Origin of the sequence: Colwellia sp. Bg11-28, from assembly GCF_002836245.1 — a bacterium.
GTDB lineage: Bacteria > Pseudomonadota > Gammaproteobacteria > Enterobacterales > Alteromonadaceae > Colwellia > Colwellia psychrerythraea_A.
Window position 1 is genome coordinate 115,344 of sequence record NZ_PJBA01000018.1, and the last position, 57,671, is coordinate 173,014.

General features: G+C 37.6%; 54 protein-coding genes (2 of these 54 cut by a window edge). 18 read left to right on the top strand and 36 right to left on the bottom strand.

Annotated elements, in window-relative coordinates:
* Positions 1-966, bottom strand: the 5' portion of a protein-coding gene (locus tag CXF79_RS17850) for an ammonium transporter (protein ID WP_232769242.1). Its footprint begins 336 nt before the window's first position; 966 of the gene's 1,302 nt are visible here — the first part of the coding sequence; the start codon lies at positions 964-966; its stop codon lies off the left edge, out of view.
* Positions 967-1,255: 289 nt separating this feature from the next.
* On the opposite strand from CXF79_RS17850, the gene hemF reads away from it, so the two are divergent.
* Entirely contained in the window at positions 1,256-2,194 is a 939-nt protein-coding gene (gene hemF / locus CXF79_RS17855) for an oxygen-dependent coproporphyrinogen oxidase (RefSeq protein WP_198560098.1), read from the top strand.
* 74 nt (positions 2,195-2,268) lie between these two features.
* Here hemF and arfA read toward each other — a convergent pair whose 3' ends face one another.
* The 3 genes from arfA to CXF79_RS17870 all read right to left on the bottom strand — a co-directional run bounded on the left by arfA (position 2,269) and on the right by CXF79_RS17870 (position 3,223).
* Positions 2,269-2,487, bottom strand: a complete 219-nt coding sequence (gene arfA / locus CXF79_RS17860) for an alternative ribosome rescue factor ArfA (RefSeq protein WP_011044741.1) — start codon at positions 2,485-2,487, stop codon at positions 2,269-2,271.
* A gap of 207 nt (positions 2,488-2,694) precedes the next feature.
* Complete coding sequence (locus tag CXF79_RS17865; RefSeq protein ID WP_101156931.1) at positions 2,695-3,018, bottom strand: tyrosine-type recombinase/integrase; 324 nt, start codon at positions 3,016-3,018, stop codon at positions 2,695-2,697.
* A 55-nt stretch (positions 3,019-3,073) separates the two neighbouring features.
* Positions 3,074-3,223 (bottom strand): hypothetical protein, encoded by a 150-nt coding sequence (locus CXF79_RS17870; protein WP_198560099.1) that lies wholly within the window; start codon positions 3,221-3,223, stop codon positions 3,074-3,076.
* A gap of 424 nt (positions 3,224-3,647) precedes the next feature.
* On the opposite strand from CXF79_RS17870, the gene CXF79_RS17875 reads away from it, so the two are divergent.
* On the top strand, positions 3,648-4,547 hold the full coding sequence (locus CXF79_RS17875) for a TolB family protein (protein ID WP_101156932.1): 900 nt from the start codon (positions 3,648-3,650) through the stop codon (positions 4,545-4,547).
* Between the two features lie 85 nt (positions 4,548-4,632).
* Positions 4,633-5,490 carry a TolB family protein gene (locus tag CXF79_RS17880; RefSeq protein ID WP_101156933.1) on the top strand — a complete coding sequence of 286 codons (858 nt, stop codon included), beginning with the start codon at positions 4,633-4,635 and terminating at the stop codon, positions 5,488-5,490.
* Between the two features lie 292 nt (positions 5,491-5,782).
* Here the strand turns inward: CXF79_RS17880 and CXF79_RS17885 are convergent, their stop codons facing one another.
* Positions 5,783-6,706, bottom strand: a complete 924-nt coding sequence (locus CXF79_RS17885; RefSeq protein ID WP_101156934.1) for a DMT family transporter — start codon at positions 6,704-6,706, stop codon at positions 5,783-5,785.
* A 101-nt stretch (positions 6,707-6,807) separates the two neighbouring features.
* On the opposite strand from CXF79_RS17885, the gene CXF79_RS17890 reads away from it, so the two are divergent.
* From CXF79_RS17890 to CXF79_RS17930, 9 genes are all read left to right on the top strand, one after another.
* A complete protein-coding gene (locus tag CXF79_RS17890) occupies positions 6,808-7,398 on the top strand; it encodes a TetR/AcrR family transcriptional regulator (RefSeq protein WP_011044748.1) in 591 nt (196 codons plus the stop codon).
* Between the two features lie 81 nt (positions 7,399-7,479).
* The gene (locus CXF79_RS17895) at positions 7,480-8,217 is read left to right on the top strand and encodes a dienelactone hydrolase family protein (protein WP_101156938.1); all 738 of its coding nucleotides are present in this window, start codon (positions 7,480-7,482) and stop codon (positions 8,215-8,217) included.
* Between the two features lie 741 nt (positions 8,218-8,958).
* A complete protein-coding gene (locus CXF79_RS17900) occupies positions 8,959-9,390 on the top strand; it encodes a 3-phosphoshikimate 1-carboxyvinyltransferase (RefSeq protein WP_101156940.1) in 432 nt (143 codons plus the stop codon).
* A 212-nt stretch (positions 9,391-9,602) separates the two neighbouring features.
* On the top strand, positions 9,603-10,829 hold the full coding sequence (locus tag CXF79_RS17905) for an outer membrane beta-barrel protein (RefSeq protein ID WP_157825898.1): 1,227 nt from the start codon (positions 9,603-9,605) through the stop codon (positions 10,827-10,829).
* 59 nt (positions 10,830-10,888) lie between these two features.
* Positions 10,889-11,428: a polysaccharide biosynthesis/export family protein gene (locus tag CXF79_RS17910; protein ID WP_101156944.1), complete on the top strand. Its 540-nt coding sequence runs from the start codon at positions 10,889-10,891 to the stop codon at positions 11,426-11,428.
* Positions 11,429-11,440: 12 nt separating this feature from the next.
* Positions 11,441-13,666, top strand: coding sequence for a GumC family protein (locus CXF79_RS17915; RefSeq protein WP_101156946.1), 2,226 nt, complete (start codon positions 11,441-11,443; stop codon positions 13,664-13,666).
* 5 nt (positions 13,667-13,671) lie between these two features.
* The gene (locus CXF79_RS17920) at positions 13,672-14,385 is read left to right on the top strand and encodes a tyrosine-protein phosphatase (protein WP_198560100.1); all 714 of its coding nucleotides are present in this window, start codon (positions 13,672-13,674) and stop codon (positions 14,383-14,385) included.
* The gene (locus tag CXF79_RS17925) at positions 14,378-15,355 is read left to right on the top strand and encodes an acyltransferase family protein (RefSeq protein WP_101156949.1); all 978 of its coding nucleotides are present in this window, start codon (positions 14,378-14,380) and stop codon (positions 15,353-15,355) included. The genes CXF79_RS17920 and CXF79_RS17925 overlap by 8 nt, the downstream gene beginning before the upstream one ends.
* Before the next feature lie 57 nt (positions 15,356-15,412).
* Positions 15,413-16,483, top strand: a complete 1,071-nt coding sequence (locus tag CXF79_RS17930; protein ID WP_101156951.1) for an acyltransferase family protein — start codon at positions 15,413-15,415, stop codon at positions 16,481-16,483.
* Between the two features lie 51 nt (positions 16,484-16,534).
* On the opposite strand, the gene CXF79_RS17935 is transcribed toward CXF79_RS17930, so the two are convergent.
* Positions 16,535-18,133, bottom strand: coding sequence for a hypothetical protein (locus CXF79_RS17935; protein ID WP_101156954.1), 1,599 nt, complete (start codon positions 18,131-18,133; stop codon positions 16,535-16,537).
* Between the two features lie 132 nt (positions 18,134-18,265).
* Here CXF79_RS17935 and CXF79_RS17940 point away from each other — a divergent pair, with 132 nt between their 5' ends.
* Genes CXF79_RS17940 through CXF79_RS17955 form a run of 4 tightly spaced genes read left to right on the top strand, consistent with a single transcriptional unit; the run spans position 18,266 to position 21,356 of the window.
* On the top strand, positions 18,266-19,240 hold the full coding sequence (locus CXF79_RS17940; protein ID WP_101156956.1) for a glycosyltransferase: 975 nt from the start codon (positions 18,266-18,268) through the stop codon (positions 19,238-19,240).
* A gap of 1 nt (position 19,241) precedes the next feature.
* Entirely contained in the window at positions 19,242-20,240 is a 999-nt protein-coding gene (locus CXF79_RS17945) for a glycosyltransferase family 2 protein (protein ID WP_101156958.1), read from the top strand.
* The gene (locus tag CXF79_RS17950; protein WP_101156960.1) at positions 20,237-20,740 is read left to right on the top strand and encodes a serine O-acetyltransferase; all 504 of its coding nucleotides are present in this window, start codon (positions 20,237-20,239) and stop codon (positions 20,738-20,740) included. Before CXF79_RS17945 ends, CXF79_RS17950 begins: the two co-directional genes overlap by 4 nt.
* Before the next feature lie 22 nt (positions 20,741-20,762).
* On the top strand, positions 20,763-21,356 hold the full coding sequence (locus CXF79_RS17955) for an acyltransferase (RefSeq protein WP_101156963.1): 594 nt from the start codon (positions 20,763-20,765) through the stop codon (positions 21,354-21,356).
* 54 nt (positions 21,357-21,410) lie between these two features.
* Here the strand turns inward: CXF79_RS17955 and CXF79_RS17960 are convergent, their stop codons facing one another.
* The 16 genes from CXF79_RS17960 to CXF79_RS18030 all read right to left on the bottom strand — a co-directional run bounded on the left by CXF79_RS17960 (position 21,411) and on the right by CXF79_RS18030 (position 37,828).
* Positions 21,411-22,751: an oligosaccharide flippase family protein gene (locus CXF79_RS17960; RefSeq protein ID WP_157825899.1), complete on the bottom strand. Its 1,341-nt coding sequence runs from the start codon at positions 22,749-22,751 to the stop codon at positions 21,411-21,413.
* 13 nt (positions 22,752-22,764) lie between these two features.
* Positions 22,765-24,087, bottom strand: coding sequence for an O-antigen ligase family protein (locus tag CXF79_RS17965; protein WP_101156967.1), 1,323 nt, complete (start codon positions 24,085-24,087; stop codon positions 22,765-22,767).
* Positions 24,088-24,137: 50 nt separating this feature from the next.
* Positions 24,138-24,866 (bottom strand): WecB/TagA/CpsF family glycosyltransferase, encoded by a 729-nt coding sequence (locus CXF79_RS17970; RefSeq protein ID WP_101156969.1) that lies wholly within the window; start codon positions 24,864-24,866, stop codon positions 24,138-24,140.
* Positions 24,866-26,104, bottom strand: a complete 1,239-nt coding sequence (locus CXF79_RS17975) for a glycosyltransferase family 4 protein (protein ID WP_101156972.1) — start codon at positions 26,102-26,104, stop codon at positions 24,866-24,868. The genes CXF79_RS17970 and CXF79_RS17975 overlap by 1 nt, the downstream gene beginning before the upstream one ends.
* A gap of 4 nt (positions 26,105-26,108) precedes the next feature.
* The gene (locus tag CXF79_RS17980) at positions 26,109-27,062 is read right to left on the bottom strand and encodes a glycosyltransferase (protein ID WP_101158229.1); all 954 of its coding nucleotides are present in this window, start codon (positions 27,060-27,062) and stop codon (positions 26,109-26,111) included.
* Positions 27,055-28,116: a dTDP-glucose 4,6-dehydratase gene (gene rfbB, locus CXF79_RS17985; RefSeq protein ID WP_101156974.1), complete on the bottom strand. Its 1,062-nt coding sequence runs from the start codon at positions 28,114-28,116 to the stop codon at positions 27,055-27,057. The genes CXF79_RS17980 and rfbB overlap by 8 nt, the downstream gene beginning before the upstream one ends.
* Before the next feature lie 2 nt (positions 28,117-28,118).
* Positions 28,119-29,000, bottom strand: a complete 882-nt coding sequence (gene rfbD / locus CXF79_RS17990; RefSeq protein ID WP_101156976.1) for a dTDP-4-dehydrorhamnose reductase — start codon at positions 28,998-29,000, stop codon at positions 28,119-28,121.
* Positions 28,997-29,563, bottom strand: coding sequence for a dTDP-4-dehydrorhamnose 3,5-epimerase (gene rfbC / locus CXF79_RS17995; protein ID WP_101156978.1), 567 nt, complete (start codon positions 29,561-29,563; stop codon positions 28,997-28,999). The genes rfbD and rfbC overlap by 4 nt, the downstream gene beginning before the upstream one ends.
* 4 nt (positions 29,564-29,567) lie before the next feature.
* Entirely contained in the window at positions 29,568-30,449 is an 882-nt protein-coding gene (rfbA, locus tag CXF79_RS18000; protein ID WP_101156980.1) for a glucose-1-phosphate thymidylyltransferase RfbA, read from the bottom strand.
* Between the two features lie 170 nt (positions 30,450-30,619).
* A complete protein-coding gene (tviB, locus tag CXF79_RS18005) occupies positions 30,620-31,906 on the bottom strand; it encodes a Vi polysaccharide biosynthesis UDP-N-acetylglucosamine C-6 dehydrogenase TviB (RefSeq protein WP_101156982.1) in 1,287 nt (428 codons plus the stop codon).
* Positions 31,907-32,004: 98 nt separating this feature from the next.
* On the bottom strand, positions 32,005-32,901 hold the full coding sequence (gene galU, locus CXF79_RS18010; RefSeq protein ID WP_101156984.1) for a UTP--glucose-1-phosphate uridylyltransferase GalU: 897 nt from the start codon (positions 32,899-32,901) through the stop codon (positions 32,005-32,007).
* Between the two features lie 413 nt (positions 32,902-33,314).
* Positions 33,315-34,460 (bottom strand): nucleotidyltransferase family protein, encoded by a 1,146-nt coding sequence (locus CXF79_RS18015; protein WP_101156986.1) that lies wholly within the window; start codon positions 34,458-34,460, stop codon positions 33,315-33,317.
* On the bottom strand, positions 34,441-35,844 hold the full coding sequence (locus CXF79_RS18020) for an undecaprenyl-phosphate glucose phosphotransferase (RefSeq protein ID WP_101158231.1): 1,404 nt from the start codon (positions 35,842-35,844) through the stop codon (positions 34,441-34,443). Before CXF79_RS18020 ends, CXF79_RS18015 begins: the two co-directional genes overlap by 20 nt.
* Before the next feature lie 124 nt (positions 35,845-35,968).
* The gene (locus CXF79_RS18025; RefSeq protein ID WP_101156988.1) at positions 35,969-36,970 is read right to left on the bottom strand and encodes a hypothetical protein; all 1,002 of its coding nucleotides are present in this window, start codon (positions 36,968-36,970) and stop codon (positions 35,969-35,971) included.
* Between the two features lie 61 nt (positions 36,971-37,031).
* Positions 37,032-37,199, bottom strand: a complete 168-nt coding sequence (locus CXF79_RS23425) for a lasso RiPP family leader peptide-containing protein (RefSeq protein WP_157825900.1) — start codon at positions 37,197-37,199, stop codon at positions 37,032-37,034.
* Between the two features lie 5 nt (positions 37,200-37,204).
* Positions 37,205-37,828: a PEP-CTERM sorting domain-containing protein gene (locus CXF79_RS18030; protein WP_101156990.1), complete on the bottom strand. Its 624-nt coding sequence runs from the start codon at positions 37,826-37,828 to the stop codon at positions 37,205-37,207.
* Positions 37,829-38,165: 337 nt separating this feature from the next.
* Here CXF79_RS18030 and CXF79_RS18035 point away from each other — a divergent pair, with 337 nt between their 5' ends.
* Positions 38,166-40,061 (top strand): asparagine synthase-related protein, encoded by a 1,896-nt coding sequence (locus CXF79_RS18035; protein WP_198560101.1) that lies wholly within the window; start codon positions 38,166-38,168, stop codon positions 40,059-40,061.
* Between the two features lie 377 nt (positions 40,062-40,438).
* Here CXF79_RS18035 and CXF79_RS18040 read toward each other — a convergent pair whose 3' ends face one another.
* From CXF79_RS18040 to CXF79_RS18055, 4 genes are all read right to left on the bottom strand, one after another.
* The gene (locus CXF79_RS18040; RefSeq protein ID WP_101156995.1) at positions 40,439-40,888 is read right to left on the bottom strand and encodes an REP-associated tyrosine transposase; all 450 of its coding nucleotides are present in this window, start codon (positions 40,886-40,888) and stop codon (positions 40,439-40,441) included.
* Positions 40,889-41,151: 263 nt separating this feature from the next.
* Positions 41,152-41,622, bottom strand: a complete 471-nt coding sequence (locus tag CXF79_RS18045) for a lasso peptide biosynthesis B2 protein (RefSeq protein ID WP_101156997.1) — start codon at positions 41,620-41,622, stop codon at positions 41,152-41,154.
* A complete protein-coding gene (locus tag CXF79_RS18050) occupies positions 41,615-41,911 on the bottom strand; it encodes a PqqD family protein (RefSeq protein ID WP_101156999.1) in 297 nt (98 codons plus the stop codon). Before CXF79_RS18050 ends, CXF79_RS18045 begins: the two co-directional genes overlap by 8 nt.
* A gap of 46 nt (positions 41,912-41,957) precedes the next feature.
* Complete coding sequence (locus CXF79_RS18055; protein ID WP_101157001.1) at positions 41,958-43,649, bottom strand: ABC transporter ATP-binding protein; 1,692 nt, start codon at positions 43,647-43,649, stop codon at positions 41,958-41,960.
* A 366-nt stretch (positions 43,650-44,015) separates the two neighbouring features.
* Here CXF79_RS18055 and CXF79_RS18060 point away from each other — a divergent pair, with 366 nt between their 5' ends.
* The gene (locus CXF79_RS18060; protein WP_011044750.1) at positions 44,016-45,242 is read left to right on the top strand and encodes a carbohydrate porin; all 1,227 of its coding nucleotides are present in this window, start codon (positions 44,016-44,018) and stop codon (positions 45,240-45,242) included.
* Between the two features lie 162 nt (positions 45,243-45,404).
* On the opposite strand, the gene CXF79_RS18065 is transcribed toward CXF79_RS18060, so the two are convergent.
* The 10 genes from CXF79_RS18065 to CXF79_RS18110 all read right to left on the bottom strand — a co-directional run.
* Positions 45,405-45,851: a MarR family winged helix-turn-helix transcriptional regulator gene (locus tag CXF79_RS18065; protein WP_011044751.1), complete on the bottom strand. Its 447-nt coding sequence runs from the start codon at positions 45,849-45,851 to the stop codon at positions 45,405-45,407.
* An 83-nt stretch (positions 45,852-45,934) separates the two neighbouring features.
* The gene (locus CXF79_RS18070; protein ID WP_011044752.1) at positions 45,935-46,654 is read right to left on the bottom strand and encodes a TorF family putative porin; all 720 of its coding nucleotides are present in this window, start codon (positions 46,652-46,654) and stop codon (positions 45,935-45,937) included.
* A 48-nt stretch (positions 46,655-46,702) separates the two neighbouring features.
* Complete coding sequence (locus CXF79_RS18075) at positions 46,703-47,920, bottom strand: BCCT family transporter (RefSeq protein WP_011044753.1); 1,218 nt, start codon at positions 47,918-47,920, stop codon at positions 46,703-46,705.
* Between the two features lie 118 nt (positions 47,921-48,038).
* Entirely contained in the window at positions 48,039-49,724 is a 1,686-nt protein-coding gene (gene betA, locus CXF79_RS18080; RefSeq protein ID WP_011044754.1) for a choline dehydrogenase, read from the bottom strand.
* A gap of 50 nt (positions 49,725-49,774) precedes the next feature.
* Positions 49,775-51,238: a betaine-aldehyde dehydrogenase gene (gene betB, locus CXF79_RS18085; protein WP_101157003.1), complete on the bottom strand. Its 1,464-nt coding sequence runs from the start codon at positions 51,236-51,238 to the stop codon at positions 49,775-49,777.
* Positions 51,225-51,830, bottom strand: coding sequence for a transcriptional regulator BetI (betI, locus tag CXF79_RS18090; RefSeq protein ID WP_101157005.1), 606 nt, complete (start codon positions 51,828-51,830; stop codon positions 51,225-51,227). The genes betB and betI overlap by 14 nt, the downstream gene beginning before the upstream one ends.
* A 697-nt stretch (positions 51,831-52,527) precedes the next feature.
* The gene (locus CXF79_RS18095) at positions 52,528-53,724 is read right to left on the bottom strand and encodes an MFS transporter (RefSeq protein ID WP_101157007.1); all 1,197 of its coding nucleotides are present in this window, start codon (positions 53,722-53,724) and stop codon (positions 52,528-52,530) included.
* Positions 53,725-53,887: 163 nt separating this feature from the next.
* Positions 53,888-54,679, bottom strand: coding sequence for an electron transfer flavoprotein subunit beta (gene etfB, locus CXF79_RS18100; RefSeq protein WP_101157009.1), 792 nt, complete (start codon positions 54,677-54,679; stop codon positions 53,888-53,890).
* The gene (gene etfA, locus CXF79_RS18105; protein WP_232769243.1) at positions 54,672-55,928 is read right to left on the bottom strand and encodes an electron transfer flavoprotein subunit alpha; all 1,257 of its coding nucleotides are present in this window, start codon (positions 55,926-55,928) and stop codon (positions 54,672-54,674) included. The genes etfB and etfA overlap by 8 nt, the downstream gene beginning before the upstream one ends.
* Positions 55,925-57,671, bottom strand: the 3' portion of a protein-coding gene (locus CXF79_RS18110; protein ID WP_101157011.1) for a (Fe-S)-binding protein. Its footprint extends 239 nt past the window's final position; the window shows 1,747 of its 1,986 coding nt (coding positions 240-1,986); its start codon lies beyond the right edge, outside the window — the gene reads right to left on this strand; it ends in the stop codon at positions 55,925-55,927. Before CXF79_RS18110 ends, etfA begins: the two co-directional genes overlap by 4 nt.

Below are 57,671 nucleotides of genomic sequence, written 5' to 3' on the forward strand. Positions count from 1 at the left end.
AACCGTTGAATAAAAACAAACAAAACCTGCACTAATACCAATAATTAACGCGCCACCAGGGCCGACAAAACCAGAGGCAGGTGTAATGGTACCTAAACCTGCGACCATACCGGTAACAGCACCTAAAACACTGGCTTTACCAAATTTTTTCCACTCAATGGCTGCCCAAGTTAATGTACCTGCTGCGGCAGAAATATGTGTAACAAGCATAGCCATAGAAGCATCACCGTTAGCGGCTAGTGCACTACCACCATTAAAGCCAAACCAACCAACCCATAACATACCAGCACCAGTAACAGTCATGGTTAAGTTATGTGGCAACATAGGTGTTTTAGGAAAACCTCGACGTGGACCGATAACAAGAGCGGCAACTAATGCCGCAGTACCCGCCGTAATATGTACAACAATACCACCGGCAAAATCATAAATGCCCATTTGTGCTAACCAACCGCCGCCCCATACCCAATGAGTAATAGGTGCATAAACAGCAAGTAACCAAATACCACTAAAGAGTAATACCGCAGAGAACTTCATACGCTCTGCAAAACCACCAATAATAAGCACTGGCGTAATAATGGCAAAAGTCATTTGAAACAGCATAAATAAACTTTCAGGGATATCTCCTGACAAAGCATCTTTAGGAATACCATGCATCATCACTTTACTAAAATCACCGATAAAAGCATTACCCTCACCAAAGGCTAAGCTATAGCCTACTAATAGCCATAAGATTGATGAGATTGAGCCGATAGCAAAACATTGCATTAATATTGATAACACATTCTTTTTACGAACCAAGCCACCGTAAAAAAGAGCAACGCCCGGTAAGGTCATCAATAATACCAATGCGGTAGATGTTAAAATCCAACTGGTGTTTGCGCCATTTAGTTGCCCTTCTTCCGCCCAAGCAGTGCCTGAGATAAAAAAGCTAAGTAAGGTTAAACACAAGATTAATGCTTTGCTCATAGTTGTTTCCATAGTAAATAATTCAATAACTGACATGAACAAAGCACAAAACAAGCCAAAAAATAAAACATTAACTTTCAACACCTTAAAAACAGCATGCCTTAATATAGTGCCATAGCGCACCATAAAAGCACAAAATACGCACCGAACGCTCTAAAAGAGTGCAAGTACGCACAAAATAAGTGAAGTTTATATTTTCCCCTTAGGAGTATCATTTTAATTCCCACGGAGATCCTGCTCTTTGATACAATAACCGCCATATAATTAATGGTTAATCGACGGTAATAAAATGGACTCACAACTAAGCTCGACTGCGAACATTGAAATCACGCCAATCATCGCGTTTTTCAAAAGCCTCCAAGATAAAATTTGTCAGGCATTAGAAGAAGCTGACGGTACTGGAAAATTTATTGAAGATAACTGGAAGCGCAAAGAAGGCGGCGGCGGTAGAACTCGCGTAATGACTGATGGTACGGTTGTTGAGCAAGGAGGCGTAAATTTTTCTGTGGTATCAGGTGATAAATTACCACCATCAGCCACGGCTCATCGCCCAGAGCTTGCCGGCAGAACGTGGCAAGCTTGTGGTGTTTCACTGGTTATCCACCCAAAGAATCCTAACATTCCGACTTCACACGCTAATGTGCGCTTTTTTATTGCTGAGAAAGAAGGTGAAAAACCCGTATGGTGGTTTGGTGGTGGTTTTGATTTAACACCTTTTTATCCAAACGATGAAGATATTCAGCATTGGCATCAAACAGCGCACGACTTATGTCAGCCATTTGGTGACAATGTTTATAACGATCATAAAAAATGGTGTGATGAGTATTTCTATTTAAAGCACCGTGATGAAACCCGCGGTGTTGGTGGTTTATTCTTTGATGATTTAAATCAGTGGGATTTCGATACCTGTTTTGATTACGTCAAAGCCGTTGGCCAAGGTTTTATCGATGCTTATGTACCTATTATGCAGCGCCGCAAAGATGAAGTTTTTGGTGAACAAGAGCGTCAATTTCAATTGTATCGCCGTGGTCGTTATGTCGAGTTCAATTTGGTATTCGATAGAGGCACGTTATTTGGCTTACAATCTGGTGGTAGAACTGAATCAATTTTGATGTCTATGCCACCACTTGCACGTTGGGAATATAACTTCCAAGCTGATGAAGGTAGTGCAGAAGCTAAATTAGCGGATTACTCAAGTCCAAAAGATTGGCTTAACGTATTGAAATAAAGTGTGATTGGTATTTAAGGCTTAGGTAACGTTTTGAATGAGAGTCTTATTTAATGATGGCTAGTACTAACTAGTTAAGCCGCCATTAAATAAGACTCTCGTCTTACATTTTTAGCTTTACGCTGATATGAACCTTTACCTTTTTTCGCTTTAACCACCTGCATCTTATAAACCTTTGATGTTACTAATGCGGCTAAAAAATTCCCTTTAATTTGTCCTCTTCCCAACTCTGTTTCACTTTTATTTACTTTAACAGTGCCAGCTTTCGCTAATGGCTTTTTCTGCTTACTCATGATTTATCCTTTTAAAGTGTATAACTTATATACGTTCAAATTATTACGTTAAAGTCATTACGACAATGTAATGCCTGTTTATTATACATGTGGATCGTTACAAGTAACAATAAATAGTCTGCTTCGCCACCATTGCAGTCATTATACTTTAAATTTAAGCGACAACTTTCCTGATAAAACAGCGCTAAACGTCCAAGTTATTTATAATTATTTTCTATCCATAGGACTCGTTGTACCAGAGGAGTGCTGTCCAATTACATAGGTATATATTTGGGTGGTTCTCAAATAATTATGTCCTAATAACTCTTGCACTGTGCTAATGTCGGCACCGTTTAACAATAGTTGTGTAGCAAAGCTATGACGAAAGGTGTGTGCTGTTACATGTTTCCTAATACTTGTTTGGTTAAGCGCCTTTCGCAGCGATTTGGTCAAAGCTGTCCAATGAAGGTGATGGCGACAATAGTAGCCGTCAGTTGGATGTAGGCATCTAACCGTTGAAGGAAAGACAAACTGCCATTTAAAGTCAATAATGGCATAAGGGTACTTTCGAGCTAACCCTAAAGGGAGGCTTGTTTAATTAAATAGCTTAGAATTTTCGCTCCTGCCCATCTTCCAGTTTAGGGATGAAAAGTGCTAAAACGACAACGACTGAGATAACGCCACCGGCTATATAACCCAAGCGCTCTAGGCTAACGCCTTCAATGCCATACGCATGATGGAACAGAAATGCTGCCAAGCAAGCTACCACGATGGCTATAAATATTTTCATAATGTTTCCTTAAGATTTTACTGCTATTTATCGCCACATATTACTAAATTTAGGCTTATTAGCCACCTTTGTTTTCATGAACGAAAGAGCTGATATTTAATTTGATAAAAATAGAATTTATTGAAACACAAAAGTCTCTCCAAAAAACATACCTTAAAAGTATCAACAAAAGCATCCCATAATCTGGTCAACTTCACACCATGGCATGAAATTTCGCTTTGAGGGATTTGATGAATTTCTGCTCAAATAAGTTACTCAACGTAAATTCTGCCACTTTGACCTTGTTTGTACTGCGACTGCGTGGACATTATTTAACAAAGCGTAGTATTAATAGCTGTTATTAGAGCGCAGAAGTTAAGCATTCTGCTAAATATAAAATAAGGACAATAATATGAAATATATTTGTATTTCAATTACTCTACTGTTTTCTATTCTAGCTTTCAGTAGCAAAAGTTATAGTCACGATGAGTTTCCCATCCTCCAAGGTCCCTATTTTGGGCAAAAGCCACCCGGCTTAATTCCTGAACTTTTCGCTCCTGGTATTGTTTCAATCAATGGAAGATATGACTTCGGTATTTCGTTTTCCCCTGACTTAGATGAAGTATATTTTTCAGTACAACCAAAGGAAGGAACGGCTGATATCTATTTTTCAAAAATCGAAGATAAAAAATGGAAAGCCATTCAAAAAGCAAAATTTACCAAAGGACAAAAAGCTGGAGAAATGGAACCATTCGTCAGAGCTGACGGTAAAAGAATTTATTTTACCGGGTATAGCTCTGACTTTTCGGGTGAAGAAATATGGTATGTAGATCGTTTGGACAAGGGGTGGAGCAACGCAATAAAACTTGATTCACCTATAAATGACGATGATGTGATGAATTTGACTCAAGCCAAAAACGGCGATGTTTTTTATGACAACCGTTCAAAACGAAAAATGTATTATTCATCCAGCAAAAATGGTGGGTTTCCCAAAGTGCAGGAGGTTGAAGTTGAAATTGGATCTCACGCTTTTATTTCCTCATCTCAAGATTATTTATTGGTACAAGCTCAAAATAAAGAAGATCAAAAAAGCAATAGCGATATTTACGTTTATTTTAAGGAAAAAGATGGAGCATGGACCAAGCCAATTAATCTTGGAAATACAGTAAATTCTGACTTTCATGAAAGAGTTCCAGGCGTCACGCCAGATGGTAAATATTTATTTTTCAGCCGATATAACGAAGAAGGCGGAATAGCAAACTTGTATTGGGTGAGCACAGAAGTTATTGAAAATGTACGACCGAAATTGTGATGCATTAATAATTGAATCTGAGTGTATGCGTTGAAGAAGGCGCTTAAATTAAGCATTCTGCTAAATAAAAAATAGGGACAACAGCATGAAACATATTTGTATATCAATGACTCTACTGCTTTCTGCTCTAACGATGAGTAACAAAAGCTTTAGTCAATATGAATTTCCAGTACTGAAAGGCCCCTATATGGGACAAGAACCACCAGGTTTGGTGGCAGAGCCATTTGCACCTGGCATTATTTCTAAACAAGGCTGGGAGCTTGAAGGCGTGTTTGCGCCCGGCATGAAAGAATTTTACTTCACGACAAACCGAAAAAGCGCCACCGTTATCGGTTTTCGTCAGCAAAATAATGTTTGGAAGAAATATATAGAATTCCCTAGGACAGGTGAAATTGTATTCTCGCCTGACGGAAAACGTATGCATATGGCAAAAGGCTATAAGGACCGCATTGGCGACGGCTGGTCAGAACGCAAAAGTCTTGGACCTATGTTTGACCGAAAAGACTGGGGTATTATGCGCCTGTCGGCCTCAGCCAAAGGCACCTATGTTTTTGACGATTATAAAAGCAATGACGTAATTCGTATATCAACATTCAAGGACGGAAAACGCCAAGCGCCAACAATGATGGACCCAGTGGTCAACACAGGTAAATGGACAGCTCACCCCTTTATTGCGCCAGATGAAAGCTACCTGATTTGGGATAGCGAACGAGAAGGCGGCTATGGAGGCTCTGATCTTTATATTAGGTTCCGGACAAAGGATGATTCATGGGGCCCTGCAATTAATTTGGGCGACAAGGTTAATTCTGATAAAAATGAATTCTATGCGAGCGTCACCCCTGATGGTAAGTACATACTCTTCAACAGAGGCATGGATGATAAGGGTAATATAGATATTTACTGGGTGGATGCACAGATTATTGAGACCCTTAGGCCAAAATAGTTAGGCCTAGAATAAACTACTCACTCGGAGCAAGAGTCACTACGATCCCACTGACACAGAGTGGGATGGAATCTACTGTTTTTAGTGATAAGCGTAAGTAGTGATGCTGTCACTTCTAGCTTCAGCTTAACCACCAAAGAAGTAATTGACGTTTTTAAAAGATTCAGATGAAAAGAGCATTATTTCTAAGGCGCTAATAAGATGCTCCGCCTCCCCTATAACGAATTAAAGGCAAAAGGTAAGGCGACACAATTTGTACTCTGTTAACTGCAGTAAGTAGCCAAAATGACTACTATTTATTCATAGAAACCACCATGTTATTTTGAGATTTACGGTTGGTCAGGAAAATACCCAAAGCAATAATGCTTGCCCCGAACAATGTAGTGCTCTCAATGGTTTCACCAAATAAAAGATAAGCACTAACTGCCGCAGAAACAGGGACTAAATAAAATACACTTGCGACTCTGCTTACCTCTCCCCGCTGGATCATTATATAAAGCAAGCTTAATGCCCCTAGTGATACCCCAACGACCATATAAACTAGCGATATAATAAATTCACCTGTCCAAACGACCTTAAAGCTTTCAAAAAACGGTAGCAATGCTAAACATATTAAGCCCGAAACCAGAGACTGAATCGCACCTCCAAAAAATATCTCCATATCTGCGCAATAACGCTTCTGATAAAGACTTCCAAAGGTAACACCAAACAAAGCAAGCACGGAGATAGCTATAGCACCCCAACTGAAAGACGTTGTTTCAATTGAATCAATGACAACAACGATGACTCCTAAAAATCCAAAGAGCAATCCAAACCATTGGGCTAAGTTAAGTTGTTCATTAACCAGTTTTCGTGCAAATAGAGCTACCAGAATAGGCTGTAGTGCAACAATTAATGCCGAAACTGCTGGGGAAAGCCCCATATCAATTGATACAAATACACCAACAGAAAATAGACAGACAGTTAAACTTCCAGCTACCGAAATATGTATTGCTTCACGCCAGTTTGGGAGTTGGTTACCAATCAATTTCGCAATAATTAGTAATATCAAACCTGCAGCCATGAAGCGTAAACTTAGAAAACTCAAAGGAGTAGAGTGTGGTAATCCGAGTTTTGCACCAACAAACCCACTGCCGTAAAGCAATACAAAAAAGAAGGGTAATGCAAATATATTAACGAAGCTTACTGAGACCTTGAACCCTAAGCTTTTACTCATTTTTTTATCCTCAACACACAACGTTATGTACTAGGTAGTACAATCAAGTTATGTACCTTATGGTACAATGATTAAAAATGCAAATAATTAGGAATGGACCGATGTCAGAATCTCCCAAAAAAAAGCGGTTACCACGTGGTCAAGGACGAGAACGTATTTTATCTTCGGCTGCAGATCTATTTTTGAAAAATGGCTTTGAAGCAACCAGTCCTCAAGCAATTTATGCGGCAAGTGGTGTCGGGCAAGGAAGTTTTTACCATCATTTTGCCAGTAAAGATGATTTGGCAAATGCAGTTTTGGAAAGAATAGTAGAAGAAAAAACCGCTGAATTAAATCACATTACGAGCACTATACCTAATCCAAAGAAGCGTTTAGAGGCATACCTAAAATTACCTCGCAAAGGAACCGAAGGCTGTAAATTTGGGCGTTTCATGTATGAGACTTCAGGGCAAAAACAGCAATTAAATAAACCTATTCAAGGATTCTTTGATGAACTGCAGCGCTTTCTCAGTCATAACTTTCAGACAGCGCAAAACCAAGGATTAATTTCATCAGATTTCTCTGCCCAAGAGTTAAGTTCTATTCTGATGGAACAAGTACAAGGTGGATATATAATGTCGAGGATCTATCAAAGTGATGATCTCCAAGTTAATACACTGAAACGTCTGGCGAAACAATTAGGATTAACGTAGTTTACTGTATTGAACTTACTGCCAACAACAAAGCTCTTACACCGTTATCCTTTTTCTAAAGTACAGGACATATAAAGACTAATGATCATTCAACAGCACAGCACTGATATTGAAACTCCAACGGGAACCATGCGTACTTATGTTTATCGTCCTCAAGCATCAGGTAAGTTTCCGACTATTGTTTTCTATTCTGAAATATTCCAACAAACTGCGCCTATAGCAAGAACAGCAGCGCTAATGGCTGGCCATGGTTTTGTGGTATTAGTGCCTGAGGTTTTTCATGAACTCAACCCAATAGGCACGGTATTAGGCTACGATGATGCAGGTAAAGACAAAGGTAACCAAGATAAATGGGCTAAACCTTTAGAGCATCACGATAGCGATACACAAGCCTTAGTCAATTTTATTCAACAACAAGATTACTGCAGTGGAAAAATTGGCACTATGGGTGTTTGCATTGGCGGTCACCTCGCTTATCGCGCCGCGTTAAATAAGAGTGTATTAGCCGCCGCTTGCTTATATGCTACTGACATTCATTCAGGTGATTTACCCAGCGCAGAAGGCAATGATTCACTGACACGTACCAAAGACATTAACGCGGAGCTGATGATGATTTGGGGTAAACAAGACCCACATATTCCTGATGAAGGTCGCATGATGATTCATAAAAACCTATTAGCTTCAGGTAACGTTTTCTCATGGCATGAGTTTAATGCTTCACATGCCTTTATGCGTGATGAAGGTGAACGTTATGATCCTCAACTTGCATTAAGAGTTTACGGCATGTCTGTTGAATTATTTAACCGGACATTAGCTTAATGTAAGTAAATTGTCGGGCCTCGTTACACTCGTGCCGACCTACAAAAGCTAGCTGGTTTATTACGTAGGTCGATGCTTGCCTCGACAAAAAGCCAAGCTAGTTTATTCGTAGGTCGATGCTTGCCTCGACAAAAAGCTAAGCTAGTTTATTCGTAGGTCGATGCTTGCCTCGACAAAAGCTAAGTTAAATTGTCGGGCCTCGTTACACTCGTGCCGACCTACAAAAGCCTAAGCTGGTTTATTACCTAGGTCGATGCTTGCCTCGACAAAAACTAAATTAAATTGTCGGGCCTCGTTACACTCGTGCCGACCTACAAAAGCTAAGCTGGTTTATTACGTAGGTCGATGCTTGCCTCGACAAAAGTTAAATTAAATTGTCGGACCTCGTTACACTCGTGCCGACCTACAAAAGCTAGCTGGTTTATTACGTAGGTCGATGCTTGCCTCGACAAAAAGCTAAGCTAGTTTATTCGTAGGTCGATGCTTGCCTCGACAAAAACTAAATTAAATTTTCGGGCCTCGTTACACTCGTGCCGACCTACAAAAGCCAAGCTGGTTTATTACGTAGGTCGATGCTTGCCTCGACAAAAACTAAGTTAAATTGTCCGGCCTCGTTACACTCGTGCCGACCTGCATCAGCAGGTAAAAATAACGTGATGAAAAATGGTCAAAATATAAAGATTAACAGTAGCGAACAGGCACAAAAAAATATACCCTATCGACCATAAAGCTCAAGGCTAAATGGAATTGATGCAATTGAATGCAACCGATAAAAAAATTTCTGATCAACCTGCGATTAAAAAGCTACTCTCAAGAATGCCTGAAGAGGTTGCCAGCAGCTTTACCGATGAACAGTTAACGCATTTATTAACGGCTGTAGGATCGCGTAGTTGGGGGAAACATAAGGTAGATTTTAGGGGCACATTTAAGCTGCCGTTTTATCAATGGCGATTTTATTATGTGTTGCTTGCAGGTAGAAACTATAGAGAATTAAGTCGGCAAGAAAGACGTATGTCAATTCTCATCACAACGGTAGTATCTAGCCTCTTTTTAATGTTTTCTGCCGGACTTGGATTATTAATACTTTATCTGGTAAAGTCCGCGCTTGGTATAGACCTATTCCCTGGATTTTCACTGGGTATATGGGGCTGGTTCAAAGAGACCTTCTTATAAAAAACGATACGCTGAAGGATAAAAAGCGTCTAGATTTTTTACACTATAAAAAAATAATCATCACACTTTAGCTAAGCCACTAATTATACTAAATATTTATTCATGGCCTGAATATTGCTAAAGTGACATTTGAAAGAATAGTAATCAGCACTAAATCTCATCTATTAGTGCGCTATTTCTTGAACTATGTAAATAAGGAAGTTGTAATAGTTGTGGTAAAAATACAAAAAATACTCGCTTTAGTTGACCAATCAATTAACAAGTTAGTTAACACAGTAGCTAAAAACAGAACGACTCTAGCCTTTGTTATAACTACTTGCACCCTTATAAGTCCAAATGTTAATGCTGAAGAACGTCAGGGTTTATTACTTAATGCGGCTGTAGAAGCACAGTACGACGATAACGTACTGCGAAAAATCGATCCCGTAACCGACTCATCAATACAAATTTCCCCTGAGTTGCAATACCTGACTCATATGGGAAAACACATTTTCGCGGTAGATTATCAAGGTGAATATTCGGCCTTTAAAGACAACACCAAACTTAATTATAATAATCACGGCATCGCTTTATTTGCGCTTTTAGACCACTCTCTAAAAATAAATTCAGAATTCAAAATATCCTATAAAGATGAAGTTGAAGAGCCAGGTACCAATAACTCTACATCTTTGTTAATCACTGAGTTTAACCAAACACAAAAAAAACTAGCCATCGCAACGCTATATTACGGTACGCAACAAAGTATTGGTCAGCTGGTATTAGGAATAGATCATAGCGAGTACCGATATACCAACAACTTACAGGGCTACCGAGATGTTGATAAAAACAAACTTACCGGTACATTTTTTTATCGTGTAGCCCCTAAAACACGCTTACTATTTCAAGCCAGTATTGGTGATTACAACTACATAACAAAAAGTCAGCTTGCCGATCAATCAAGTAAAGAGACATTCTATCTAGCTGGTGTTGAATGGGATATAACCGCTAAAACCAGTGGCTCTTTTAAACTCGGTTATCAAGGTAAAAAATTTGAACAAAAGGTGTATGACGATATTACCGGTTTGTCTTATATACTCGACATGACTTGGAAGCCTAATACTTATTCAACCATAAGAATTGCCGCAAGCAGAATGACTCAAGAATCATCACAATTATTCACTAGTGCCTTTGTAACAAACACCTATAGCATAGACGCCGAACATGAGATAACCCCCAGAACTAAATTGAAAGCAGCCTACACGCACGGCAATGATGACATTGTTGCTATACGAAACAGAACAGACAAACGCCATAACCTAGTTTTAGGCGTGGAACATAGCCTGTTAACTTGGCTTAGTATTGGTCTCGACTATCAGTTTATTGAGAGAAGTTCTGATTTTGAAATTTATGAATACCAAGCAAACATCATTGGTTTGTCTTTAACCACTACATTTAATTAATACTCGATTTATTAACAGCCCCCCCTAAAATGGAAATGAAAGGAATATAAAGGACACGTATGAAGTTATTCAAACTTTTTGTAACAATAGCACTAGCAATAGTATTAATTTTATCTGCTCAAGTATCAGCAGATGAAATTGATGATTATCGCATTTCATCTGATGATCAAATATCAGTCATCGTATTTAACGAAGCCGACTTAAGCGTAAATAAAGTTCGTGTGGGTGGTAATGGTACTATTTCAATGCCTTTATTAGGTCAAGTAGCTATTGAAGGTCATACAGTTACTGAAGTCGAACAAAAAATAACAATGCTGCTACTAGATGGTTATTTAAAAAAACCTAACATTACGGTTAGTATCACCGAATACCGCCCTTTTTACATTAACGGAGAAATAGATAAACCGGGTAGTTACCCTTATAAAAAAGGTTTAACGGTTGAAAAAGCAGTGGCCTTAGCGGGTGGTTTTACCGAACGCGCATCAAAAGGTGGAATAACGTTAGTGAGCGATAATGATAAGCAACTAGTGATGGCTGTTGCGCTTAATTATAGAATTAAACCGGGTGATGTTATCACTGTCAGCGAAAGTTTTTTTTAAGGAAAATTGAATATGAACGCAGTAGTATCCAAAAGTTCATTGGCGGCTCAACAAGTTAATAATAGTCCTTCGGAAGACGATTTTGATATTGGTATTTATATTCGTATTGTAAGGCGAAGTAAATGGATAATCACATTCGTAGCGATATTATGCCTAATTGGCGGCATTTTTGTTGCTAAGAATGCGACACCTATTTATAACGCAACAGCTAAAATCCTAGCCGATCCGTACCAGCCAAACGCTGACAGAGAAGAACAGTATATAGCCTCGGCCATGGTGTTTTTATTCTTCGAAACTCAATATGAAATAATTCGCTCTCGTGCAATTGCAGAAACTGTAGTAGATAAATTAAATTTAGTAGAAAAATTAAAAAAAGAACAAAATGATAATCCCCAAAACATTAGCTTTATTAAGCAAATAAAAGACACGATAAAAGATTTAATTGGGTATAAAAAGATAGAGAATAATCCACTAACAGATGCGGAATTAAGGATTTTACTTGCAGAGAAAATTTCGTCTGGTCTGATTGTATCCGGAGGACGAAAAAATCAAATTATCACCATTAATTATGAATCTAAAAATCCACAAGAAGCAGCAGACATTATAAATGCAATTTCAGATGCCTACATTGATTTTGGTTTAACCACACGCCTAACTGACGTAAAAAACAGACAAAAATGGCTTACGTCTCAGTACGAACAATTAAAAACGAAGTTAGAAAATTCAGAAGAGCGGGTTAAAAATTACCGTGAAAAACAAGGTTTAATCCACAGTTTTCAGCAAAGAGCCATCGCCAATACACAGCTGCAATCATTAAATACCAACTTGGTAGCCGCACGAACAACATTGAGTATCAAGAGTGAGGAGTACCAATTAGTACAAGATATTAAGCAAGGTAATAAAGACTTTTCTGCACTTGCCCAAGTCATGCAGGACTCCTCTATAACAAATCTTGTACTTAATGAAGCAACTGTAGCGAATAGAGTAAAAGAATTGGATGAGCGTTATGGTAATCTTCACCCTAAAATGATTGCCGCAATATCTGAACTAAAAAGCGCACAAAGTAATTTAAGCAGAGGTATTGCAAAAATTGTTGAACGTACGGAGAATGAGTTTCGCCTTGCAAAATTGCAAGTAGATAATATTAATAAGCTCATTGATCAAACAAAGTCTGATGTACAAGCCCTACAAGGCGATAGTTTTTCTTTAGTTAGTTTAGAGCGTGAAGTCGAAAATAATAGACGTATTTATGAGTCGTTTCAGTCACGTTTATTAGAAGCTAACGTACGCGGCGAAATTAACGCATCTAATGTGCATATTATTGACAATGCTACAGTACCTAAAGTACCAGTAAGACCAAATGTTAATAAAATAATTGCATTGTCTGGCATTTTAGGGGTTTTCTTAGGAATTATTGTTGCTTTTCTTCGAGAAATTACAAATACCACCTTCAGAACGCCTGATTTAGTTGAAGAGAAACTAAAACTACCAGTACTAGGTATTACCCCGTTAGTTAAGTTAAATAAAAAGTCTGCTGTACCTGAAAAACAATATCTGGATGATTCTCGGTCACCCTTTTCTGAGAGCATCAATACAATAAGAACTGGACTTATATTCTCTAATATTGACAACCCTCCCAAAAGTGTATTGATTACATCAGCGACAAGTTCAGAAGGTAAATCGACTCTAGCGGTGAATTTGGCGGTAGCCTACAGCAATATAGGTAAAACACTATTATTAGAAGTTGATTTGCGTAAACCCAGTATTGGTAGAAATCTACAATTAGAAAATAAACTTGGGTTAACTGATATTTTGTCTGGCGTTGCCAAAACATTTACCGATGTAATACAAGAAAAAAATGAAGGAAAACTGAGTATTATTACCTGTGGTACGATTCCACAGAATCCAATGGAGCTTCTATCGTCCTTAAAATTTGAAAAGCTTCTAGCAACCTTTAAAGATGAATATCAATATATCGTACTGGATGGACCGCCAACTCTACCTGTAAGTGACGCCAGTATATTGGGTAACAAAGTTGATGCTGTAGTGGTAGCAGCAAGAGCAGAACAAACTAAAATAAAAGTATCGAAAGAAGCTGTATCTCGTTTACAAAAACTTAATGCAAACGTTATTGGTGCAGTACTCACCGCGGCGGAACCACAAAAAATGAGTTACTTCGGTGACCATTATTATGCTGGCGAATACTACGGCGTTAGTCCTGAACAAGACAAAGCGTAATCCGCATGTTAATTGACATACACAGCCATATATTACCATGTGTTGATGATGGCGCACGCACCAACACCGAAGCTCTTGAGATGCTACGTATGGCTGTGGATGGAGGTGTAACTACGCAAATATTAACACCTCACATCCATATGGGACGTTTTGAAAATAATAAAAATGATCTTGAACAAAGATTTATACAGTTTAGAGATTCTGTAGATAAAGCTAATATTCGAGTAAAGTTGCAATTAGGGGCTGAAGTACGTATAGGGCCAGAAGTTATGATGCTTGTAAATAACAACCTAATACCATGGATGGGTGAATACCAAGGTAAAAAAACATTTTTACTTGAATTCCCAAGACTAGATATACCATTTGGCAGTGATAATTTAGTCAAATGGTTACTAGCAAAAAATTGTTTACCTATTATTGTACATCCTGAAAGAAATAGTACCTTCTTAAATCAGCGCCATAAACTTCAACCATTTATTGACTTAGGCTGTCCTCTGCAACTTACAGCCTGCAGTTTAACTGGTAAGTTTGGTAAAGAGGTGCAAAAAATGTCAGAAGAATTACTCGAAGCTAATCAAGTAGCAGCTATAGCATCAGACTGTCATAACTTAAAGGGTAGAATGCCAGATTTAGGGCCAACATGGCATAACTGTAATCTGTTTGATAAAGAAAAAATGCTAAAAAAAACACGTGATTTAGTGACGGAACATAATGAATAGATTACAAGTATTAGATGGATGGAGAGGCATTAGCATATTATTGGTATTAGCAGGCCATTTATTCCCATTAGGTTATCAACAATTTCAATTTAATGGCCCTGTCGCGGCAGCGGGCATGGCAATATTTTTTATATTGTCTGGTTTCCTAATTACCAATGTGCTTTTAAAAGATCAAAATATTCCAAAATTCTTAATTCGACGATTCATGCGAATTGTGCCGTTAGCATGGTTGGTTTTAGTCATAACATTTATGTTCTCTGAAGCCAGTACACACGAAATTATTTCAACAATTTTTTTCTATACCAATTGGGAACCCATGGGGTTAATTGCACCTACCAGTCACTTTTGGAGTTTGTGTGTTGAAGTACAATTTTATATCATCATTGCCTTGTTAGTTGTTTTCCTTAAGCAAAAAGCCTTTTATTTACTACCTATTCTTTGTATTAGTATCACTTTTTATCGTTATTACAATGATGTTCAAATAGCAATAAATACCTATTACCGAGTTGACGAAATACTAGCTGGCTGTACTTTAGCGTTATTCTATAAATATGGAACAGATAAAATTAAGTGCAAAATAGACAAATTACCAACACTGTTTCTTTTATTAATGTTGATTGCATCAGCGCATCCTGTTACCGAATTCTTAAACTATTTAAGACCCTATATTGCTGCTTTATTAATAGCATCAACCATTTTTAATCAACGTGATACTTGGCTAACTAAAGTATTAAAAGGAAAGCTATTATTCTATATAGCTACGACTTCTTATGCGGTTTACATTATTCATGGCGGTCTCAGATATACTTGGTTAGCCGAAGGTGATGTTATTGAAAAGTATTTAAAAAGACCGCTATTTTTATTAGTTACTTTTGGGTTAGCACATATTTCAACGAAATATTACGAAAGTTATTGGATTAACATAGGTAAAAAGTTAAGTAACAAAACCACAAGAAAAAGTATTTCATAAAAAAATAACAACTGAATTCAATATTATAACTGTAATAAAAATATATAAGGATCAAAAATGAATAAAGAGATCGGTTACATTCCCTCTCTGAATGGTGTGAGGGCTTTGGCCGTATTATTAGTGTTTTTTTCTCATACTGGTTTTAGCCATATTGTACCTGGCGGTTTAGGTGTTACTATTTTCTTTTTTTTGAGTGGTTATTTAATAACTACATTGTTAGTAGATGAACAAAAAAAAACAGGTTCTATTTCTCTTAAAAATTTCTATATTAGACGTATTTATAGGCTTTTCCCACCTTTATATATCGTAATAATAGCAACAATACTAATAACAATAGTCAAAGGAGATATATCATATATTAATATAGGAGGTTTCCTTTCTCAGATATTACATTACAGTAATTACTACATTATTTTTGTAGGAAAAGAAGGCATGATCCCCGGGTTAGGGATATTGTGGTCGCTTGCAGTTGAAGAACATTTTTATCTTTTTTTTCCGCTTTTCCTACTATTTTTCATAAAAAAGATAAGTACTAAAAATTTGGTTTTTTTAATCGTGTTAATTATACTAGCAGTCAATGCATGGCGATTAATTTTAGTACTTAACTTTGATATCCTATCTCTAAGAGATCAACTTTACCATTACACATACTACGCAACTGATACGAGGTTTGACTCATTACTTTATGGATGTGTTATGGCGTTAATATTAAACCCTATACATATGACAAAAAAAGTGAATAACAATTCACTCTTGATCAAAGTGGGTATGTTGTTAGGCACTACATTAATCCTCTTCACTTTATTATATAGAGACATAATATTCAGAGAAACGATACGCTATAGCATCCAGGGCATTGCAATGTTTCCAATATTTTATTACCTAATCACTCAAAATAAATCCCTCCTCTATAAACTATTCAATTCACAATTCATGTCTTTTATTGGAAAGATATCATATAGTTTTTATTTAAGTCATTATGTTTTAATTTACTTAGCTCAAAGCCTTTTTGGCGATACACTTCTTGTTAAAAATATTATCGGTTTGTTATTTACCTTACTATTTTCAACATTTATGTATTATTTTGTTGAAAAACGCTTTGCTTTATTACGAAAAAAGCTACATTAAAAAATGTCTTCATAGAACAAACCAGATAATATTAAAAGAATATTAATCAAATTAATGAGATTTGATTACTTTCCATTTGGCCGAATTTTTCTGGCTGATATGTTCTAAAGCCCCCCAATTACCAAGTTTACTTGGGGGAGATATATCTAGATAAAACATATGTAAACCTCCTCCATTTTCATGCCACCTATCAAGTAAATCTGAATATAATGTTCCCATACGAACGTCCCTATTAATATTTAAATAAAAATCCCTAATAACAGGATCATTTATAAAAACATTCGAAATTGGCGCTATATGTTGTCCTCCCTCATAAGCAATAAGACCCATTTTGTATTTAGCGGCGATCTTGGACCACTGGTGAGTATATAAAGCAATATCAGCCAGTACACCCTGGTTATCTTCATACCCTGCTATTTCACGTAATTTATTGCCTTTAAATAACTGTTCGAAAGCATTATTAACTCCCGCACTTCCATTAGATGCCCAAGTACGAACAATATCATTATGTTTTTCATTTTTTGAACGCGATCCATTAAGACCGCCATCAAAATAAGTTGTTATGCCGATATAATCAATATTTTGATAACAGCCAGCACCTCTATCAGCCCATGCAGGGCACTCTAATGTGGATTTATGATGAGCAAGAGCCACCGTTTGCATGCCTAAAACACACTTTACTCTCGAAGACTCGGTTACAAAAACATCGCCTTTAAAAACATTACAAATCTGCGTTGTTCTCATTCCGTGCCATTGCAAACGTAAATTACTTTTGTTGGTAAAAAATGAATGTTTAAATTTAGCTTTCGCAGCATATTTTGCTTGTGCAAACTGCCAATTCCAAACTTCGTTACTGTGTTCAACATAAATAGCTAAATTTTTATAAAGTTGATTTTTCACTATAACAGCAAAATTTTTAATATAAATATCATTTGCTAAATGCGGAATATTGAACCAAGGAGCAGTGTTAGTATCGTTTGCTAATTTAAGCATTACTTCAAGCGGGACTCCTTTTACGCGCCAAGTACGATCGTCAATTAAAGGCCTATCTTCCCAATCACCTTGATTAGAATTATTAGTATTCATCCAATCCATAAATCTGAATACATTGATACTTTCTATTTTATTTATAAAATCAGTATTAAAGATATGACCTGTTTGAAAGTCAGAAAAAAAACGAAATGGAATGATTTTTATATTTTTAATATAATTAGCAGGATTAGTTTTTGTTATTGATAATAAATGATTACCACTTTGTAGCGTAATAACGTCACGACCAGGGATTGATTCTAAAGTGATTTTTTTTACACCCCCACCATATTTTATCTCCCCTTCTCCTTCATAAAATACGTAGGCCCTTTTTAGATAGGTCTCGTATTTTTCATCAACCGATGAAAAAACAGTTGTTGCTGTTTGATCTACGGCTAAACTTTTAACCCAATCATTATTATCAACATTAATAGAAGAAGATTTGTTGCTAAAGTCTTGCCAAGCTCGGGCTTGTTTCATTAGATCAATAAAGGGGTATTGTGTAGACCAATCTGAAATTTTATTTAGGCCAATGCCATTATTATTTTTTGAGGTAGTTGCTAAACTTTCAGACAAAGTTAACAAGAAGAAAAGACCAATTATTACTATTTTTTTATTCATTATTTATTATTCAATCTAAAAGATACCATATAAAAATTAATTATACGAAAGCGAAACTATATTTTTTTTAAGGTGAAAAATATAGTAAAATGATCTTTATTATTACTCTAAAATGGATAAATAATCAAACCTATGGATATAAATAAAATCGGAGTTGTGATCATTGGCCGTAATGAAGGAAAACGTTTAATTAAATGTTTAAATTCAACACTAACAGAAAATACCAATGTGGTTTATGTTGATTCAAATTCAACAGATAATAGCGTAAAAAATGCGAAGGACTCAGGTGCCGCCGTTATTGATTTAGATATGTCTAAACCTTTTAGTGCTGCCAGAGCCAGAAATACCGGTTGGCAGTATTTAATAGTGCAACACCCTGAAATTGAATATATTCAATTTATTGACGGTGATTGTGAATTACAAACCACTTGGCTTGAGCAAGCACGGGGATTTTTACATAATAATACTGAGTATGCCATAGTTTGTGGCAGGCGAAGAGAGCGCTTTCCTGAGGCAACCCTGTACAACCAGTTTTGTGACGATGAATGGAACACCCCTGTCGGTGATGCCTTATCTTGTGGTGGAGATGCCCTGATACGAACAAAGTGCTTACAAGAAGTTAATGGTTATAAAGATTTTTTTGTGGCTGGCGAAGAACCTGAAATGTGTTATCGGTTACGCCAAAATAATTGGAAAATATTCCGACTTAATGAAGAAATGACCCTGCATGATGCTAATATCACCCGTTTTACTCAATGGTGGAAACGGGCCAATCGCTCAGGTTTTGCTTTTGCTTTATCTGCTAAAGAGCATGGTAAAGAAAAAGAAAAATATTGCGTGCGAGAAGCTATTAGGCCATTAATGTGGACCGGTGCTTTTTTTACTATTTTAATATTAAGTTTATTTTCACCTTTTTTATTAATTACACTCTTAATTTTCCCTTTACAAATAATTAAAATGTATTTAAAAAAAACAGACAAATCATTATATGGCTTAAAATCATGTCTATTTCTAATGATCAGTAAATTCCCGGAGGCGTTAGGCGTGGTAGACCTAATGATAAAAACAATAAAAAAACAAGACTATACAATTATTGAGTATAAATAATATGGCTAAACTCCCAAATACTAACCTAGATACATTAATTGTTACCGTTAATTATAGAACATCACGTTTAGTTACCGATTTAATCCTAAGTTTACAACCAGAAATAGATAAACTGGGTAAAACGCACATGGTTATTGTTGATAATGCTTCTGGTGATGACTCTGTTGACTATATACAAAAATTTATTGATGAAAACACAATAAACTGGGTTACCGTTGTCACAAGCAAAGATAACGCAGGTTATGCCGCTGGCAATAACCTAGCGATAAACAGCGTACTGAATGAAAATATAGATATTGACCGTATTTGGTTTTTAAACCCTGATACAAAAGTTAAAGCTGAAGCTGGCACAGAGTTAATAAGGGCGATGAAGGAAAACAGTTTTCACATAGTCGGTAGCAGGCTTGAAGACGATGATGGTACACTACAATGTTCTCATTTTAACTTCCCCGGTATTATCAGCGAATTATCTGCGGGCTTAAGGTTAGGAATATTTGACAAGATCGTAAAAAAACATCTTGTTCGAGCAGAGCCGAGTAATACTCCTATTCAAGCAGATTGGTTAGCTGGCGCTTCGTTTATGGTAAGCAATAAATATATAAAAAAAATCGGTTTAATAGACGACGACTACTTTTTATATTTTGAAGAATTAGACTTTTGCCTTCAAGGCAAACGAAATAACATGCCTTGCTGGTATATACCGTCAAGTAAAGTTTATCATGCGGTTGGCGCTGCAACGGGAATATCGGATCACCGCAAAAAAGCACCGAGGCGACCTCAATATTGGTTTGATTCTAGACGGCGATTTTTTCTAAAAAATTATGGTGCCATAAAACTCATCGGCTGTGATCTAGCCTTTACTATTGGTTATGCTATTTGGTTACTCCGCAGTAAAATAACCAATAATGTAGACTTAACGAAAGAACCACCTAATTTTTTAAAAGACTTTATCAAAAGCTCTTTTTTATTTCGCGGGTTTTCACTGAAAAAATTAAAATGATACTAATTGAAAAAATAAAAAATGATTGGATAAATCATGGTAAAGACTGGACAAAACCTGGCTTTAGAGCATTAGCCTACCATCGTTTTGGCAATTGGCGCATGACGGTAAAACCTAAAATATTAAGAGCACCTCTTTCTATTATTTACCGGTTTTTATATCGAAGAGCACGTAACCTTTACGGTATTGAGCTTCCTTATGATGCCCAAATAGGACAAGGCGTAATCATAGAACACCAACATGGAATAGTTGTTCATGGTAATTCGGTTATAGGTGACAACTGCACTATAAGGCAGGGGGTAACCATAGGTAATCGCTATATGAATAAACCAACAGAAGCACCTATTATTGGCAATAACGTTAATATAGGCGCTGGCGCTAAGCTACTCGGTAATATTACCATAGGTGACAATGCAAATATTGGTGCCAATGCAGTGGTTATTCATAACGTTGCCCAAGATACTTTATACGTTGGGTTCCCCAAAAGTAGAAAAGTATAACTATTATTACTGGTATCTCCTCATGAAAATATTGAAAAACCTTTTATATAAAAAATTTAAATACAAAAACTTGTACTTAAAGCTATGTAAGCCCTCCCCGACCCAATATGCAGAATATTTAAAATTTCATAATGTACTCTATTCAATGGGAGCTGATTGCTCTATTTTACCGAGTGCAAATATCACTGACCCTGCCTATGTGAAAATGGGTAATAATGTAAGGCTAAGTGAGTGTTCATTATTTGGCCACGATGGTTCAGTTAACATGTTAAATATCGCCTACAATAAAAAATTAGATAACGTCGGCAAAACAGATATTAAAGATAATGTTTTTATCGGTCATGGCGCTTTAGTTATGCCCAATATAACCATAGGACCAAATGCTATTATTGGTGCAGGTAGTGTTGTAACTAAAGATGTAAAAGAAGGTAGCGTCGTTGCAGGCAACCCAGCAAGAGAAATATGTAAAATAGATGCTCTTGTAACTAAACTTGAAGACTATACTGATGGTGTTCCATGGGGTTCTTTAATTAAGAATAGAAGTGGCGCATATGACGCAACAATTGAACCAGAATTAATAAAACAAAGAGTTAAACATTTTTATGCAACTAAATGAACCATCCCCCTATCAGTGATGGTTCTTTAATACAGGGGATTTGAGGTGGCTATTTCAATTTATAATTGAAATAGTCACTAATGTAATTAGCAAATAGCTACCCAACATTTTCGCAACTTTAAGTAAATTCAACTGCACATACATTCGCACTAAAGCAATAATAATCGGTAGCCATATTATTTGCGCAGCACACATAGCGTAAAAAGCGCCCCACATGCCATAAAACTTAAAACCTAAGTAAATACCCGGTAAATACAAAACTAATAAACTAAGGTAGGCTAGCATGTGTCTAAACGAGTCGCCACGGGAAAGCAAAACAGGAATAAGAGCAAACGATATCACTTGAAAAAATGAAGCTATAGCTAATAATTGTAATATCTGCCCTGCTAAGTGAAACTCCTCTGGATATAATAGTTGAATTAACATATTACCTAATATAGCTAGAGCTGCCACTAGTGGTAGCATATAACGTAAAATTTTATGCAATAAGTCGTTAAAGGTTTGATTAAAATGTTCAGGTTTTTCATTAAAAGATTTTGCTAAAAACGGCAATAAGATATTACCACTCAGTGCAGCTAAAATACTGATAGGTATTTGGGTAAACATCGCAGCTAAGTTGTATAAACCCAGTTCAGTTTTATTAATTAAGCTACCTAGGATTAACCTATCCCCTTGAGCAATTAAAAAGTGAAACATTGTCGCAAAAAACAACCATTTACCTATTTTCAATATAGATCTAACTACTTGCTTGTCTAGCATTAGACGCATTTTAAAGTGCTGAAATAACACGAAGCTAAATAATGTATTTAAAAAGGCGCTAAGCAGGCTACCAATAACAATTGCCCAAATACTTTGATAAATAAAAGATAAAATAATAACGGAAAATATTGAAATAAACTGTACAAGACCTTTAGTCAGAACAATTTTTTTCACCCCTAATTCTCGAGAATACAAGTGCTGATTCGAGGAGGTGAAACCTTTAAATATTAATGAGATTGCAGCAACGGGTAATAAATAGGTTAAATTTGGTTCTTGAAAATGTACAGCTAGCTGACTTGAAAAAATGAAAACTAAAGACCATAAGAAAAACCCTCGAATTATTTGTACCGTCCATGCGGTTTGCGCAAAATTAATTGTTTTAGCATTAGGGTTTTGAATGAGTGATGTTCGTACTCCAACTTCTGACAGCATCTCCATTCCAACCATAATAGCGGTTACGATCGCCATAGTACCAAATACTTCAGGTAAAAAGATACGTGTCAAAATAAGACTACTACCCATACGAAAAAGCATTTCTGAGCTAAAACCTACCATAGTCCATAGAGAACCAGTTAAGATTTTAGAGTGTTTTTTACTGAATAGTGATGTTAACTTATTCCATAAATTTTGAAACATTAATATATTCATTCTAAATTTTTTCTGGCCTTTTATTAAATAATAAAGATGAATAAAAAACTCCACTAATAAACCATAACCATCCATGACTTAAAGATGAATTAGGCAGTTGATCAATCAAAACAGCTGATAATAATAGAGCTAGACCAGTAAAAATTTGATTAAGTCTAGCAGTCTCAATGACGGTCTTTTTGGAAACTAAACCTAAACTAAATAGACCAAAATATGCAAAAAAATATAAAAACCCATAATAGCCCATAATAATCAACCAATAGCCATCAGAGATAGTGTTATAGAATCGATTTCTTCCCATTCCACCCCAACCGACAAAAAAATTATCTTTTATATGGTCTAGCAGTCTGATCTCATTATTAAACCTTACATCTAAGGATTGCGCTCTCTCCACATCTATACCTGCAATAAAATCAATAACATACTGATAAGGTATCAAATCAAATATTGAAAGTGTTGGATATATAAAAAAAAGTGCTACAAAGCTTAAAGTAAAAAACTTCTGTTTTTTTATTTGAGTAAACAAAATTAAAAAAGAAACAGTAAAAGCTAAGACAATTGCACCTACCGTTCTTGTATTTAACATAATTAAAGTAAATAGCATAAAAATAAAAATTGTCTGTATTCTATTTTTATTTTCACACGTTTTGAGTTCAATCGCTGTAACACATAAGCAAACCATATAAAATGTAGCAACTAATAAACCATGCCCCATAAAAACAACTGGCCGAACACCACCATATCTTATTTGTTGTGCGAATGAATGAGGGAAAAAACCATAAAACCACGAATGCAACTGTGGACTTAACCTAACTTCAATAAAAAATAAAATGGAATATATTAACCCAGCTTTTATGAGCAATTTAATTATTTTATCTAAATCTTCCGCCTTGTCACAAACACTAACCCCAATGATGAAAGGAAGTAACCTGACATATTGATTGGACATATGCACAATTGCGTCATAAAAAGAAAGTCCTCTTATCCATATTTGACCATTAAACATAGGTTCTTGATTAAAAAATACATTTAAAATGGGAATGCAGACAATAAAAAGAATGAAAGCTCGTTGTACCTTACTTTTACCTAAAAAATATATTTTCTTGTTTTTAATAAAAACACAGCAAAATAGTGCTGATAAGCCACTTATTTCTTCTTTACCAATAAGAAAGATAGGTAAATCAAATATTGTTTTATCCGGCAAAAACATGAAACCACCAACAATGGTCCAGAATGTCGCGGTAAGCGTATCAAAGCGTCTATACAACAAAATTGCAACAAATGGCCAAAATAAAATCATGCCGTAGGCAAATAAATTAGGCATAGTTCAATCCCTTTATAAATATTATTGTTAAGTTAAATAAAGACATAAAGTTATAAAGCTTTATAAATACGTTGTAATTTTAGAGAGTTTCCAAAGTAACGTTTAACTAACACCTTAGGATTTTGCAACATTCTAAAACACCATTCTAAGTTCATTTTTTGAACCCAGAGCGGTGCACGTATTTCTTCACCAACAAGAAACAAAATAGAAGCACCTATACATAAGGCAACTCCTTTTGTTAGCGTTAGTTGTAGTTTTTCAGCAAGAATTTCTTGTCGTGGTGAACCAACCGCCAGAAAAACAAAATTAGGCTGAACCTGTTCGGCATATCCAAGCACCTTAGTTACTTCAGCTTCATTATTAATAAATCCCATTGGTGGATTTATATGATACAACTCTAATGCTTTGTATTTCTTTGAGAGTGTATCAAAAACATGTTGTTCGCCGCCTACTACCAAAACCTTTTTATTAAGCATGTGTTTTTCATCAAACAATAACTGCGTTAAAGTACTGCCCGTAATAACTTCATTAATAATTTTGTTTTTTCTTTTTAATAGTTTTTGCAATATGCGGCTGTCGCATAAACACAGCGAGGCTCGATCATAAATGGCTTTTAATTGCGAGGTTTCACCTTCGGTAATAATACGGGCTAAATGATCGATATTTGGTGTTACCACAATATCCAACCCTGGGGTTTCACTGTACTTTTTTATGGTATTAATTGCATTAACCATCGTTAAATTGTGCAAGTTAACCAAGCTTGTATTGATTATTTCCATTAATGTTTAACCAACTCTTTTACTATTAATTGGCCAATTTTTTCAGCGTTAGCCAATTGATTAAAATTTTGTTTTACATGTTTTTCGGCTTGTTCTGCTAATTTATTTAACTGCGCTGGCTCTGTGGTTAATAACAACGCCATTTTATCAGCCAAGTCTTGTTCATTAGCCGATTTAGCAAGAAAACCTGTTTGCTGATTAATAACCAGTTCTTTAATACCTGATAAATCGGTAGAAATAACAGGAACACCACAAGCCATTGCTTCCATAAGCGATACTGGTATGCCATCCATATCACCATTTGAGTCTTTTACCGAAGGAAGAACAAAAGCACCTAGCTTTTTTAGCCACTCACTTACTTGGTTGTTCGGCATTGTGCCTAAAAATGAAATATGCGTTGTTAAGCCTAATTCACTGGTTAATGCTTTAAGTTCATCAGTTAAAGGGCCATCCCCCACAATTTCTACTTTAAAGTTATATCGCTTTTTTTTAAGTTCGTTACAAGCTTTTATTAAATATTCAACACCCTTTTTTTCCACCAGACGTGCTAAAAAACCAAAGGTAAATGTAGTCTTTTCATGTGTTGCTCTATATGTAAATTTTGTAGTATCTACACCACAATAAATAACGTTAATTTTATCTACTATTTGTGGTGCAAGCTTGGTTAAATAAGCTTTATTAAATTGTGAAATAGTGACAAAAAATTTGCTACGTTCTATTTTTTCTTTTAATAACCAGCCACGTTGAAAAATATCATTCGCATGTGACGTTACACTAAAATCTGTACCCGACATACATGCAGCATACATGGCAATATCGGTAGGTATATGAGCAAAGTGAACGTGGGTATGCGTAATATTATTATTTAAAATATGATTTGTTAGAATGCCAGAATAAACATAACGATATATTAACCCCAACGCATTCCTTGAAAAAAGTCCTATGCTAAAAAGGTCGAATACTAACCAAGAAAAAGAACGAACAACTTTTATAGGTTGCATTAAGAATACTTTGATTAATACAAACAATGCAGCTAAAAAACTATGTTTATATATAACAAAAACATTTCCTACTTTTTGTTCAGTTTTTGTATCTACTTTAGCGGTACTATCCCTAACAGATGCGACAGCCACATCTAAGCCTAACTCTCGTAATTTTAGTAATTCGTTATAAACAAAGGTTGCAGAAAGCGCCGGTATTTCAGGCGCTAAATATAAAATCTTTTTATTTGGTAGCATACTATTATCTTTTTATCGGTATTATATATTTTACAGGAAGAGTTCCCCATACGCTTGCCTGTTCAGCATTGATTTTTTCTACTGTTTTTTGCTTTCCAATAATTAATGAATATAATTGAAATTTCCGTAACAATTTTTTCATATGGGGATCATCTAATTGCTCTTCTTTTGAAATAATACTTTTAACATATCCCCATAAAGTAGCTAATGCGCCAATAACATAAGGTTTTTTATTCAGGCGATATACAACAGATGCTAATAAATAGATAAAACTACTACCCATAAAATACTGACCATAACCATGTCTAATACGGCCGGTAATAATATTATTTTGACTAGAGCCCATAGGTCTTAAATGTATATACCTTATTTCATCTTTATCATCACTACGTGAAATCCAGCCTAATGTTCTACACCTATGACTATCAATACCATCCCACATTACTTGCCGTACAAAACCACCTATTTCTTTAAAGCATTGTGTTCGATAAAATTTTGTAGCTCCAACCGATGATTCATCTCCACAGACCTCTGCAACTAGTGCATTACTATCACCTTCATAGAAGTATGGCTTACCACTATATGTTCCTAATCTAGGTTCAATTTCCATTTGCTTCATTAGAAAGTCAAAATACGTTTCTGGCAAGTTAAGATCTAAATCCAATTTACAAATATATGCATAATCGTCAATGTTAATTGTATTGTAGCCTTCGTAAAAAGCGTCGATAACTCCAGGACCAACACTACGGTGGCCCCTATTTTCTCGGGTAACTATTTCGATAAAGTCATACTTACTTTCGTATTCACTAAGGATCTGCGGTGTTCTATCTGTAGACCCATCATCAACAATAATCCATTTAGCCGGCTTAATGGTTTGATTAACGACAGTATCAAGTGTTTGCAGCATATATTTTTCTTCGTTTCGGCACGGAGAAATAATTACGTAACTTTTATTCATAGTTTTTATCCAACCAAGTTTTATAACTACCATCCATAATACGGCGCCACCATTGTTCGTTATCCATATACCATTGCACGGTTTTACGAATACCTGTTTCAAAGGTTTCTTGCGGTTTATAGCCTAATTCATTCATAATTTTTGATGCGTTTATAGCATAACGACGGTCGTGGCCAGCTCGGTCTTTTACATAGGTAATAAGTTGATTATGAGGCGCTCCTACGGGGTGGTGTTCGTCCATTAGTTCACAAATGACATTAACAATATCAATATTGGCCCATTCGTTATTACCGCCAATATTATAGGTATTATCTATTTTCCCATTATGCAAAATAAGATCGATACCACGGTTATGGTCATCAACAAATAACCAATCTCTAATTTGTTGTCCGTCACCATAAATTGGTAATGATTTCCCGTCTAAACAATTAGCAATAACTAGCGGAATAAGCTTTTCAGGAAACTGATATGGCCCATAGTTGTTAGAGCAGTTACTAATTGTGGTATTTAAACCATAGGTATGGTGATAGCTTCGTACGACGTGATCAGACGATGCTTTACTGGCTGCATAGGGTGAATTAGGCAGATATTGATTAGTTTCAGTAAAGGCTGGGGCATCTGGCGCTAAAGTGCCATAAACTTCATCTGTAGATACATGATGGAAACGATGATCCGTTATTCCTTGGTCTAACCATACTTTTTTAGCCGCCTTTAATAATGAATGCGTGCCTTCGATATTGGTTTTAAAAAACGCATCAGGCCCATGAATAGAACGGTCTACGTGTGACTCAGCAGCAAAGTGAACTAGGGTATCTACATTATTATCTTGTAGTAACTTTTCTACCTTATCGGTATCCAATATATCGGCATGTACAAAGGTAAAATTGTTATTTTGCGATAATGAAACTAAATTTTCCTTGTTCCCTGCATAAGTTAAAGCATCTAAACCAATAACTTTGCTTTCGGGGTAAGCATCCATCCAGTAGTGAACAAAATTAGAGCCTATAAAACCGGCAGCACCAGTTACTAATAATATTTTAGGAGTATATGTCATTATTATTTCCATGCGTTGAAAACGTTACCTAAACCTGCTTGCCAATTGGATAGATCTAACTTGAATGTTTGCGTTATTTTGTCGCAATTTAATATTGAGTTTAATGGCCGTTCGGCAGGCGTCGGGTATTCTTTAGTGGTAATAGCAAGTACCTTTGGCGTACTTGTTAAGATATTGTTCTGCTTAGCTTGTTCAAAAATTATTTGTGCAAAGCCATGCCATGAAATCGGTGTATCGCCACAATAATGATATATGCCCCAGTTGCTTGTTTGGCTGTTTATTTGTACCGCGAGCTTAAGCAGAGTTTCGGCAATGTCTTTTGCGTAGGTAGGCGCACCTTTTTGGTCGGCAACAACGCGTAATTGCTCACGCTCTTTTCCTAATCGCACCATAGTTTTCACAAAGTTATTACCAAACTCACCAAATACCCAAGCAACACGTAATATGTAATGTAACGGGTGGTTTTTAATAACCGCTTGCTCACCAGCTAATTTACTTTTCCCGTAAATTCCTGTGGGATTAGGTACATCAGTTTCTGCATAAGCGCCGATTTTGCTACCGTCAAAAACATAGTCTGTAGAAATATGCAGTAATGGAATCGATAATTCATTACAAAATGAGGCTAAATTTTCTGGGCCTTTTTCATTTATGGCGTAAGCTAAATTAATTTCTTCTTCGGCTTTATCTACAGCAGTATACGCAGCGGCATTAATAACAACATTCGGTTTCTCTTTGGCTAAAATAGACTTTACTTGATCGATGTCGGTTATATCGAGCAAGCTTCTACCATAACCAACAACTTCTACATTGTATTTAATTGCTAACGCGGCTTGGAGTAATTCACTACCCACTTGGCCATTAGCACCCGTCACTAAAATTTTCACATTATGCCCTTATTATATAATGGCAATTTTTCAGTTAATTGATTTTTAAGTAACGGATTATTCATATCTTTATCTGATAATTGTACGTCGGTAATTGGCCATTGAATGCCTACCTCAGGATCATTCCAAAAAATACCCTGCTCAGATTGAGGATGATAATAATTGGTACATTTATAAATAAAATCAGCTGTATCACTGAGCACAACAAATCCATGAGCAAACCCAGGAGGTACATACATCATGCGCATAGACTCTTCATCTAATGTTGTACCAAACCATTCACCAAATGTTGGAGAGCCTTTTCGAACATCCACGGCTACGTCAAAAACGGCTCCCGTTGCAACTCTCACTAGTTTTCCTTGTGGTTGAGTTAACTGATAATGTAGACCTCGCAATATCCCTTTGGTTGACCTTGAATGATTGTCTTGGACAAAAGCGTCTTTTATTCCCGCTTCTTTTAATGTGTCAGATCTAGCTGTTTCAAGAAAAAAACCACGTGCGTCTCCAAATTTACGAGGTTCGAATATAATGACGCCTGGTAAGTTTGTTTCGATAATCTTCATGAGTTTAGCGTTTTCCTAAAAGTTCTAAAAGATAAAGGCCATAACCACTTTTTTTAAGCGGTTGGGCAAGTTCTTCTAACTGAGATGCGGTTATAAACCCCTGACGATAAGCAATTTCTTCTGGGCAGCAAATTTTAAGACCTTGACGTTCTTCAATAGTCTGAATAAAGTTCGATGCAGCATTTAAAGACTCATGTGTACCTGTATCAAGCCATGCATACCCTCTTCCCATGAGTTCTACACTAAGTTTATTTCGCTCCAAATAGACTTTATTTACATCAGTTATTTCGAGTTCGCCCCGTGCTGATGGTTTTATGTTTTTTGCGATTTCAATCACATCATTATCATAAAAATAAAGACCGGTTACCGCATAATTACTCTTAGCTTTATCTGGCTTTTCTTCAATGTCAATTGCGTTACCACTACTATCAAAAGATACAACACCATAGCGTTCTGGATCTTTCACATAATAGCCAAATACCGTGGCACCTTCGCTTTTTGATGTTGCACTATTAAGTAATTCGTCCATCCCATGTCCGAAAAATATATTATCACCTAATACTAAACTAACAGGGCTATCACCAATAAACTCTTCACCAATAATAAACGCTTGGGCAAGACCATCAGGATTTTCTTGGATCTCATAACTGATATCCAGACCCCACTGTTTACCATCACCTAATAATTTTTTAAATGATTCTTGATCATGAGGTGTTGTGATGATTAATATTTCTTGAATACCTGCAAGCATCAGAATTGATAAAGGATAATAAATCATCGGTTTATCATAAATAGCCATCAATTGTTTACTAATTGATATCGTAAGCGGATGTAGCCTAGTACCAGATCCACCGGCAAGAATAATTCCTTTGTATTTTTTTGACATATATTTCTTCTTTTACAACCTAAAATAATAAAAGTTATTACATTAACAATAAGGTATTACACCCTATACGTTCATTTTATAATATGAGCGAAGGAACAGTGTGTTACACGATAATAATAAAAGTCCATTTTTCGATATGCTATTGTCATATTTTCCCTCTTATAAAAAGACTAAAGCTTTAGATCAGCTACAGATTTAGGCAATACATTCTTCAAATCATAAACTACGGATTCAACCTTCATGTATTTATTTATTTCAGCTTGGTCTAATTCTTTAAACTCGTTATGAGCCACGGCTAAAACTACGCTGTCATAGTGGTTTTTCTTAAGCTCAGTAATAAGCTCAATACCGTACTCTTGAAAAGTTTCTTTAGGGCTAGCCCAAGGGTCATAGACATCTACATTCACATTGTATTCTTGCAACTCAGATACAATATCAATTACCTTGGTATTACGGATATCGGGGCAGTTTTCTTTAAAGGTTAATCCTAAAATAAGAATGTTAGCATTTTTAACATGAACACCTTTATTTAACATTGTTTTAATAAGTTGAGAAACAACATATTTTCCCATATTATCATTGATACGACGCCCAGCTAAAATCACCTCAGGATGATAACCAATAGATTCAGCTTTATGCGTTAAATAATACGGATCAACACCTATACAGTGCCCGCCTACCAAACCCGGCCGAAATGGTAAGAAATTCCATTTCGTACCAGCAGCTTCTAAAACTTCTAATGTATCAATATCCAATTTATTAAAGATAATCGCCAATTCATTAATCAAGGCAATATTTACATCACGTTGAGTATTTTCAATAACCTTCGCAGCTTCAGCTACTTTAATTGAAGAAGCCTTATGTGTACCTGCGGTAATAATTGTTCTATAAATTTGATCAACTTTTTCTGCAATCTCAGGCGTGGATCCGCTGGTAACTTTTAATATATCCGTTACTCTGTGTTCTTTATCACCTGGATTTATTCGTTCTGGTGAATAACCTGCAAAAAAGTCTTGGTTAAATTTCAAGCCAGAAATTCGCTCGACCACCGGGATGCAAACATCTTCTGTCGCCCCAGGGTATACTGTTGATTCATAGATAATAACATCACCAGTTTCAAGTACTTTTCCTAACATTTCACTCGCTTTAATTAACGGAGATAAGTCAGGTTGTTTATGTGCGTCAATTGGCGTAGGCACCGTAACAATATAAACATTACATGCGGCTAAATCGTCTGCAGAACATGAGTAATTAAGGTGAGTTGATTCTTTTAATTCACCACTAGTGACTTCTAAGGTAAAGTCATGTCCGGTCAGAAGGTCATTTACTCTTTTTTGATTTATGTCGAAACCTAAAGTATGAAACTTTTTTCCAAACTCTACAGCTAAAGGTAAGCCAACATAACCTAGGCCAATAATACCAATCTTAATATTTTCTAAACTTATAACAGTACTCATTAATAACGCCCGTAAATTTTCATAGTTATTTTAGTTAAATATCCAACTTTTCAATTCGTTACAGATTTATTGAGAAAGTGCTTCGAATTATTTAAATGTTAAAGTTTTAGAGTGCTCAAGAAATCTTTCAACCCCTGACCCAAAACAGGATCAAGCAATGAATACTCAATATTCGCTTGCAGATAGCCTAATTTATTACCGCAATCATGACTGCGCCCCACAATTTTGTAGGCTTCCATTTTTTCAAGCAGTAATAACTGATGCATTGCATCCGTTAATTGAATTTCATCCCCCGCACCGGGTGGCGTAAACTCTAGTAAATCCCAAATAGCTGCAGATAAGACATAGCGACCTGTGATTGCTAGGTTAGAAGGGGCATCATCAAGATCTGGTTTTTCAACCATATTGGTTACTTCGGCAAACTCGGATTCTTTAAGTTTCGTCCCATTGATGTCAACGACGCCATAACTACTGACATCTTGCTGCGGCACTTCTTCTACCATCACTTGACTGATGTTGGTTTCTTCAAATCGTTTGACCATTTTTGCTAGGTTATCTTGCTTTAAATCTGAACGGTATTTGTCTATCAGTACATCAGGTAATATAACGGCAAAGGGTTTGTCACCAATAATGGGCTTGGCACATAAAATGGCATGGCCTAAACCTAAGGCATTAGATTGACGAACAGAAATTACATTAGTGCCTTTAGGTGTGATTTTACGAACTTCTTCTAATAATGAGCGTTTTACCCGTTTTTCAAGTTGCGCTTCCAATTCAAAACTTTTATCAAAATGGTTTTCAATGGCATTTTTACTGGAATGCGTGACTAGTATTATGTTTTTAATACCGGCTGCTGCCGCTTCTTCTACCACGTATTGAATCAATGGTTTATCAACTACGCTGAGCATTTCTTTAGGGATAGCTTTTGTGGCTGGCAACATGCGTGTGCCAAGCCCAGCTACAGGAATGACTGCAGAGGTTATTTTATTTGTCATTGGTATCGTCCATAATTTTGTTTGTTCTTTAATTTTGTGTGTTTTAAATGTTTATAGTTTTATTACCTTTTTACACTCTGTGAATGTAATAAAACTATAAATATTCATTAATCTAGTAACTACAACTCAGTGACAGCCAATGGATCTTCGACTAGTAACCTCGAAGATGACGTGTCCGTAATCTCTAAGATGACGAACCAGTGACTAAAACTCAGTGACTAAAACTGGATCTTCGACTAGTAACCTCGAAGATGACGTGCTCGTAATCTCTAAGATGACGAACCAGTGACTACAACTCAGTAACTAAAACTGGATCTTCGACTAGTGACTTCGAAGATGACAGACCCGTGACTTCGAAGATGACGTGCCAGTGACTTCGAAGAAGACGAACCTGTAACCTCGAAGATGACGAATCACTTATTTATGAATCGTTGTCTCAATGCTGATTTCACATATAACCACTGTAAGGCTAATGGCCTTACAACACTGCCAGAAAACACAAATTGCCCTATCACTTGGTTTACTCTATACCTAAAGGGTTTCTTGTTTGCTATAGGTTGAGTAAACCGTGATTTTACTAACTTAACCATCACCTTATAAATAACAGGGTTTGGTTCTATTTGTTTTAGTACGTCACTATCAATGTAATTTTCAATATCACTGCCCATAACCTCTGAACAGTTTTTCAAAAGTGCAAATAAAGGGATAATTGCGCCCCACTCTTTGGCTATGACTATCGTTTTTCTAATATCTGGCTGTTGAGCCATAATTATTTCATGGCTGTCTACTAAATTATATTTACAAAAGTCCATGTCTTTATAGGCATGAACAGCCTGGTGAATTAAGGCATGCTCAGGCGATAACATTCTCACCAGTTTATTATTAAAACTTGGGTGTTCTACACTGTTTCCCCACAATTGCTCTTCACTAATCTTAAATAACAACGGATTGATTAATGAGGCATGTAAATCAAGTGCTGCGCCCATTTTTCCTTTGGGTATAAAAGAAAGCTCATATAAATCACCAAATACATCCGGTTGCGATTTTTCGGTATAGTTCATTATGGTTTTAATGAGTGATACCGCTTGATGCCAATGCTTTTGCTGTATCAATATATCTAAATCATTTGATGTTCTGGGTGCTTTCGCACTATATAGAACGTCTGCAAAAGCAGCGCCTTTTAATAAAACAATTGGAATGTTATGCGCCGATAACACTGCAATTATATTGTTCAATTGCCTTTTTCTTGCTAACTCGGTCACTATGCCTTGTTGCGTGATAGTCGTTAATATTTTTTGACTTTCTGCTGATAGCGCCTTAAAAAAAGCTAATTTATGTGCTTTATCATTAAGCAGCGGTATTATCCGCTTATGCTCTTTCTGCTTACGTCCATTATGAAGTAAAGGCAATTTATTAAGTAACGTTGTTGCTGCACTCAGGTCAATAACGTGATTGCCTGAACATCCACTGATACGGGCTAACCGTAGCAATTCAAAATACGTTTCATTGTGCTCTTTTACCAAATTAAGCGATGAATAGTTAATAAGCATTTTTATCATTAAATGATCTAAAAATAGTAAATAACACTATTTTGAAATCTAACCAAAGTGACCAAGTACGTATATATTCAAGATCGAACTTAATGCGCATTTCCATTTTATCTACTGTGTCAGTTTCACCGCGCCAACCATTGACTTGAGCCCAGCCAGTAATGCCCGGCTTAACTTTATGGCGCAGCATGTAGTAATCAACTTGTTTACGGTATTCTTCATTATGCGCTACCGCATGTGGCCTTGGCCCTACCACTGACATATGTCCTTGTAGCGCATTAAAAAACTGAGGTAATTCATCTAATGAGGTTCTGCGTAAAAATCCGCCGAAGGGGGTAATTCTTACGTCATTTTTGGTGGCCTGTACTACTTTGTCAGCGTTTTCAGCTACGGTCATTGAGCGAAACTTCCACACCTTAATTTTTTTACCGTCTAGGCCATATCTGTCTTGTTTGAATAATATCGGTCCACGAGAAGTCAGTTTAATAATCGCCGCAATAACAATCATGGGCAGGGTAATTATCGTTAATATGGCTAAAGACAATAAGATATCTTCTACACGTTTTAACGTTACGTTAGCCCCTTGCATTGAGCTGCCGTGTACACTGATGGTTTGAATTTCACCTACATGAGACATGCTGGCTTGCATTAATGAGTAAATAAATAAATCAGGCACTAGCTGTACGTTAGCTGTGGTGTCACCTAATAAAAATAATATTTTTTTAATACGCTTTTCTGCTGTTATAGGTAATGCAACATAAACGGCATCAAAGTCATTATTTTTGGCTTTCTCAACTCCGTCTTCAATACTACCACCTAAGTACTCATGATAATTTGGATCTATTCTATCGGGGGCTCTATCATCATAAATGGCTATTAATCTATAACCGGTTTCAGGGTGTTCTAATATTTGTTGTGCTAATCGTCGTCCATTTTTGGTTAATCCGATGATGGCAATATTACGGGTGTTATAACCTTTCGAACGCATTTTCGCTAAAAAAATTGAAAACGCATAACGCCAACTAATCAAAAAGGAATAAGACAGCACAAACCAAATAGCGATGGCAACCCGTGAAAAGTCTTCACTTGATTTAGTAAAAAACAAATAAGACAGTACTAGCACTGCAGCTATTGCCCAAGAGAGGAAGGTATAAAAGATTATTTGTTTGAAGTAACCCGCTCGCCAAGAACGGTATACAGAAAGTGATTCTGCTACCAGAATGTAGGCCATGCTACCCACCAAAAACATAACAAAATACTCTTGGTTGTAAGATACATTGTAAAATAGAATTGCGATTAAGAGGCTTAGTTTTATAGCAACTATGTCTACCAATCTATAAAAAAAAGCAAAAGCATTGGTATTGTTTTGTATCGTGCCTGTGGTGTTTGCCATAACAACTAACGTCCTGTAGGTTTGTTTTTTTACCGGTTGAATAACTGTTTTATTCAACACAAAGAGTAATAAACTTTATTTATCAAATAAGCTCTCTTGCGTAATAGCTTATTTGATAAATAGCTTAAAGGTCGCTTTTAATTACCTTGCCAACTTCGCCTAAATGTTCTTTTCCACTTACGTAATTAATTTGCTTAAACGCAATGTTTTCCAGTAATTTAGATAAACCTTGAACTCTCGATTTTTCTAAATTTAACTTTCGGTAACAACTCCCTAAAATGCTATTTTGCAATAAAATAATAATTGCTTGAGCGGTAGCAATCGGCACTATTTCACATAATGGTGTATTGCTATTTTGCTTTTTTGGTAATCTATTTAATAAATAAATTACGTGCAATTTCTTAGGTTTATTACAAAAGGTCAATCCTTCTACTTTTTCTAAATTGACGATACGCTTTTCAAATTTCTCATGTACTTTTTGATGTTGCTCACTTGTATTCAGCGCAATATCATTAAGTGCATCTGGCCACATTCTAGCTACTGGCCAACTTGGATAGATGTCATAACCTTGTTCATTTTCATGCAGAGCGACCATGTCATCGGTCATCAATGAAAAACCACTTTGGCTAAGTGCCGCTGTTAACGTCGTTTTACCTGTTCTACTTGGAGCAACAATTGCAATGGCCTTGTCTTGATAAGCTAACGCGTTTGCATGAATGCAAAGTACATTGTTTAATTCTAAATTTAAGGCTAAAGCTAATGTTTGAAAGTAATGATCAGCTCCCGTTCCTTGAGCTTGCCAGTCTATGGTTATATTAGTTTTTGTTACTTCAAATGAACCCGTTCCTTGGCAATTAACATTCAGATAATAACTATCGTCTGCGCTTTTACTCGAATCAACGCTCTCAGAGCCAGCGTAACGTTCATTTGAAGTAGCTTTATATAAGCTAACTTCACTATGATAACGTTCACCTTCATCTACCATTGACCATATTGGTTTTAACGCTTCATCAACTGTGAAACGAGCAAAATCCAACGTGATTTCAAGCGGCAATTCCTGTTTATTAGCCTCGCAAAAAGGCACACAGAAAACACCGTGAAGTGGTAATTTAAATAAAGGGTTCATTCGAATTTTTTATAACATTAGACAAGCCACTATTTAATAGCGGCTATCTAATATAAATAATTTAACCTTGGAAAGGGTTTCGCTTGGTGTGACCACCTTGCTCGTCTGGAATACTTCCAGCAAAGCCTTGAGTTAAGTCAGCTAAACTACCGGCACTTTTCAATACAGGTTTGGTGTAAACAGCTTTACTCTCAACAGATTGTTGTTGGGTGTTTTTAGTAGAATTCATTTCAATCACTTCCCTGAAGATTTTTTACGTAAACTTGTTAATGCAATAAGGCCTAATGCAAAAGTAAACATTGTTGATGGCTCTGGTATTTCAGCGCTGTCTGTGTCGGTTAAAAACACTAACTGTTCACCAGAAATCAGGTTAAAACCTGTAATAGCCATAGTACCAAATAAATCTGGGGCACTATATTCATCTGTAAAAGTCGCAACAGCTGAATCATCACTAGCAGCAAATGGACGACCCGCTTCAGAACCCGGTGTACTTGTTGCTGTACCTGGGATTATATCAAAAAACATATCCGCAATGCCGGCATCAACCGTTAGTCCAACAATGCCATTGGCAACGTTTAAGTTAGATAATATCCAATCACCATAAAAGGTGTCAGTACTACTATCGTAATCACCGAAAGTATTACCATCTAATAATAATGACCAAGAACTTGTTGATACACCACCTAATGTAGAAGAAAGTGCAGACCAAATTTGAGTGTCTTGTGTTCCATCTCCGAAAAATGCTGTTATTGTTATACCTTCCATATCAATGCTATTAACATCACTATTGATTATGGTCGCTTGTGTAAACAAGCTAGTAGATAGAAGAATCATCCCTAGCATCCATTTCTTCAACATTCGTATACTCCATTAATTTACTATAAATTCGTGCTATAAGTCCGCGCAATCCCTTTTTAGCAAGAACTATACCGAAAAACTAATACTCTTAAAAATCAGACCATTAAAAAAACAAATTGGCTTTTAATTTCTAAATCGTAACAGTTATGTAAAGAATTTCGACACACATTTACTAAACTTCAAAGGCACTATCTGTACCACAAGCTATTCTCGGCGGTATAATACCCTATTAAAGATGACTTTTTAATGACAATTTGCAAAAAATATAACAATATATACTTAAGTTTTACATATGTTTAGATTTTGTAACTTTCACGAAAATATTATTAAGGTATATATGGACAACCTTTTTGCAGTTATTATCCCTTATAGGGATTCTAATAAGGCTAATAGTATATTTAACAACCTATTACCTAGAGTTCTTTTTAATAACTCATCCTCGATTTCAACCGAAGTTCCTAATGAAAATCATTTTATTTTTTTAGCTAAATACTCAAATAAATCTGCCAATGTAAGTTATAAAACCCAATCAACTAAGCAATCTTTAACAATGCCAATAATTGGTAATTTTAGAGTCGATAATCAAGATGATTTGGCTAAGGTATGCGAATTTGATTTAAGTGACGAAAATCAATTTTTGTCAAAAGATGAACATGCTTTTTTTAGCACCTATAAAAAGCTAGGTGCAGCGTCTTTTTCGAAAATAAAAGGCAACTTTCAAACTGTTTTTTGGGATGAACAATCGCAAAAATTATGTGCTGCAATAGATCCTTTCAGCAGTCGTTCATTATTTTACCTCGAATTAGGCGGAGTTTTATATCTTGCCTCAAACGCAAAAACGCTAGCAAATATTACTAACATCAACCTAACGGTAAATAAAGTTGCTGTTAGTCAGTGGTTGGCTGGACGTCCTGATCCTAATATTTCCATGTTTAATGAAATATCTAGATTACCTGCGGGACATTGTTTGGAGTACAACGAAGAGCAAGGGGTTAAAATCACCAAGTTTTGGGATATAGACCCTGACTTCTCAATTGAGTATAAAGATACTGAAGCGTATAAAGCGCATTTTTTTGAACTGTTAAAAACAAGTGTTGAAAACAGACTTAATACTGATGAATCGATCACAGACCCTACGCTATTCTGTCAAATGAGTGGTGGAATGGATTCAACATCGGTAACAGCACTAGCCAAGCAATTTCTGGATGGAAAAAATCAGCCTTTGCATACGTTGTCTCATCGGTACAAAAATACTAAAACCTGTGATGAAAGTACCAATATCAATGACATGATTTCTACGCTTGGCCTAGAGAATCAGCATTACATTGATTTAGATGAGTATGAGTCAAGTTCATTCAGTGAGTTATATCCCACTGATTTTGATAGCCCTGGCATTGTCCTTTCACCAAAGTATCATCAAGAGTTAGCACTGATGCATAGTTTAGGAACCAACGTGCTGCTAACAGGTAATGGCGGCGACGAAACTTGTTGGGGACATAGCGCGTCATACGGTTCTCGTTTGTTTAAAGGCGAGTTTGGCGTAATTAGTGAAGTGATTGATGCTTGTAATGAACTCAACGAGCCTGTAGCTCGTTCGTTATATAAATTGTTTATGCCTAGCACTATTCAAAATTTAATTAAGCTTGCAAGACAAAAGCCTATTAATTCTAATGAGTGTCCACCTTGGTTATCAGCACAAGCTTTAATCAATGTGACAGCAGAAAAGCAGCTTTTTATTAATCCTTTCTCGGCAACTTTTAATCCTGCAAAACATGCTAGATACCATGGTTTAAATACTACATCTACCTACAATGCTATGCGTTCATATCAAAAAGTAGCAAGTGGTTACGGCATTGATGTTCGTCATCCCTTTTTTGACGCTGATGTCGTCAAGTTCAGTTTTGCCATTCCAGAAAAACTGCTTATACAGGGTGTTTACCCTAAATGGTTGTTAAGACAAACCATGCAAGCGCATTTACCTGAGTCAGTTTGTTGGAATAAGCACAAAGTAGTGTTTGATCACCATTTTGCTAATTTGGTTAGATCTAATAAGGTTGAGTTACGTAAACTATTATCTCATCCAGGATTACAAGATTTAGGGTTAGTGGATAATACGATTTTATTGAGTGAATTTGATGCGGTTGTTAATAACCCAAGTAGCTATTTAAATGTAGACATGTTGTACGCCATTTTAACGCAGTTATGGTTTCAAACTCATTGTGTAGATGACTAATGTATTTCTTATTTTGCATGGTTAGACATGCTTCGCACTACACGTAAATTAATTTGGTATTTTTTGTCGAGGCAAGCATCGACCTACAGGAAATTTGATTTGGTTTTGGTAGGTCGGCACGAGCGCAGCGAGGCCCGACAACTTTGTCGAAGCAAGCATCGACCTACAGGTAAATTGATTTGCTATTGGTAGGTCGGCACGAACGCAGCGAGGTCCGACAGCTTTGTCGAAGCAAGCATCGACCTACAGTTAAATTGATTTGGTATTGGTATTGGTATTGGTAGGTCGGCACGAGCGTAGTGAGGCCCGACAACTTTGTCGAGGCAAGAATCGACCTACAGGGAATTTGATTTGGTTTTGGTAGCGAGGCCCGACAGTTATAAATAGCAACTATTCCAAAAAGGGTATTTACCCAGATTATCCACAATATTAGCTCGTAAAGGGTTTGCAACAATATATCGAGAGATAGACTTTAAATCTTCCTCCTTCCTGATTGCATGATCAAAATAAGCATGTTGCCAAAGAGATCCTCGCTGGTTTAGATGGTTATTTATTTTGATGGCTGATATAGATTTTAATTGTCTGATGATAACGGCCATAGAAGAATCATGATTTAGCTGTAATAAACCATGAAAGTGATCAGGCATTAAAACCCAAGTTAGCCACTGGCAATTGTTTTTATTTTCATTATCCGCTAACAATTGGCAAAATATTTTTGCAGTGTCGAAGTGGCTAAAGATTCTTTTCCGTTTATCTACGACGAAGGTGATGAAATAAATAGCATTCTTTTGCTCAACACGCCCTTTTCTTAAATCATTCCATGACATAATTTTACTTCCTTTAAAATATTTATACTGTAAAGGTAGGCATAATAGTTTGTCGAGGCAAGCATCGACCTACAGGTAAATTGATTTGCTATTGGTAGGTCGGCACGAGCGCAGCGAGGCCCGACAACTTTGTCGAGGCAAGCATCGACCTACAGGTAAATTGATTTGGTTTTGGTAGGTCGGCACGAGCGCAGCGAGGTCCGATAGCTTTGTCGAGGCAAGCATCGACCTACAGGTAAGCTTTGTCGATCTACAGGTAAATATTATCTCAGCGCGCTTAATATTCCCTTTTCACTCACCAACTTTAACTCACTATAACGGTCAGTTACGTCTTCACTATCATTAATGACCTTCCCTTGAAGCGTTAGCCAAGAATGCGCCAGTAACTGTTCTTCTTCAAAACGGACGCCAATGTGCATTTGAGCACTGAAACCTCGTTTTTTAAGCATTTGCTGTTGTGATAGGCATCTACGTAAGCAATTCATTTTTCTTATCTGAAAGCGAGCAGCAATTTCGCTCAGTTTAATGATTAACTTAATTTGTTTAGCTAGTGTTGCATCATCTATGCTTGAAGTAGCGTTATCGAGGTTTGGTGAGAGAATTATTTTATTCCGCCAGGTTTCATATTGTGTAAATGAAATTAATAAATCCCATTTAACAAAAACAAACCAAGCTTCGAGTAAAACCCATAACTCTTTAATACTAAATTTAAAGAGTTTAGTTAAACTAGCCATGATTACTGTCAACTTTACTCTCTACGCTAATAAACAATCCCTGCTTGAGCATTTGAGCGAGTAACTCTTCTGTGTCTTGGGTGACTTCAGTTTCATTTGCTTGATATTTCTCAAGCACTAAATCAATCACTTTAGCTTTAGAGTAACCTTGTTGAAATTGCTCTACTATAAAGGTGCCGATAGCATTAAGTGTGTAATACTCCCCTGTTTCAGGTTCTAATATTACCGTTTCTTCTGCTACTTTTTGAAAAAGCACATCTTCAGCTAATCGGTAGCTAACTTGACTCATTTGCTATTACTTCCTTTGTGTTCATTCTGGCTATGTATCTTTGGTATTAGCACTTGGTATCGGTTCTTGGCATTAATTGATAGTCTTTCATGATGAAAACTTGATCTGCAATATCCGCTAAGCTCTGTTCATGACTAACCATAATAACAGTTTTGTTTTTTAAAACTTCATTAAAGCGGTGTTTAAAGTCATTTCTTGCTTCATTGTCTATCATTGACGTAGGCTCATCTAATAACAAAATGGCGGGGTCAGTCATGAGTGCTCTAGCAAATGAAATTCGCTGCCTTTGTCCTCCAGAAAGTAATACCCCATTTTCACCTACTTGAGTTTGATAACCATTTTCAAGTTCAGATATAAACTGATGTGCCCCTGCTTTTTTAGCTGATAACTCTATCTCTTCAAAACTTGCTTGCGGGTAACCAAACGCTATGTTGTCAGCTACGGTGCCACTGCATAAGGCTATATCTTGAGAGACCAGCCCTATATTACGTCTTAATTCTGATAAATTAAAGTTGCTCAGAGGTTTACCACCAATGCTTATTTGGCCTGCAGTTGGCTCTATAAATCTTACCATTAAATGTAATAAGGTCGACTTACCTGTTCCGTTAGGCCCAAGAATGATGACAGTTTGATTCGGTTGAATATCAATATTAACATTTATCAGTAATTGCTCATTTTGCTCATAACTAAAATCGACATCCTTGAAAGATATCACGCCACTAAGGTCATTATTTGATGGGATGTTGCTATCCGATATAATTTCATGTGAATGACAACTAGACTCTGGCGTGGCACTAAAGATTTTATTCAATCGGTTCGATGCTCCAAGTGCTTGTTGTGTTTGCCCGTATAAGTTTGCCAAAGCGCTCATTGGCCTCGCGAATAGCATACCGTACATTAATAATGTGATGAGATCAGGCATGGTCAAGTCACCTGACTGATAATGCATGGCACTCACAACGACCACAATCAAAACACCGGTAGAGACTAACAATTGAATTGCTGGAGATAAAATGGCTTGGATTTTCAATTGCTTTTTTCTTAACTTTTGAATTTCGTGTGCATTAGCTTTAAAGCGATTAGATTCATTTTTTTCCCGAGAGAAAGCTTTCACTAGTTTTATTATGCTTAAGTTTTCACTCGCAATAGCCATTGAATCAGCTTGTCTTTGCACTAAGTTTTCACTAATAGGTCTTATACCTCTGCCAAGTAGTTTTAAAACGATAAAAAATGCAGGCACCATTAACATGATGATTAAGGTAATAGTCATATTGATTGATGCCATTAAAATCAGCGCACCCAATAGAATAAGCGAGGCAGGCACTAAACCTGTAAGTACACCAGAGAGGAAATAACTAATAATGGTTACATCGTTGCTTAACAGCGCTAATGTTTCACCTTTTTTAGTATTGCTAAAGTATTTAACAGGCAGAAGTTGAATATGGTCATACAAGCGACAACTCAGCTCGGTGAGCATTTTTGCGCCAATAAAATTTACTTTGTAAGTTGATAAAAACCTCAATAGCGCCTGCACAACAAATAGCGACAACCAAATAAGTGCAATTTGAATATAACTGAGGTTAAAAATAGTTTTGCCTTCAAGAATTGACTCTGAAAACTTACCCGCAAACCAAGGTACCGATAAACTCACTAAACTTTCGACAACCATTAATGTAATAGCGACTAATAAAGGTAGTTTGTGATTTTTAAGTAAACTGAAAAAATGATAGAGGGTCATCAAGTGTCATCAAGTAGGTACTACAAGTAAGTACTATGTTAAGCATTTTTTCATCAAAAGCATACAACTAGCTATTATCTGTCTTAAATTTCTTACTCATTAGCTTCAATGAAGCGAAAACTACATTACAAAACCCTGCCCCTTTTATTGCGATAACGAAAAAAAGCGCTAACACTAAAGTTATCGATAAAAATTTTAACGGTGTTATTCACCTGTTTCACGTCGTAAATGGATTAGTTGCCCCTATCGGTAACGTTTTACACTTAAACGGTCGAAAATTGTTCGGTTCAGAACAACAATGACAACAACATGAAAAACGTAACTAAATATAAAAACAAATGCGAATTATCTTTTGGAGAATAACGAATGAAAACATCCATCCCATTACTTGGTTTATTGTTAGCAAGCTCAACAACAGCCTGGGCGGCCACAGAAGAAACTAAAATAGAGCGACTAGAACAACTTGAGAAACAAGTTGCTGAGCTTAAAAAAGAAGTTAATACCAATACAAAAACCGCCACAGATTTAACACCTAAAATCAAAGTTGGCGGTGCCGTACGTTTTCAGTATAGCTATGAAGATTACGATGATGACAATAAAGATCGTGGTGGAGATTTTGATTTTGACGTCTTTCGTTTAGATGTAAACGGCAGTATTGGTGATGTTAAATTATCAGCTCAATATCGCTGGTATCAATACATGAATGTAATTCATCACGCCGATGTAGCCTACCAGTTCAGTGATAACTGGGAAGGAAAAGTGGGTATTACTCAAGTTCCTTTTGGTAACTTAAACTATAACTCTAACAACTTCTTCTTTAGCTCTGGTTATTATGCCGGTTTAGAAGATGACTACGACTCAGGTTTATCATTTATAGGTAAGTATGACAAACATGATATCCGTGTTGCCTATTTTTTAAATGACGAAAAAGGTGGTGTTGACGGTTATTCAGGTGACAAAACTCATCGCTATTCTTACGATGTAGTTGGCATTCGTGACTATGCTGGTGGCGAAGGTATTTACAGTGCTCCTGCGCAAGAAATGGGCGAGAGTAATACCATAAACTTAAGATATACATATAATTTCTTCTCTAATACAGAAGTAGGTGTATCGTTATTATCAGGTGATCTTGAAGGTGGCTCAGGTGTTGGCTCTGTGGGCGATCACACTGCATACGCTTTTCATGTAAAAAGCAAAATTGAAAATATCGGTATTATGTTCCAAGCTTCAGAGTATGAATATGACCTAGACAACGGCTCTGATGCTGTCGCTGTAGGCGCTTGGGCATTCTATGACACAATTCCAACGGAAGCGACGTCGTATAACCTTAACTTATCTTACAGCCAGTCAGTGTCTCTTGGACCTATCACTAACCTGACTTACTATAACGATTACAACTTAATCACTGATAAATCAGCCGGATTAGACGATACCACAATGAACGTAACCGGTGTTGCGATCAGTGCTGGTGGCGTTTACGCTTATGTTGACTTTGTTATTGCTAAAAACCAACCATTTATCGGTGGTACTTTAGTAGGCAATGCTGATGATTGGAACAAACGATTAAACATCAATATCGGCTATTACTTCTAAGCCTTTCCTATCTCTGTCGTATTTTAGCAGTAACCTGCTTTAATACGGCATTACCCTCTTTTATTTCTTCTCTTTCTATCCATCACCCTTTGCTCCATTTTAGTCAATTCAAATTATAATCATTACCAAATATCACTTTTAATTACTCACCTAAGACATCATTTATACACTTGGTCCTGTATCAAACTCTGACTCCATCATATCGACAATGCGTTGCACTGAAGAAAGCAATTGGTTTTGTTCCCATGACCCCAACGCTTGAAATTGTGTTATAAAATTAGTCGGCCATAATTGTGGTACTTGAAGCAACAAGCTTGCCCCTTTGTCAGTTACAAACAGTTCTACCCTGCGTTTATCATAATCACTGCGCTTGCGTTGCACTAATTTGTTTACTTCTAAACGATCAATAATGGTGGTGACCGTAGCAGGGCTAAGATTAACGGCTTTCGCTACCATTTTTGCCATTGGTCCCTTTAATTCGACTATTTTTTTTATGACTAATAACTGAGGTCCGGTTAAGCCAAACTTCTTATTTAATTGTTTAGAGTGCAAGTCAACTGCACGATTAACTTGCCGTAAAGACAATATAAGCTGCTCATATATTTCCACTGTATCGATCCAACTATTAATTAAATAACTAAGTGACTAAAAGATAAACCCCTTCGCCTAAATCAAAGGGGTTACTCTATAATTTAAAAACCAAACGTTCTGGACACCGATAATACCACTCGACTGTCTGACGTATCCCAGTCCATACTGGTGTCTTCTGCCGCTAGGTTAAAGTCAAATCCGCTGAAGCTGGTCGTGTATTCAATACGGTAATGGTTATATGATTTCTCATCAAAATTATTACCCCAACCCCACTTACTCACATCGTCCGACGTTGAACGATCGATACTTACACGGATATTATGACCTTCACTTACGGTGAATGTGTGTGCAGCCATCATAATGTAATGACCTGCGCCGGTACCAAAGTAATCCCAGGCGTACCAAAAGTTTAATTCGGTATCACCCATAGATGAGTTATAGCCAAACTTGGTATATGCCTCACCATATTGATAATCACTTGAACCATCATCACCATGATAGGTGTAATAGGCTACCCCGGCATCTAAGCCAACTTTGTCGTTCAGTTGCCAGTAATTACCAACATAAAAATCCCATTCAATATTGGTATCGTCACTCGCACCAAAATCTACATTACTCGCCCAAGTCCCCACATAAAAGCCACCATCGCCGGCATAATCTAGACTTGCTTGTAAAGCTGGGTCACTGTCAGTTTGACTCACGCCATTAAAGGTATAATCCGAGGTTAGGTTGACCGTTGATGAGACATCAGCATGCGCACTACCCGCAGCCAATAAGCAGGTCGAAGCTAATGTTATTAGTTTTTTATTCATTATATTCATTTTGTATTCCTGTAATAATTTTTTAGTTTTTATTGTGTATTTTGTAAATTATTTAGCTAATTCAATCTTTTGAAAATCAACTTCATACTCTGTTGGCGAACAGTCTATTTCTTTTACTACCTTAAATTTCTTCACCAAAATGTAGCCCAGACAGGTAAAGAACAGCCCAATAACTACCGCGCCAACCCATTGTATTTGTAGAAAATCTAGTTTGAATAACAGTGTTAACAAGCTCAACGCAACGATATTACCTACTAAATATTTTGCTTTGCCCAGTTTATCCACACCAATTCCAAGGTTGTCGGTATACAGGCGAACCAGTGAATCAAGCGAGTTGATAACAAAGGTGATGCCGACGATAGCCATGGCTAAGTTATAAAATCCGCTGGTATCGATACTGTTGATACTGTAGTAATACAACACGGCAAACCAAGCCGCTATGGGGAGTGACGGAATAACTAACATCGCCGCCAACACTTGGTAAGTACGCAAACCACCAACAAAACGCGAGGTAAACTGACCAATCATAATGCTCCAAGCAAACCACCAGTAAAGATAGAATTCATGATAATCATTAAGCGGCAGCACAAATTTATCTAAGTTACCGAAATAACCGCCAAGTAGACCTAACGTTGAAGCAAACTCACCAACATTTGAACCTTCTCCCATAAATGCACCGGCCCACATCACAACAATTAAGGCTAAAAATGCCCAAGTAGTTGCCAGGCTTAATAAACGAACGTAACGAATGTTAGTGCTTGAATAAACCGAGGCACATATCACGGCAAACACAATTAAATAGAAACTACTGACCAGGGTTTCTCCATCGCCCAGCTCCGGCATATACCAAGGCAAATTGGTTAATAATAAGTAGGCTGTGAAGGCACAAGTACCAATAATCACGAAGTTATTAATAAACTTAATCAATGGCAGTTCAAAAAACTTAACACGTGGTTCTATCACACAAAAATAGAAACAAGTCAGGAAGTAAAAGCCCCAAATGAGGAAGGCCCAGAAGCCAAACTCGATGGCGAGTGGATTAGTAAAGCCATACTCCGGACTGGCCGCTAAATCAGCATAGCCAGCGAACTCAGTCAGTGGAAACATAATAAGTCCCACATCAAGCCCAGAGGTAAAAAGAATGGCGATAAAGGTGAAAGTGTGTACGGGTGTCACCCCAATACATTTCACGTTACCCCAACGTATTAGAATAAATACGATTGCAACAAAGGTGAATATTAATCCTGCCGATAGCCAAGCTGTCATAATAGTTGCTCCCTACTGTGTTGCTGATTTAAATAATTCATACTTTTCTCCTTAACTAATGTTTAGTTTTTATTTTATTTTTAATTAATTTTAAAGTTTTGTAATATATTTCAGGTGGTTATTTTATATTTCGTGTTGCCTCCCTAGGGCGCTGTTGCTGTTGCCAGTTGGGTGTAATGTCTACCTTTTCATTCGATGGGGCGAGCGTATCCAAGCCGCGAATGAGATCAGCAGCACGCTCCGCTACCATGATAGTTGGCGCGTTTAAATTTCCATTTGGAATGGTTGGAAAAATTGATGAGTCAACAACACGTAAGCCTTTAATACCTCGGACTCTGGTTTGCGGATCAACCACGGCCAAGTCATCAACACCCATTTTGCATGAGCATGATGGGTGATAGGCGCTCTCCACTGCTGAACGTACAAAGGCGTCAATCTCTTCATCGGTTTGAATATGAGCGCCAGGTTGAATTTCTTCACCGCGGTACTCATCAAGCGCAGGTTGATGAATAATTTCTCGCGTTAAACGCACGCAGGCTCTAAATCCAGCACGGTCTTCTTCATGCTCAAGATAGTTAAAACTAATTTTAGGTGGAGCTTTAGGATCGTTAGACGCAACATTGACGCTGCCACGGCTCTTAGGTTTGTTATGGCCAACATGGACTTGAAAACCATCACCTGCAAAGGCTTCTTTACCGTCATAACGCATTGCCGCTGGTAAAAAGTGATATTGCAGATCTGGCCATTCAACATTGGCTTTCGAGCGAATAAAACCACAAGATTCAAAATGGTTCGTTGCACCTAAACCGTCTTTATTTAAGATCCAGCGTGTGCCGATCAAAAACTTGTTCCACAAGCCCAATTTGCCATTGAGGGAGATTGGCTGATTGCATTTAAACTGAAAGTAAAATTCTAAATGATCTTGTAAGTTCTGACCTACACCAGGTAAGTCATGCAATGTTTCAATACCAGCTTCTGTCAGTACGTTCTTTGCACCTATGCCTGAGAGTTGCAATAAATGCGGCGAGCCAATAGAACCCGCAGATAAAATAACTTCTTTATTAACTTTTACATCAAGGACCTGCCCTTTGCGTTCATAACGAATGCCCACAGCAGTTTTATTTTCCAGTAATACCTTATGTACTAGCGCATGGGTGATCACGGTTAAATTTTTACGGGTCATCGCTGGACGTAAATAGGCATTAGCTGTAGAACAACGCACACCATCTTTAACCGTCATGTGCATAGCGCCAAAACCTTCTTGTTGACTACCGTTATAGTCATCGGTGGAGAAATACCCTGCATCAACGCCCGCATTAACAAAGGCTTTATAAAGTGGATTAGCCATTTTATTGCCGTTATTAACGCCTAGTGGTCCGTCGTTGCCGCGATATTCATCGCCGCCAAAAGCCCACGTTTCAGCCTTTTTAAAGTAAGGTAAGCAATGAGCATAATCCCAATTATCAGCGCCATACTGCTGCCATTCATCAAAATCTCGGGCATGACCACGGACATACACCATGCCATTGATCGATGATGAGCCACCCAACACCTTGCCTCGAGGGCAATGCATACGTCGATTATCAATGAAAGGCTCTGGCTCTGTTTCAAATTGCCAAGCATATTTACTGCTATTCATCGGAATAGATAAGGCTGTCGGCATTTGGATAAAAATACTTTTATCGCTGCCTCCTGTTTCTAACAACAATACATTTGAGTTGCCGTCTTCAGACAAGCGATTAGCCAATACACAGCCCGCAGAGCCCGCGCCAACAATAATGTAATCATATAGATGTGTTTTCATAATTTTATAACCAAGTAAGTTCAAAAAGGACCAAATTTAAAAAACCAACTTTAAAAAGGACTTTCGAGTGGTTCTAAACCAACGTATACCGCTTTAATTTGGGTGTAGTGGTTTAATGTCGCTAGACCATTTTCTCGGCCAATACCCGAGAGTTTATATCCGCCAACAGGCATTTCGGCTGGTGAAAGTCCGTAGCTATTAATCCAACAAATGCCTGCTTGCATTTGATGTATAACCCGATGAGCACGACTGATGTCTTGGGTGAATACGCCAGCAGCAAGGCCAAATTCAGTTGCATTAGCACGCTTGATAACCTCGTCTTCATCGTCAAAGGTCAACACCGACATTACTGGACCAAATATTTCTTCACAGCAAATACGCATATCATCATTACAATCAGTAAATATGGTGGGTTCGACAAAATAGCCAGCATCACAACCTATTGGGTTTAGCGCAGCGCCACCTTGCAACAAGGTCGCACCTTCTTTTAGGCCTAGGTCGATATAATCGAGTACTAAGCGTTGATGCTTGGCTGAGATCAGCGCACCAAAGTTAGTCTCAGGATCCATGGGGTCGCCAACAATAATGTTGTTTTTAGTGCGCTCTACTAGTTTTTTAATAAAGGTTGGATAAATTTCTTTCTGCACAAAAACACGTGTGCCATTAGTGCAAATTTCGCCTTGGGTATAAAAATTACCTAACATCGCCGCCGATACCGCGTTATCAACATCAGCGTCATCAAAGATGATAAGCGGTGATTTTCCACCCAGTTCCATGGTGACATCTTTTAACGTGGTGGCAGCACCTGCCATGACCTTCTTACCCGTACCCACTTCACCAGTAAAAGAAACTTTAGCAATCTCTGGGTGATGGCTTAACCAGGAACCGACATCCCCTGCTCCTTGCAGCACGTTAAATACCCCATCAGGCAAACCGGCTTCACTAAAGATTTCCGCCAATTTGAGAGCACCTAACGGTGTTTCTTCAGAGGGTTTGAATATCATTGCATTACCACAAGCAAGAGCAGGAGCAGCTTTCCAACAAGCAATTTGCAATGGATAATTCCATGCGCCAATACCGGCACAAATACCTAAAGCTTCGCGGCGTGTGTAATAAAAATCAGCCCCTACTTGTTGCTGATTACCTTCAACGCCTGGTGCCAGACCGGCAAAAAATTCAATAGAATCGGCGCCCGACTGCACATCAACCACGCTAGCCTCTTGCCATGGTTTACCCGTATCCAAAACTTCGATTGCTGCCAATTCATCATTTCGTTCACGCAGTAAGTCGACCGCTTTTAATAATATTCGGCTGCGCTCGGTCGCGCTCATCGCAGACCACTGGGCAAATCCTCGCTTAGCGCTTTCGATAGCTTTACTTTTTATCAGTTCATCAGCAATTTCTACCTGATAAATGACCTGACCCGTTGCCGGGTTCGTAACATCAAACGTTTCCCCTGTGCCATTGCTTGTATATGCACCATCAACATAGTTTTTATATTTAATTAGAGGCATTCGATATCTCCTGTTTAATAACATCATTAATAAATTTTTTGCATAGCAGTTCAGCTGCTATAAATTCTTGTTCTGAATTTTCACTCAAAGCACTTCTAAGCCAAAAGCCATCAATCATCGCTGCCGTTTGCTTGGCTGCGTTGGCAGCAGACTCAGGGTCAAGTAACTCTTTAAAGGAGAAAAGTAAATTGCTGTGAAGACGATTACTGTTGATAGATTGTAATCGGGCCATTGCAGGGTCATGCATCGACATCGCCCAAAAGCTTAGCCAGGTTTTAGTCGCCAGTATAGAACGCTGAAATTCGGTAAAATTGGCTTCAACAATCAAATTCAGCCTGATGTGTGCGGGTGGATTCTCTTCGGTAATTCGCTCTAAAAGAGATTGCTGTAATTGGTCAAGTAAATAACTAACGGTTTCTTCTATTAACTCTTTTTTACCACCAAAATAGTGACTGATAATCCCCGACGACATACCGGCAATTTTACTAATAGATACGATGGTAGTATTTTGCAAACCACGCTCAGAAATAGATCTTAACGTAGCATCAATAAGCTGTTGCCTGCGTAACGGTTTGATACCTAATTTCGGCATATTAACTCTCTTCTTATTTTTAATTGAACGTTCAATTAATAACAAAAGTAATGCTTAGTAAACGAACTGTCAAGCGTGTAAGTAGCTTCTAAAATCATATTTACTGCTATTAAAACTTGATTTAAATCAAATTAACGCACTAAAAATAGACAATCCTCACTGAGAATTTAATTTGCACACTAACTAAATTTAATAATAATTGACTAATAACCAAACAAAAATTTGCTTATTTTTACATCAAACCGTAAAAAACGACGCTTTTGACAAACATAATGTCGGCATTAGTTAAGTTATAAATAACGACTACTCGTTAACTATTTTTTAGCTGAATCGATTTTAAGAAGTATCAAGGTAAGCTGCACAGTGTCATGACAAGTCAAAAGGTCCGGATTTTGAGATAATTAAATTTGAAAATAATTTAAAATAATTCCTAAACAGGTACATTTATGAATGATATTTATAAAAATTGGCGTGATTTAAAGTCAGCTTTAATAATAAATAGCGATAAAAATGACGATAGTGCAGAGTTGGTTTAAATGGGGGGATTGTAAGTAAGGATTTTGGCATCAGTTGAGTGGCATAAAGGCTATTATGAATCAGCGAATATACCTTCACCTATACCCTAAAGATGAACACCTATAACTAGGTCAAAGCGTTCATCGTTATCTTTAAGTATCAGAAGCTTTTAAAAGTAGCGCTATACGGTAAGTGATAACTTACTATCACTACTTGGGCTGGTCCGCATTATTATTAACGTTAGCAATGCCATTAATATTACCGTCAATGTCACTATTATATAGACAAGTTCCAAGGACCCTGTAGCGTCACGAATATATCCGGCTAACAGATTACCCAAAGCGCCTCCTAAGCCAAAAGTAACCATACAGATACTGCAAATTTGCATGGTGGCAGTAGAAGAGAAAGATTGCCTAATCCAACCTGCTAAAATGCCCCAGACAGGAAAGTACATTAGTCCATAACCAAAGCCAGCTAAAACCGCAAACTGTGTAGGATCATAAACAAAGGCCATTAAACTGAGCGCAAAGCCGGTAAAGATAATCATTAATGCCGTAGCATGGCTGGTACGATCGGCAATCCAACCAGTAATGACGCCAGCAAACATGCCTGTTACTCCGGCAAGAGTCCAGGTATAACCGCCAAGTGTCGCTGGTAATTGTAATTCATTCAGGTAAGTACTAAGCCAGTTAGCAAATGGCATAGTGGAAAAGCCAAGCAATAAGCTCACCACGCAGGCAAACAGTGCGGTACGTTCTCGTATAATAGTAGAGAACAGTTTTGATGCTGGGATCATAGCTTGTACTGGGATGGTATGAGTGGATGGCTGACGGTTCAATTTTGTTAATAAACGCCAAGTCAATGAAACAACTATCAAACCAACTAATGCGGCTATTTGCCAGCTACTTTGCCAACCTAGCGTAGGTACTACCATTAAAATAAGTAAGCCGTTAAGCCCATATCCCCAAGCTGTGCCACTTGAAGCAAAAGACAAATAAGTAGAACATCTTTCAGGTTTAGAGTGACGTCCAACAATTTCAACAATCGCCCCCCAACTGATAGCAGCACTAGCGGCTAACACAACCAGTACCACCGTAATAATTAGCGGATGTTGTAATTGTGACATGCTATAGAGCAATATTGTGGTGAGTGAACCAGTGGCTAAGACCAGTCGTGCAGAACAAACTTTATTGCCAATAAACCCGAGTAATAACGCCCCCGCAAGGTATGACAATTGGGTAAGTGCGCCAATAGCGGCTAAATGCCAATTAGTAATGGCAATGGACTCTCGCATCAGCGGCACTAAAGCAGCAAAGAGAAATAGTCCAAATCCGTGACTAACAATTTGGTTCAAGCCAAAAACAGCAGAAATGCGCAAAATGAATTCTCCAACTTAATTTTATATCATCGATATTGGCAAGTTTGCCTTGAGTGTTCTTTAGGAAATGGATGAAAAACGTAAAGCGATTACGACAGGTATTTAAATAGAAAATTACCGCATAAAACAACTGCCTTATACGGTAATGTAAATAAGAAAAGTATTACACCAAGCCTTCTTCGATCAGTAAATCTAAAATAGCTTGTGCCGACTCTTCCACGCCATGTACCACTTTACCACCGCCGCCAGATGCTTTGGCCGTAGCCGCTTTAAAGCGGTCTGCTGCGGTTTTCGCCTTGATTATTTTAAGACGTTTAGGACGTTTTTTGGCATCAGCTGTTTGCCATGTTGAAGATTCTTCATCCGTGAAATTAGCACCCAATGTTGCTTCAAATTGACCACGCATCGCAGGGCCAAAAGCACTCTGCCTTGGCAGTGCAGCTGCCATATCAACACTGGCGATAAAGGGTAAATCAACTTTGAGTTTACGGCGCTGGCCACGTGGTAAAGCTTGTAAGACTTCCGCTTGTTTATTGACTTCATCGATAGATAAAATCTCGGCAATCGAAGTAACCATTGCCATGCCAAGCTGCTCTGCCAATAAGTAAGGCAACATGCCCGATGATTCGCCACTTTCAGCGCAAACACCAGTCAATATAATATCTATTTTTTGCTGCTTCAAATACTCAGCAATCACCAGAACAGCGTCTGCATTTTCTGGCATTTCTAACAGATTGATCTCCGCAAGCCCCATGCCTAGATAACTTCGCAATGCCGTTTGTTGGCTAGCATCATCAGACAATTCGCCAGCGTGCAAGGTTTGTAAATTATCCCCTACAAGTTTAAGTCCTAACTCTATCGCTCTAGCATCTTGCTCAGCACGCCTTGGGCGACGTGACGTTGGATGTTCACCAATAGAAACTAACGATATCACCGACAAGTTATGGTTACTCATTGGTCATCCCCTCATTAATTGTTTGCTTGGCCAGCTTTCTTTGCTCAACGAGTTCAACCAATCGAGCTAATATGTCAGTACTGTCGCCAATGGCACTTATGTCGGCACGTTTAACCATGTCACAACCCTCATCAGTATTGATCGCTACCACTTTGTCACATTGACCAATACCCTGCATGTGCTGGATAGCGCCCGATATGCCGACTGCAATATACACTTGCGCCGTTACCCAAGTACCAGTGGCTCCTACCTGTCGCTCACGTGGCATATTGCCATCATCAACAGCAACACGACTAGCACCTTCAGTAGCACCCAACACAGTTGCCGTATGATGAAATTGTTCCCAGTCGTTAATACCATTACCACCGGAGAGAATAAAACCAGCCTCTGCCAGAGGTATTGCATTGGGATCAACACTAATATTGCCTTGATCAAGCAGTTTTCCGTTAGCTAATGGGCTTGGCAGTTGCGACATTAGTAAATTCTCGTGTCGCGTTTCACTAATGGGTTCGCTACATTCTTCCATGACCAACAATAACTTGCTTAAAGGTCGGGTAATATCTCTCTTACCTGCACTACCACGACAAACAACGGTGTCATCATTTAGTTTCCATACGCCACACGCAGGTCGCTGTTGTAATGCAGCCGCCAAGCGACGACCTAAATCGCCACCACCATTAATGCTATCGGGTAACAAGATGTGTTGTGGATCTAACTCAGCAATAATGCCTTGAAGGTCATTACATCGTTGCTCAGGATTATATTGGTCATATTGCTCATCGTTAATGTGGATTAAACGATCAACACCCGCCTTATTTAACGAGTCATCTTTTAGCTCACCAAAGGCAATAGCGACTACTGCGCCACCACCATTATCATTACCACAGTTGCGATTGGCCAATTGCTGCGCCAGACCTAGTGTATCTTTGTCATGGCCATTCAAACGCCCTGATACCAAGTCCAGTACTACCACAATATAAAATGCGGGTTCTACCACTTGATGTAATGGCAATATCACTTCACTTGCAGTAGCTGAGCGACGTGAGCCTTGCTCACTATCGTTAGATGCCCCTGAGCGATCGATCCGTTTCAGACCATTAGGACCAATAAAACCTATGATATGCAGGTTTTTACGCAGTAATCCTGAGGGTCCAAATACAGGTCCAATAACTAATGCTTGATGCATTGGATGTAGACGATTACGGGCTATCCATTGTGCTCTTGGGTCTCGGCGGAATAATTCACTCATACTGCACCTCCGACCATGTCTTCGACCACAACTTCGGCCGTATTTTCAACTACACCTTCGCTAGTCTCTTCAATGAGCGCATCTAACATTAATTCAGCAATGTCTTTCACTTCAGGTCTTGGTTCAACTACACCTTCAAGCATTGCACTACACCCTGGACAGGCCACTGCAACAATTTCAGCCTTAGTCTCAATAACATCCGCCATTCGCATGTCAGGAATACGCTGCTTACCCGGTATATCGGTAACCGGAGCGCCACCACCACCGCCACAACAACGGGCGGTTGATTTGCTGCGATCCATTTCTTTTATTTTGACTCCCATACTTTCTAACAAGAATCGAGGAGCATCATACTCACCGTTATAACGACCTAAATAACAAGGATCGTGATAGGTCAGTGCCAGTTCTTTACTGCTATCTAACTTAATTTTCTGTTGACTCACTAACTCAGCAAAGAATCCGGTATGGTGCATAACGTTATAGTTACCACCAAATTCACCATATTCATTCTTAATACAATGAAAGGCATGCGGGTCAGCGGTAACAATGGTATTAAACTTGTATTTATTCATGGTGCTAATATTACTATTGGCTAAGCGCTGAAAAGTCGCTTCATCGCCCAAACGTCTAGCCAAGTCACCACTGTCACATTCCGCATCTCCTAAGACAGCAAAATTAACCTTAGCAGCGCGTAATAATTTAATCATTGCTCGCAGTGTGCGTTGATTACGCATATCAAAAGCCGCGTCACCAACCCATAAAAGTACATCGGCTTGAGTGACTTCCTGCTTTTTCTCATTATGACCAAACACCGTAAGATTTTGATCCGCCGCCCAGTTCATACGAGAGCTCGGAGCAAAACCGTTCGGGTTATCTGTTGCGCTCAGGTTCTCTAAAATCTCACTGCCCTTGCCTGGAGTTTGTCCTTTTTCCATGGTTTCAAAACGTCTCATATCAACTATTGCATCAACATGTTCAATCATCATAGGACAAGCATCAACGCAGGCACGACAAGTAGTACATGACCACAAGGTATCGCTTTCAACCAATACGTTAACAATAGGAATGATCGCACCACCTTTATGGGTGCCCACTTTAATGCCTGGATAAGGACTGCCTGCAAATTTTGCGTCATCGCCCCCAGCCATGCCAATGACCATATCTTGGATCAGCTTTTTCGGATTTAGCGGTTGCCCTGCAGCAAATGCAGGACAGTTATTTTCACAACGTCCACATTCAACACAAGCATCAAAGCTTAATAGTTGAGTCCACTTAAAGTCGATTGGCTTTTCTACGCCAAGTTTCTTAGCGTTTAAATCTATGGCTTTTAACCCCGTCGACTGACCGCCACCAAAACGATCTTGGCGTCGATGTAAGCCCAAATGCAAAGCACCCGCAAAAGCGTGCTTCATTGGCCCGCCCCAGGTCATGCCGCAGAACATTTCGCCAATGCCCCAAATAATGCCTGCAACTAACAACAGTGCGAGTAACCAACCGCCAGTATCACTCGGTAATATTCCCGTTGCGGGTAAGGTGAGGATAAAAAAACTCAATGAAAAAATCATCAAGCTCTTTGGTAATCGCTGCCATTTCCCTAACGATAAATTAGGCGGAGGATTACGACGTCTGATCATCACAAAGATACTGCCCACAAACATTAATAACGAAGAGCCAAGTAATGACCAGGTCAATATCTGCAGTTTTAGCTGAAAGACATAAAGCAATATGATTAATATCGAAGAC

What these genes read in the sequence shown, in the direction of transcription:
- hemF (WP_198560098.1), top strand. Translation starts at nt 1,256, where the DNA reads ATGGACTCACAACTAAGCTCGACTGCGAACATTGAAATCACGCCAATC.
- arfA (WP_011044741.1), bottom strand. Translation starts at nt 2,487, where the DNA reads ATGAGTAAGCAGAAAAAGCCATTAGCGAAAGCTGGCACTGTTAAAGTA.
- CXF79_RS17875 (WP_101156932.1), top strand. Translation starts at nt 3,648, where the DNA reads ATGAAATATATTTGTATTTCAATTACTCTACTGTTTTCTATTCTAGCT.
- CXF79_RS17880 (WP_101156933.1), top strand. Translation starts at nt 4,633, where the DNA reads ATGAAACATATTTGTATATCAATGACTCTACTGCTTTCTGCTCTAACG.
- CXF79_RS17885 (WP_101156934.1), bottom strand. Translation starts at nt 6,706, where the DNA reads ATGAGTAAAAGCTTAGGGTTCAAGGTCTCAGTAAGCTTCGTTAATATA.
- CXF79_RS17890 (WP_011044748.1), top strand. Translation starts at nt 6,808, where the DNA reads ATGTCAGAATCTCCCAAAAAAAAGCGGTTACCACGTGGTCAAGGACGA.
- CXF79_RS17895 (WP_101156938.1), top strand. Translation starts at nt 7,480, where the DNA reads ATGATCATTCAACAGCACAGCACTGATATTGAAACTCCAACGGGAACC.
- CXF79_RS17900 (WP_101156940.1), top strand. Translation starts at nt 8,959, where the DNA reads ATGGAATTGATGCAATTGAATGCAACCGATAAAAAAATTTCTGATCAA.
- CXF79_RS17910 (WP_101156944.1), top strand. Translation starts at nt 10,889, where the DNA reads ATGAAGTTATTCAAACTTTTTGTAACAATAGCACTAGCAATAGTATTA.
- CXF79_RS17915 (WP_101156946.1), top strand. Translation starts at nt 11,441, where the DNA reads ATGAACGCAGTAGTATCCAAAAGTTCATTGGCGGCTCAACAAGTTAAT.
- CXF79_RS17920 (WP_198560100.1), top strand. Translation starts at nt 13,672, where the DNA reads ATGTTAATTGACATACACAGCCATATATTACCATGTGTTGATGATGGC.
- CXF79_RS17925 (WP_101156949.1), top strand. Translation starts at nt 14,378, where the DNA reads ATGAATAGATTACAAGTATTAGATGGATGGAGAGGCATTAGCATATTA.
- CXF79_RS17930 (WP_101156951.1), top strand. Translation starts at nt 15,413, where the DNA reads ATGAATAAAGAGATCGGTTACATTCCCTCTCTGAATGGTGTGAGGGCT.
- CXF79_RS17935 (WP_101156954.1), bottom strand. Translation starts at nt 18,133, where the DNA reads ATGAATAAAAAAATAGTAATAATTGGTCTTTTCTTCTTGTTAACTTTG.
- CXF79_RS17940 (WP_101156956.1), top strand. Translation starts at nt 18,266, where the DNA reads ATGGATATAAATAAAATCGGAGTTGTGATCATTGGCCGTAATGAAGGA.
- CXF79_RS17945 (WP_101156958.1), top strand. Translation starts at nt 19,242, where the DNA reads ATGGCTAAACTCCCAAATACTAACCTAGATACATTAATTGTTACCGTT.
- CXF79_RS17950 (WP_101156960.1), top strand. Translation starts at nt 20,237, where the DNA reads ATGATACTAATTGAAAAAATAAAAAATGATTGGATAAATCATGGTAAA.
- CXF79_RS17955 (WP_101156963.1), top strand. Translation starts at nt 20,763, where the DNA reads ATGAAAATATTGAAAAACCTTTTATATAAAAAATTTAAATACAAAAAC.
- CXF79_RS17960 (WP_157825899.1), bottom strand. Translation starts at nt 22,751, where the DNA reads ATGTTTCAAAATTTATGGAATAAGTTAACATCACTATTCAGTAAAAAA.
- CXF79_RS17965 (WP_101156967.1), bottom strand. Translation starts at nt 24,087, where the DNA reads ATGCCTAATTTATTTGCCTACGGCATGATTTTATTTTGGCCATTTGTT.
- CXF79_RS17970 (WP_101156969.1), bottom strand. Translation starts at nt 24,866, where the DNA reads ATGGAAATAATCAATACAAGCTTGGTTAACTTGCACAATTTAACGATG.
- CXF79_RS17975 (WP_101156972.1), bottom strand. Translation starts at nt 26,104, where the DNA reads ATGCTACCAAATAAAAAGATTTTATATTTAGCGCCTGAAATACCGGCG.
- CXF79_RS17980 (WP_101158229.1), bottom strand. Translation starts at nt 27,062, where the DNA reads ATGAATAAAAGTTACGTAATTATTTCTCCGTGCCGAAACGAAGAAAAA.
- rfbB (WP_101156974.1), bottom strand. Translation starts at nt 28,116, where the DNA reads ATGACATATACTCCTAAAATATTATTAGTAACTGGTGCTGCCGGTTTT.
- rfbC (WP_101156978.1), bottom strand. Translation starts at nt 29,563, where the DNA reads ATGAAGATTATCGAAACAAACTTACCAGGCGTCATTATATTCGAACCT.
- rfbA (WP_101156980.1), bottom strand. Translation starts at nt 30,449, where the DNA reads ATGTCAAAAAAATACAAAGGAATTATTCTTGCCGGTGGATCTGGTACT.
- tviB (WP_101156982.1), bottom strand. Translation starts at nt 31,906, where the DNA reads ATGAGTACTGTTATAAGTTTAGAAAATATTAAGATTGGTATTATTGGC.
- galU (WP_101156984.1), bottom strand. Translation starts at nt 32,901, where the DNA reads ATGACAAATAAAATAACCTCTGCAGTCATTCCTGTAGCTGGGCTTGGC.
- CXF79_RS18015 (WP_101156986.1), bottom strand. Translation starts at nt 34,460, where the DNA reads ATGATAAAAATGCTTATTAACTATTCATCGCTTAATTTGGTAAAAGAG.
- CXF79_RS18020 (WP_101158231.1), bottom strand. Translation starts at nt 35,844, where the DNA reads ATGGCAAACACCACAGGCACGATACAAAACAATACCAATGCTTTTGCT.
- CXF79_RS18025 (WP_101156988.1), bottom strand. Translation starts at nt 36,970, where the DNA reads ATGAACCCTTTATTTAAATTACCACTTCACGGTGTTTTCTGTGTGCCT.
- CXF79_RS23425 (WP_157825900.1), bottom strand. Translation starts at nt 37,199, where the DNA reads ATGAATTCTACTAAAAACACCCAACAACAATCTGTTGAGAGTAAAGCT.
- CXF79_RS18030 (WP_101156990.1), bottom strand. Translation starts at nt 37,828, where the DNA reads ATGTTGAAGAAATGGATGCTAGGGATGATTCTTCTATCTACTAGCTTG.
- CXF79_RS18035 (WP_198560101.1), top strand. Translation starts at nt 38,166, where the DNA reads ATGGACAACCTTTTTGCAGTTATTATCCCTTATAGGGATTCTAATAAG.
- CXF79_RS18040 (WP_101156995.1), bottom strand. Translation starts at nt 40,888, where the DNA reads ATGTCATGGAATGATTTAAGAAAAGGGCGTGTTGAGCAAAAGAATGCT.
- CXF79_RS18045 (WP_101156997.1), bottom strand. Translation starts at nt 41,622, where the DNA reads ATGGCTAGTTTAACTAAACTCTTTAAATTTAGTATTAAAGAGTTATGG.
- CXF79_RS18050 (WP_101156999.1), bottom strand. Translation starts at nt 41,911, where the DNA reads ATGAGTCAAGTTAGCTACCGATTAGCTGAAGATGTGCTTTTTCAAAAA.
- CXF79_RS18055 (WP_101157001.1), bottom strand. Translation starts at nt 43,649, where the DNA reads ATGACCCTCTATCATTTTTTCAGTTTACTTAAAAATCACAAACTACCT.
- CXF79_RS18060 (WP_011044750.1), top strand. Translation starts at nt 44,016, where the DNA reads ATGAAAACATCCATCCCATTACTTGGTTTATTGTTAGCAAGCTCAACA.
- CXF79_RS18070 (WP_011044752.1), bottom strand. Translation starts at nt 46,654, where the DNA reads ATGAATATAATGAATAAAAAACTAATAACATTAGCTTCGACCTGCTTA.
- CXF79_RS18075 (WP_011044753.1), bottom strand. Translation starts at nt 47,920, where the DNA reads ATGACAGCTTGGCTATCGGCAGGATTAATATTCACCTTTGTTGCAATC.
- betA (WP_011044754.1), bottom strand. Translation starts at nt 49,724, where the DNA reads ATGAAAACACATCTATATGATTACATTATTGTTGGCGCGGGCTCTGCG.
- betB (WP_101157003.1), bottom strand. Translation starts at nt 51,238, where the DNA reads ATGCCTCTAATTAAATATAAAAACTATGTTGATGGTGCATATACAAGC.
- betI (WP_101157005.1), bottom strand. Translation starts at nt 51,830, where the DNA reads ATGCCGAAATTAGGTATCAAACCGTTACGCAGGCAACAGCTTATTGAT.
- etfB (WP_101157009.1), bottom strand. Translation starts at nt 54,679, where the DNA reads ATGAGTAACCATAACTTGTCGGTGATATCGTTAGTTTCTATTGGTGAA.
- etfA (WP_232769243.1), bottom strand. Translation starts at nt 55,928, where the DNA reads ATGAGTGAATTATTCCGCCGAGACCCAAGAGCACAATGGATAGCCCGT.